Raw genomic sequence first — 44,081 nt, forward strand, 5'->3', positions numbered from 1 at the left:
CGTTGTTCAGCTCCATCCACATGTCGATATCCCACGGCAGGCAGACATGCCGCGACACATGCGTGCCGAACACCGAAAGCGGCGCCGCCTTGCGGTATTTCCACACCTGCCAGAACATCCGGATGAAAGGGTACATGGGGCGTTGCCTCCTGCGGTTTGCCCCTGACCTCTGCCCGCCTGTCCGCAACGTCAACCGAAACCCTGCGTCAGACTTGCGATTCAGAAGCCGCCCGCTTAGGTGTTGAGCGGTCGCAGATCGAGGAAGGTGCCGATGACGTCGATTTTACAGATCCTGTTTCTTCTGCTGGATATCCTGTGGTTCTTCATCATCGCCCACGTGATCATGAGCTGGCTGATCAATTTCCAGGTGCTGAACCTGCACCAGCCGCTGGTGGCGCAGATCTGGGACATGCTCAACCGCATCCTCGAACCGATCTACCGGCCGATCCGCAAGATCCTTCCGCCGATGTCGGGCATCGACCTCGCACCCCTGGTGGCGCTGATCGGCGTCTACGCGATCCGGATCATCCTGGCGAACAACGCAGCGGCGTTTTACTGAGCCGGGTCTTGTTTACCGAATCTTAGTGTGAAAAGGTTCTGCGTAAGAGCAGACAGATAAAATTCTACGGGCCTTTTCATGCACAGCGCTGCCACGCTTTTGCACGATGTCTTCGGATTCCAGAGCTTCCGGCCGGGGCAGGAAGAGATCGTTCACACCGTCGCCGAGGGCCGCAACACGCTGGCCATCATGCCCACGGGCGGGGGCAAATCCCTGTGCTATCAACTGCCCGCGCTGCTGCGCGAGGGGGTGACGGTGGTGATCTCGCCGCTGATCGCGCTGATGCGCGACCAGGTGCGGGCGCTGCGGGCCGCGGGGGTCGAGGCCGGCGCGCTGACCTCGGGCAATACCGAGGAGGAGACCCGCGCGGTGTGGGAGGCGCTGGAAGAGGGGCGGCTGAAGCTGCTCTACATCGCCCCCGAACGGCTCGCCGCCGGCTCCTCGATGGGGATGCTGCGGCGGATCGGCGTGTCGCTCATCGCGGTGGACGAGGCGCATTGCGTCTCGCAATGGGGGCATGATTTTCGGCCCGATTACCTGCGGATCGGCGAGTTGCGGCGCGCGCTTGACGTGCCGCTGGCGGCCTTTACCGCCACCGCCGATGCCGAGACGCAGGACGAGATCGTTCAGAAGCTCTTCGACGGGCACCCGCCGCAGACCTTCCTGCGCGGCTTCGACCGGCCCAACATCCACCTCGCCTTTGCCGAGAAGGACCGCCCGCGCCAGCAGGTGACCGGCTTCGTCGCCGCCCGCAAGGGGCAGTCGGGGATCGTCTATTGCGGCACGCGGGCGAAGACGGAGACGCTGGCCAAGGCGCTGCGCGATGACGGGCACAACGCCTGCCACTACCATGGCGGGATGGAGGCCGACGACCGCCGCCATGTGGAACACCGGTTCAGCACCGAGGACGGGCTGATCGTCGTGGCCACCGTCGCCTTCGGCATGGGGGTCGACAAGCCGGATATCCGCTGGGTGGTGCATGCCGACCTGCCCAAGTCGATCGAGGCCTATTACCAGGAGATCGGCCGCGCGGGCCGGGATGGCGCGCCGGCGGAGACGCTGACCCTGTTCGGCGCCGACGATATCCGCCTGCGCCGGAGCCAGATCGACGAGGGGCTGGCGCCGCCCGAGCGGCGGCTGGCCGATCACGCGCGGCTCAACGCGCTGCTCGGTCTGGCCGAGGCGCTGGAATGCCGCCGCACCACGCTTCTGCGCTATTTCGGGGAGGAGGCGCAGGGCTGTGGCAATTGCGACCTCTGCGACCGGCCGCCGGAAACCTTCGATGCGACCGAGGCGGTGCAGAAGGCGCTGTCGGCCGCGTTGCGGACGGGGGAGTATTTCGGCGCCGGGCACCTGATCGACGTGCTGACCGGGAACGAGACCGAGAAGGTCCGCGCCCGGGGTCATGACGACCTGCCCACCTTCGGCGTCGGCCGCGATATCGACCGCCGCGGCTGGCAGGCGATCTTCCGGCAGATGATGGGGCACGACCTTGTCCGCCCCGACCCCGAGCGCCACGGCGCGCTGCGCATCACCGAGGCCGCGCACCCTGTGCTGCGCGGCGAAGAGGCCATCACGCTGCGCCGCGACACGATGCAGAAGACCCCCCGCCGCCCCGCCGCCAAGGCGCTGGTGTCGGAGGAGGACGCGCCGCTGCTCTCGGCGCTGAAGGCCAAGCGCCGCGCGCTGGCCGAGGCGGCGAAGATGCCCGCCTATATCGTCTTCAACGACCGCACCCTGATCGAGATGGCCGAGCGCCGGCCGCAGACGCTCGACGATATGGCGCGGATCAGCGGCGTCGGCGCCAAGAAGCTGGAGCAGTACGGCGCGGGGTTCCTCGAGGTGATCCGGGGCGAGGCCGAGGCCATGCACCCCACCCGCCGCAAGCTGGCCGGGCGCGAGGCGGGGGAGCTGTACGACCGGCTTCTGGCCGTGCAGGCCGACCTGGCGCGGGGGGAATGCGGCACCGACAAGCCGCTCAGCTGCTCATCCTCGCTGCTCGCCCGCGTCGCCTCGGCCCGGCCGGGCACGCTGCAGGACATGGCGCGCCTGCTGGGCGAGAAACGCTCCGACCGGTTCGGCGCGGCGTTTCTGGACGTTCTGCAGATGGCGGATTAAGTCACCGGCAACGGATTTTACCTGGGGGATCGATCAATGCTGGTGGTGCTTTCGCCTGCGAAGAAACTCGACATGTCGGCGGTGGATCTCCCCGCCACCGACCCGCATTTCGCCGAGGACGCCACGGCGCTGGCCAGAACCGCCCGCCGCCTGACGCGGAAAGACCTGCAGAAGCTCATGGGGATCAGCGAAACCCTCGCCAAGCTCAACGCCGACCGGTTCAAGGCCTTCGGCACGATGGAGACCAAGCCCGCCGCGCTGGCCTTCGCCGGTGACACCTATACCGGGCTCGAGGCCGGCTCTCTCGAACCGGAGGAGATGGAGTATGCGCAGGAGCATCTGCGCATCCTGTCGGGGCTTTACGGTCTCCTCCGCCCCCGCGACGCAATCGAGCCCTACCGCCTCGAAATGGGCAGCCGCCTGAAAACCCGGCGCGGCACATCGCTTTACGACTACTGGGGCGACCGCATCGCCAAGGCGCTCAACGAGCACGCCGAGACGCTGGGCACCGACACGCTGGTCAACTGCGCCAGCCAGGAATATTTCGGCGCCGTCAAGCCGGGCGCGCTCAAGCTTCGCGTCGTCACGCCGGTGTTCATGGAGGACAAGCCCGAGGGCCCCAAGGTGGTCAGCTTCTTCGCCAAGCAGGCGCGCGGGGCGATGGCCCGCTTCATCCTCCAGCGCCGTTTGACCGACGCCGACAGCCTGTCCGGTTTCGACAGCGGCGGCTACCGCCACCGCCCTGACCTGTCGGAGCCCGGCAAACCCGTCTTCGTCCGACCTCAGCAGGCGGCCTGAACCCCGGCCCCCGGCGGGCGCACCCCCGCCGGACAGGCCGCCGCGATCTCGGCGGTGATCGCCGCCTTGCTCAGCGGCTTGGTCATGTACCGATCCAGCCCGGCGGCCAGGATATCCGCCTCGTCCCCGCCCATGGCATGGGCCGTCATCGCCACGATGGGCACGTGGCGCCCGGTCTTCGCCTCGGCCTCGCGGATACAACGCGTGGCGGCCTTCCCGTCCATTTCCGGCATGGAAATGTCCATGAAGATCAGGTCGGGCGCGAATTCGTGGTGGCCCTCCACCGCCTCCACCCCGTTGCCGGCAAAGCGCAGCTCGATATCCAGCGCTGCCACCATCTTGGAGAAGACCAGCCGGTTGGTCCGGTTGTCCTCGGCCGCCAGCACCCGCATCGCCCGGCCCCCGCCCCCGGCCATGGCCGGGCCGAACGCCCCGTCCAGCCCGCGCAGGGCGGCGAAGATATCGCTCCGCTGCAGGGGCCGGGGCAGCACGCCCTGCACATGGGCGCGGGCCGGGTCCTGCTCGGCCACGTCCGGATCGGCGCTCAGCACCAGCACGGGCATTTCGTGCCCCGCCGCCCGCATCGCCTCGGCCAGTTCCATGCCGTCCATTTCGGGCATGGTGTGCGCCGTCAGCACGAGGTCGACAGCCCCCGGCAGCGCCGCCAGAGCCGCCGCGCCGCTTTCCGCGCCCGTCACCGACAGGCCGAGCGCGCCCATCTGCCGTTCCAGCACTGCCCGCCGCGTCGCCTGCGGGTCGACGACCAGCACCGTGCGCAACCCCTCGGGCAGGTGCACGTCCTCGGCCTCCAGCGCCTCGGCCGCCGGCAGGGTGAGGGTGAAGCCGAAGGTCGAGCCGACGCCCTCCTCCGACTCCACCCAGATCCGGCCGCCCATCTTGCCGATCAGCTGCTGCGAGATTGCCAGCCCCAGCCCCGAGCCCTCGAACTTGCGGTTGCGCGCTTCGTCGACCTGGTTGAACTCGCCGAAGATGTGCTTCGCCTTGTCCGCCGGGATGCCGATGCCGGTATCCTCGATGCTGACATGCAGCTCGGTCATGCCGTCCGCGCCCTGCACCCCGGTCGCCCGGACGATGACGTGCCCGGCCTCGGTGAACTTGACCGCGTTGCCGATCAGGTTGGTCAGCACCTGCCGGATGCGCCCCGGATCGCCCCGGAACCGGCCCGGCAGGAACATGTCATATTCCACCGACAGGTCGACCCCCTTGTCGCGGCTGCCGGCCTGCATCAGGGTGACCAGCTCGTAGAGGCAGCGCTCGAGGTCGAAATCCTCCTCGTGCAGGTCGAGCTTGCCGGCCTCGATCTTGGAATAATCGAGTACGTCGTTGATGATCACCAGAAGCGCCTCGCCCGAGCTCTTGATCGTGTCCGCGAAGAGCCGCTGTTCCTCGTTCAGCACGGTGTCCATCAGCAGTTCCGACATGCCGACGATGCCGTTCATCGGCGTCCGGATCTCGTGGCTCATGTTGGCGAGGAACGAGGATTTCGCCTTGTTCGCCGCCTCGGCCTGCCGCCGCGCGTCCTTGAGCTGCTCCTCGTACCGCACCGTGTCGGTGATGTTGAGCGCAAGGCTCACCACGTCGCCGCCATGGCCGCGCTGGTCGATCAGCTTGATGTACTGGCCGTTCCACAGGCGGATGATCTCGGCCTCGGGCGCCGGGCTCTGCCAGCGGTCGAGCATCGCCTCGCGCCATGCCGCCGCGTCCTGCTGGCCGATATCGACGACGCCTTCCTCGGTCGCGATCTGCAGGATCTCGACATAGGCGATGCCGGGCCTGATCTCCTCCAGCCCGTCGAACACCGACAGCCACGCCTTGTTCGCGGCGATCATCCGGCCATCGGCATCGAAAAAGGCGAACCCGTCCTGGATCGTCTCGATCGAATGCCACAGTCGCCGCTCGGCGATCTGGATCTTTTGGTTCGCGGCGCTCAGGTCGGAGCGGAAGCGGGCGTTTTCGTCACGGACGGTCTGCACCTCGGCGCGGGTCTCGACGATCTCCTCGGACAGGGCCATGGCGTGCCGGCCCAGCTTGCGGTTCGCGGCATGAAGCTCGGCCTGTTTCTGCTCCAGCAGCCGCTCGGCCGCCAGCCGCGCGCGGCGCTCTTCGGCCAGTTTGTTGGCAAGGCTCATGGCCCGGTCTCCGCCCTATTCCCGGATTGGGCCGCCACCTTCTGTCAGGAACATGAACAAGGCGTTAACCTTTCATGGCCCCGCGTTGGAATCGTTGTGCAACGCCGTGCCGCGTGGCAAAGTGAGACGTCATTTGACCGGGAGGGTCCCATGCTCCGTTTCATTGCTTCAGTCCTTTTCTTCACCATGGCCGCGACACTGGCCACCGCGCAGGGCGCCGTTCCCGAACGGCGCGAGGTCGTCACCCTCGACGCCGATTTCTACGGCGCCGACCTGCAGCCGCTTTTCGACACCACGCGCGCCGCCTGCCGCACCGCCTGTTTCGCCGATGCCAATTGCCGGGCCTACACGTTCAACTCCCGCTCGAACGCCTGTTTCCCGAAAAGCGCGGTGCAGGATTCGCAGGCCTACGAGGGCGCCGTTTCGGCCCGCGTCCTGAACACCGAGGCCGGCGTGCTGTCCCAGGCCGGCGCCCGCGCCGCCGAGCTCGATTTCCTCTCGCCCGGCGACCTGAACAACGCGCGTGCGCAGGCGCTCGACATCTCCTGGAGCCACCCCGGCGGCCAGTACGAGCCTGCCGCCATGATCTCGGCCGCGCAGCAGCAGATGTCGCAGAACGATTTCCTCAACGCCATGCGTTGGATCGGCGCGATCGTCGCCGCCACCGACGCGGCCGACCAGTGGGTCGAATATGCCCGCCTGTCGATGCTGATCGACACCGACAAGCATTCCGAGCAGCGCCAGAACGCCACCCGCGCGGTCGAGGCCGCCACCAACGCCTATCTTCGCGCGGGCGCCGACCCGGTGCGCATCAACGCGCTGCTGACCATGGCCCCGGCACTGGAACGGCTCGACCGCGGGCGCGACATGGTCCATGCCCTGCGCCTTGCCGAAAGCATCCAGCCGCGCGACGACGTGCTGTCGGCGCTCGAGAGTGCGGTGGCCAAGTACGGCTTCCGCATCACCGAGCACCGGTCCGACAACGAAAGCGCCAGCCCGCGCATCTGCGCCGAATTCTCCGAAGACCTGATCCAGGCCGGCACCGATTACACGCCTTACGTCCGCCTGCCCGATGCCGGGCTGGTGGTGCAGGCCGAGGAGCGGCAGCTTTGCATCGACGGCGTCCAGCACGGCGAGCGCTACCGCGTCACCTTCCGCAAGGGCCTGCCCGCGGCGACCGGCGAGACGCTTCTGAAAGACGTGGAGATCACGCTTTACGTCCGCGACCGCTCGCCCAAGGTGGCGTTTCCGGGCCGCAACTATGTGCTGCCCAAGGCCGCGGATACCGCCCTGCCGCTGGAAACCGTCAACCTCGAGGAGGTCGACCTGATCCTGCGCCGGGTGAGCGACCGCAACCTGTTGCGCGCCATCCAGGACGACTATTTCGCCCGTCCGCTGGGCTATTACGAGGACTCGCGTTTCGCCGACGACATTGCCGAGGATATCTGGCAGGGCAAGGGCGAGGTCCAGAACGAGCTGAACCGGACGATGACCACCCGCCTGCCGCTGGGCGAGGTGCTGGCCGACCAGCCGCCGAGCATCTACACGCTGACCGCCCGCGTGCCGGGCGTCGACCTTTACGACGATGCCGGCGCCACCCAGTGGTTCGTGCTGACCGACCTGGGCCTGACCACGCTGCAAGGCACCGATGGCCTGCACGTCTTTGTCCGCGGTCTCAGCGACGCGGCGGCGCAGGAGGGCGTGACGCTGACCCTGCTGTCGCGGAGCAACCGGGAGCTCGGGCAGATGCAGACCGATGCGGATGGCCACGCCCTCTTCGCCCCCGGCCTGACGCGCGGCACGGACGGCGCGGCGCCCGCCATGGTGCTGGCAAAACGCGGCGAGGAGGATATCGCCTTCCTGTCGCTCACCGATCCGGCCTTCGACCTGTCCGACCGTGGCGTCGAGGGGCGCCAGCCCGCCCCGCCGGTCGACGTGTTCCTTGCCACCGATCGCGGCGCCTATCGCGCGGGCGAGGTGATCCATGCCACGGCGCTGGCCCGCGACAGCGGCGCCGAGGCGGTGCAGGGCCTGCCGCTGACCGCCATCCTCAAGCGCCCCGATGGCGTGGAATATTCCCGCCACCTCTCGGCCGAGGATTCCGCCGGCGGGCATGTCTTTGCCCTGCCCGTCGCCGCCACCGCCCCGCGCGGCGCGTGGACGCTGGACATCAAGGCCGACCCCGATGCCGAGACGCTGGCCAGCCAGACCGTTCTGGTCGAGGATTTCCTGCCGGAACGGATCGACTTCGAGCTGTCGCTGCCCGAGGGCGAGATCCGGCCGGGCGACAAGCCGCAGTTGACCGTCGATGCGAAGTACCTCTTCGGCGCGCCCGGTGCCGGGCTCAAGGCCAACGGGACCGTCACGCTGCGGCCCAAACGGTCGCTCGACGCCTTCCCCGGCTACCAGTTCGGGCGGCATGACGAACAGGTCAACGCCCGCTCCGGCTATATCGACGGGGGCACCACCGGCCCCGACGGTATCCTCGTGACCCCGGTCGAGATGCCCGAAACCACCGTCACCGACCGCCCGTTCGAGGCGACGGTGACCATGTCGGTGCGCGAAGGCTCGGGCCGCCCGGTCGAGCGCCAGACCAAGCGGATGCTGGCCCCCGCCGGCCCGATGATCGGCCTGAAACCCGCCTTCGACGGCGTGGTGGCCGAGGGCACCGATGCCACCTTCCAGGTGATCTCCCTCGGCGCCGACCTTTCGCCCAGGTCGATGCAGGTGACATGGACGATGAACCGCGTCGAAACCCGCTACCAGTGGTACCAGGATTACGGCTCGTGGAACTGGGAGCCGGTCACCACCCGCAGCCGCGTCGCCACCGGCGAGGCCACGCTGGGCGGTGACCCGGTGACTGTTTCCGCCCCGGTCGAATGGGGCCAGTACGAGCTGGTGGTGGAGCGGACCGACGGCACTTATGTCGCCGCCTCCTCCGACTTTTACGCCGGATGGTACGCCCCCGCCGACGCCTCCAGCACGCCCGACACGCTGGTACTGTCGCTCGACAAGCCCGGCTATCGCTCGGGCGATACCGCGCAGCTCCGCATCGTGCCGCGCTATGCCGGCACCGCGCTGATCACCGTCATGTCGAACCACGTGATCGACATGCGGGCGGTCGAGGTCACCGAGGGCGAGAACACCATTCCGCTTGACGTCACCGACGAGTGGGGCGCCGGCGCCTATGTCACGGCCCAGGTGATCCGGCCGATGAACGTCGCCTCCGGCCACAACCCGGCGCGGTCGCTGGGCCTGTCCTATGCCAAGATCGAGCCGGGCGACCGGCAGCTTGACGTTGCCATCGACGCGCCGGACATGTCCGACCCGCGCGGGCCCCTGGATGTCACCGTCAATGTCGACGGCATCGGGGAGGGGGACACCGCCTATGTCACCCTTGCCGCGGTCGATCTGGGCATCCTCAACCTCACCGGGTTCGAAAGCCCCGATCCGTCGGAGTACTATTTCGGCCAGCGCCGCCTCGGCGTGGAAATCCGCGACCTTTACGGGCGGCTGATCGACGGGATGAACGGCGCCGAGGGGCAGGTCCGCTCCGGCGGCGACGCCTCGGGCAACCAGTTCGAGTCGCCCCCGCCGCAGGACGAGCTGGTCTCCTACTTCTCCGGCCCGCTCACCATCGGCCCGGACGGGACGGCGCAGGCCACGTTCGACGTCCCCGATTTCAACGGCACCGTCCGCCTGATGGCCATCGCATGGTCGCCCCGCGCCGTGGGTCAGGCCGAGCGTGACGTCATTGTCCGCGACCCGGTCGTCGTCACCGCCTCGCTGCCCCGCTTCCTTGCGCCGGGCGACCAGAGCCGCCTGCTGCTGGAGATCGTCCACGCCGACGGGCCCGCGGGCCGCATGGGGCTGGATGTCACCGCCGAGGGGCTGACGCTGGGCGATGCGATCCCGTCGGGGTTTGATCTTGGCGACGGGGAGAAAGCCACCTTCCGCTTGCCCGTCACGGCCGGAGAGGTGGGCGATTACGACTTCCGAGTCGCGCTCACCACGCCGGACGGGCAGCAACTGACCAAGGAACTGAAACTCGGCGTCCGTTCCAACGATCCGGAGGTGGCCGAGACCCGCCGCCTCTCCCTCGCGGCGGGCGACAGCTTCAGCCTGAACGAAGACGTGTTCGCCGAACTGAAACCCGGCACCGGCAGCGCCATCCTCTCCGCCGGCCCGCTGGCGAAGATGAACGCGCCGCAGCTTCTGACCGCGCTTGACCGCTACCCCTATGGCTGTACCGAACAGGTCGCGTCGCAGGCCATGCCGCTGCTCTACTTCAACGCGGTGGCCGAGGCGCTGGGGCTGGGCGAGCAGGACCGCATCGACCGGCGCATCGAACAGTCGGTCACCCGCGTCCTTGCCCGCCAATCCACCGGCGGCGGCTTCGGTCTCTGGTACCCGGACTCGGGCGATTTCTGGCTCGACGCCTATGTCACCGACTTCCTGTCGCGCGCCAAGGCGAAGGGCCATGACGTGCCGCAACAGGCCTTCGCCATGGCGATGGACAACCTGCGCAACCGCGTCAACTATGCGCCCGATTTCGACGAGGGCGGCGAAGACGTGGCCTATGCGCTGATGGTGCTGGCCCGCGAAGGGGCGGCGCGGATGGGCGATCTGCGCTACTATGCCGACGTGAAGGCCGAGGCGTTCTCGACCCCGCTGGCTCTGGCGCAGCTCGGCTCGGCGCTGGCCTCTTACGGCGACCAGACGCGCGCAGACCGGATGTTCGCGCTGGCCGTGCGCCGGGTCGTGGCGCAGGACGGCATGGAAGGCCATGTCTGGCGCGCCGATTACGGCACGCGGCTGCGGGATCGCGCGGGCCTTCTGGCGCTGGCCGTCGAGGCGGGCAGCAACGTGGTCGACGCCTCGGCGCTGGCCGACACGCTCGACGACGTGGGGCCCCACATGTCGACGCAGGAACAGGCCTGGACCCTGCTGGCCACGCAGGCGCTGATCGACGATCCGTCGCTGGCCGGGCTCACCCTCAACGGCGAGCCGGTCTCGGGCCCGCTGGTGCAGAAGGTGCGCGCGGAGGGCATGACCCAACAGACCATCGCCAACACCGGCGAGCGGCCCGTCGACATCACGCTCACCACCATAGGCGTACCCACCGTCGCGCCCGACGCGGGCGGCTACGGCTATGCCATCGAGCGCAGCTACTACGACCTCGACGGCGCGCCCGTCACCCTCGACAGCGTGGAGACGGGAACCCGCCTTGTCACCGTCATCAAGGTCACCCCCTTCGAGAAGGGCGAGGCGCGGCTGATGGTCGACGATCCGCTGCCGGCGGGGCTGGAGATCGACAACCCTAACCTCCTGCGCTCGGGCGATATCCGCGCGCTCGACTGGCTCGAGCCCGCCGACGCGCGCCATACCGAGTTCCGCGCCGACCGGTTCCTTGCCGCCGTCGACTGGCTCTCCGACCGGCCGTTCGAGCTGGCCTATATCGTGCGCGCCGTCTCGCCGGGCGAGTATCACCACCCGGCGGTGTCGGTCGAGGACATGTACCGCCCGCAATACCGGGCGCATTCGGCCACCGGGCGGATGCGCGTGACCGAGTGACCGACCAGGTCGTCGCCACCGCCCGCTGGCGCGCGCTCGACCGCGAGGGGGAGGACACGTGCCGCCTTTGCCCCGCCGCCCATGGTTGGCTTCTGGTGGGCCACGCGCGGTTCCGGGACGAGGGCGGCTTTGCCGCGCTCGATTACGTGGTGCGTTGCGATGCGGACTGGCAAACGCTCAGCGCGGATATCGCGGGGGTGCATGACGCGCGCGAGGTGCGGCTCCGCGTCCTGCGCGACAATGGCACGTGGCTGCTGAACGAGGCCGAGCAGCCGGGCCTCGACGGGGCGGCGGATATCGACCTGTCCTTCACCCCCGCCACCAACCTGATGCCACTGCGCCGCCTGCTGGAGGGGCGCGAAACCTCGCTCCAGTCCTCCGCCGCGTGGCTGCACTACCCCGAGCCTGCCCTGCTACGGCTCGACCAGACCTATGCCCGCACCGGCCAGCCCGACGTGATGTCCTACATGGCCGAACAGACCGATTACGCCACCCAGCTCACCTTCGACCGGGCCGGGTTCGTCACCCTCTACCCCGAGCTCTGGGAAGGCGAGGTGACCCATGCGGGCTGACCGCCTCCTCCTTGCGCTGGCGTGCGTGCTGTTCGCCGCCGCGTTGGGGCGGGATGCGCTGGACCGCTGGGTCGCTGCGACCGAGTTGCCCGTGCTGGTCACCGAAACCTCGACCGAGATGCGCGACCGGAACGGCGAGCTCCTCCGGCTCTACACCGTGGAGGACGGCCGCTGGCGCCTGTCGGTCAGCCCCGACGCGGTGGACCGGCGCTATCTCGAGATGCTGATCGGGTATGAGGACAAGCGGTTCTACCGCCATGCCGGTGTCGACCCCCGCGCCATGCTGCGCGCGGTGGGGCAGGCGCTCTGGCATGGCGAGGTGGTCTCGGGCGGCTCGACCCTGACCATGCAGGCGGCGCGGCTGCTGGAGGATAGCGGCACCGGGCGGCTGTCCGGCAAGTTGCGGCAGATGCGGGTGGCGCTGGCGCTGGAGCGGCGGTTCAGCAAGGAGCGGATTCTGCAGCTCTACCTTGCCCGGGCGCCGTTCGGCGGCAACCTCGAAGGGGTGCGGGCGGCGACGCTGGCCTATTTCGGCAAGGAACCGGCGCGCCTGACCGCGGCCGAGGCGGCGCTGCTGGTGGCGCTGCCGCAATCGCCCGAGGCGCGGCGGCCGGACCGGCACCGCACCGCGGCCGGAGACGCGCGCGACCGGGTGCTGCGGCGACTGGGGCGGGCGGGGGTGCTGTCGGAGAGCGAGATCACCGCCGCGCTGTCGGAGCCGGTGCCGCACCTGCGCAAGCCCTTCCCGGCGCTGGCCCCGCACCTGACCGATCTTGCGCTGGCGGAGAACCCGGTGGCCCCGCGGCACAGGTTCACCCTCGACCGCGCGCTTCAGGAAAACGTGGAAGCGCTGGCCCGCGACAGCCTCCGCACCCTGCCCGATGGCGTCTCCGTCGCCCTCGTCATCGCCGATCACCGCAGCGGTGAGATCCTCGCCTCGGTGGGCTCGGCCAGCTACGGCGCGGGGGACGGGCGGCAGGGGTATGTCGACATGACCCGCGCCCTGCGCTCGCCGGGCTCGACCCTGAAACCGCTGGTCTACGCCATGGGGTTCGACCGCGGGCTGGCCCATCCGCAAACGCTGATCAACGACCGGCCCGTGGCCTTCGGCGGCTATGCGCCGCAGAATTTCGACGGGGCGTTCCGGGGTGAATTGTCGGTGACGGATGCCCTGCGCCAGTCGCTCAACATCCCCGTCATCCTGCTGTTGAACGAGATCGGGCCGGCCCACCTGATGGACGCGCTGCGCAAGGCCGGCCTGCGGCCGGAACTGCCCGGCGAGCAGCCGGGCCTTGCCGTGGCGCTGGGCGGGGTCGGGATCACCCTGACCGATCTCGTGCAGCTCTATGCCATGCTCGCCAACGAGGGCCGCACCCGCCCCCTGCACTGGCACGACAGCCCCGAGGCCACGCCCCTCCACGAGGTCATCAGCCGCGCCGCCGCGTGGCATGTGGGCGACATCCTCGCCGGGCTTGCCCCGCCCCCCGGCGCGCCGCGCGGGCGGATCGCCTACAAGACCGGCACCTCCTATGGCCACCGCGATGCGTGGGCGGTGGGGTTCGACGGGGCGCATGTGGCCGGTGTCTGGATCGGCCGCGCCGACGGCACGCCGGTGCCCGGCGCCTTCGGCGGCGACCTCGCGGCGCCGATCCTCTTCGAGGCGTTCCAGCGCCTCAAGCCCGGGGCCGACCCCCTGCCGCCGCCGCCGCCCGAGACGCTGATCGTCTCGACCACCGAGCTGCCCCAGCCCCTCAAGCGCTTCACCGGGCGCGAGGCGGTCTTCCGCCCCGACGAGGACGCGCCCAAGCTGGTCTTTCCGCCGGCCGGCGCCCGCCTGCCGGTCGACGGCATCGGCCTTGCCGTCAAGCTGCGCGACGGCACGCCGCCCTTCACATGGATGGCCAATGGTGCCGCCGTGCTGACCGGCATCCACCGCCGCGACACGGTGCTGAACGGGCTGTCGCGCGGCTACTCGACCCTGTCGGTGATCGACGCCGAGGGGCGGGCGGACCGGGTCACCGTCTGGATCGACTAGGGACAGGTCTCTGAGCCGCGCATCGGCGGGCCGTGGTGCGGCGATGCGCGCGGGCCTGCGGCCTCGGCTCCGCGCAATGCACACCCCGTCCCGGGCTCGACCCGGGACCTGGGCGACACGTAGGAGGCCCCGGGTCAGGCCCGGGGCGGGGAGGTCTTAGAGCCGCTCGATCGCCAACGCGATCCCCTGGCCACCACCGATGCACATGGTGATCAGAGCGGTCTTCCCGCCGATCCGCTCCAGCTCGTAGAGCGCCTTCACCGTCAGGATCGCTCCCGTCGCCCCGACAGGGTGGCCCAGGGCAATCGCCCCGCCATTGGGGTTCACCTTGGCCGGGTCGAGCCCAAGCCCACGGTTCACCGCAATCGCCTGCGCGGCGAAGGCCTCGTTCGATTCCACCACGTCGAAATCGCCGGCCGAAAGCCCGGTCTTCTCCATCAGCTTCTCGACCGCCGGTACCGGGCCGATGCCCATCCCCTCGGGCCGAACGCCCGCCACGGCATAGCCGAGCACGCGCGCCTTGGGTTTCAGCCCGGCCTTCTCGGCCGCCTCCGCCCGCGCCAGCACCAGCGCCGCCGCGCCATCGTTGATGCCGCTGGCATTGCCCGCCGTCACGCTGCCATCCTTCTGGAAGGCCGGCCGCAGCCCGGCCAGCCCCTCGGCGGTGGTGGGCTTGGGGTGCTCGTCGGTCTCGAACGGCACCATATCGCGCTTGACCTTCACCTCGATGGGCGCGATCTGCGACTTGAAATAGCCTCCCTCGATGGCCTTCGCCGCGCGGCTCTGGCTTTCCAGCGCAAAGGCATCCTGATTCGCGCGGCTGACATCATGCTCGCCCGCGACGTTCTCGGCGGTCACGCCCATATGCCCCGTCCCGAACGGACAGTTCAGCGCGCCCAGCATCATGTCGAGCGTCCGCACATCGCCCATCTTCGCGCCCCAGCGCTGATCTGGGATGATGAAGGGCGAGCGGCTCATGTTCTCGGCCCCGCCGGCCAGCCCGAACTCGGCATCGCCCAGCATCAGCGACTGGACCACCGACACGATGGCCTGTGCGCCCGAGCCGCAGAGACGGTTGACGTTCATCGCCGGCGTGGTGTCGGGAATGCCCGCCTCCATCGCCGCCACGCGCGACAGGTACATGTCGCGCGGCTCGGTGTTGATGACGGTACCGTAAACCACCTGTCCGATCTGCCCTGGCTCGACGCCCGAGCGCTCCATCGCGGCCGTGGCCACATGCGCGCCCAGCGTGGTGGGCGGCGTGCCCGCCAGCGATCCGCCGAAAGTGCCGATGGCGGTGCGTGCGCCGTCGAGAAGAACGATGTCGGTCATGGGTAGCTCCTGCAGGATTCGATGTCGTTGCCCACGGTATACTGCAGGATGCCGGACGCAAACAGGACCTCGCGTCGCGACCCGCTCAGGGGGTCAGCGGCACCTGCCCCTCCGCCGTCAGAAGCCATGCCTCGCGCCCCTCGATCCGCGCCACGTTGAGCGGCCGCCCGAACCCCGCCCCGGCATCGAGGTTGATCCGGTTGCCGTAATGCGCCGGCCGCTCGATCGGCGTGTGGCCATGCACGATCAGCTTGCCGTGGTCGCGCGTGTCGTCGTGGAATTCCTGCCGGATCCAGAGCAGGTCGTCGATCTCCTGCATGTCGAGCGGCACGCCGGGGCGGATGCCGGCATGGACGAAGAACTGCGCCGCGGTCTCGTGGCTGAAGGGCAGGCCCGACAGGAAGTCGCGATGCGCGCGCGGCACGCAGTCCGCCGCCGCCTGCCAGTCGCCCGCCGCCATCGCCTCGGCCGCGCCGTAAGAGTTGAGCGTCTCGCGGCCGCCGATATTGTCGTTCAGCCAGCGCGCCCCCGGCCCCGGGCCGCGCAGGAAATCGAGGAACATCTGGTCATGGTTGCCCCGCAGCACGACCCAGTCGCGCCCGGCCTCGATACCCTCCAGCAGCCGGTCGATCACGCCGCGGCTGTCGGGGCCCCGGTCGGTCAGGTCGCCGAGGAAGACGATCTTCGCATGCCGGCCGCAATGCGCGTCGGCGATGGCCAGCACCCGGTCGAGCTCGGACCGGTAGCCGTGGATATCGGGGATGGCGAGGAGGCTCATACCGCCATAGGTGGCCGGTCTTGCCGCGATGCGCAACCCGCGCCGCGCCGGCGGTATGGCACGGGGGGGCTCAGCGGCCGTGTTCGGCCTTGCTGTCCTCCGGCGCTTCGTCGCGCTCGTTCAGCCCGTAATCGCGCAGGACATGGGCCACCCGCAGCCGATAATCGGCGAACATGCCCGCCCGCCCCTTGGCCTGGGCCCGGCGGTGGGCGGCAAGCCGGCGCCATTCCTCGACCGCCTCCTCGCTTTCCCAGAAGGACAGCGAGAGGAGCTTTTCCGGGTGCATCAGGCTCTGGAACCGTTCGACCGAGATGAAGCCGTCGATCTGTTCGGCGAGCGGGCGCATCTCGGCGGCGATGTCGAGGTAGTGGTCCTGCTTTCCCTCGGCGGGGATGACCTCGAAGATGATGGCGATCATTGGCTGTCTCCTTCCGGTGTCGAGACGAGTTTCAGGAAGGTCCGGTCTTCACGCAACAGGAAGTTTTCGGATTGGGCGAAGGCGTAGTTCTCCTGCCCCAGCGGATCGGCGGCCAGCCGGGCGCGGTAGGCCTCGTATTCCGCAAGCGACGGGATGGTGTAGATGCCGTAGGCCAGCGTCGAGGAGCCTTCGTGCGGGGCGAAATAGCCGATCAGCCCGGCGCCGCAGCGCGGAATGGCCTGGCCCCAGTTGCGGGCGTACCGGGTGAACTGGTCTTTCTTGGTGGGGTCGATGTGGTAGCGGATGACGCAGGTGAGCATCGGGGTCTCCTTTCCGGGGTGATGGGGGGACCCTACGGCATTGCGGGGTTCTGATGGTTCGGCTACGATCAAACCATGAGAGACGGACCTGACATTGCCCGCGTGGCCGCGCTGATCGGTGATCCGGCGCGGGCCAACATCCTGACCGCCCTGATGAGCGGCAAGGCGTTGACCCTGTCGGAACTGGCGGGCGAGGCCGGAGTGACGCTGCCCACCGCCTCGGGGCACATGGCGAAGCTGGCCGAGGGCGGGCTGGTGGGCACGCGCAAGCAGGGGCGGCACAAGTATTTCGCGCTGGCCAGCGACGATGTCGCGCATGTGCTGGAGGCGCTGATGGGGCTGGCGGCGGGCACCGGTCAGTTGCGCCACCGCCCCGGCCCGCGCGACCCCGAGATGCGGCGGGCGCGCGTCTGCTACAACCACCTTGCCGGCGACATGGGCACGCAGATGTATGACAGCCTGTTGCGGCGCGGGATGCTGCGCCATGCGGGCGAGGCGCTGGAACTGACCGGTGAGGGGCGGGCCTTCGTGGCGGGGTTCGGCATCGACCTCGACGCGCTACCCCGCTCGCGGGCGCCGCTGTGCCGCGATTGCCTCGACTGGTCGGAGCGGCGGGCGCATCTCGCGGGCCGTCTGGGCCGGGCGATGCTGGGGCAGATGGAAGCGTCGGGCTGGGTCAGCCGGGTGAAGGGTTCGCGCATCCTGCGGTTCTCGGCGAGGGGCGACGCGGCCTTTCGCGAGGCGTTCCCGGCCTGACGCTCAATACCAGATTGCGGGCGGGATAAGGCCAGTATACGTTCGGGGCATGCCGATCCCCGTCGAGACCTTTTTCCTCAATCCAGAAGCGCAGGGCACGCTGCAGGCGCAGATCCAGCAGATGATCGCGCAGGGCATCCTGTCGGGCAGGCTGCGGAAGGGCGAAAAGCTGCCCTCGTCGCGGAAGCTGGCGGCGCATCTCGGCGTCAGCCGAATCACGGTGACGCTGGCCTATACCGAGCTGCAGGCCTCCGATTACCTCGAATCGCGGGACCGCTCGGGCTATTTCGTCTCGCAGAACGCGCCCGAGCCGCCGCAATTCGCCGCGCGGCATCCGCGGCAGGACAGCATCGACTGGTCGCGCGCGCTGGGCCGGCGGTTTACCGGCGGGGCGACGCCGGTGAAGCCGCGCGATTGGTGGAGTTTCCGTTATCCCTTCGTCTATGGGCAGACCGATCCGTCGCTCTTCGATCATGCCAACTGGCGGCATTGCGCGCTGCGAGCGCTGGGGCAGAAGGATTTCCAGGCGCTGACCACGGATTATTACGACAATGACGATCCGCAACTGACCGAGTTCATCGCGCGGCATACGCTGCCGCGGCGGGGGATATTGGCGCGGCCAGAGGAAATTCTCGTCACCATGGGGGCGCAGAACGCGCTGTGGCTGACGGCGCAGGTGCTGTTGACGCAACGGCGGACGGCGGTGGCGGAGGAGCCGTGCTACCACGCGCTGCGGGATATCCTGACCCAGTCGCGCTGCCACCTTGCCCCCGTTCCGGTGGACAAGGATGGGCTGCCGCCCGAGGCGCTGCCGGACAGCGCCGACGTGATCTTCACCACGCCCAGCCACCAGTCGCCGACCAATGCCACCATGCCGCTGGCCCGGCGCAAGGCGCTGATGGCACGGGCGCGGGAGATGGAGGCGCTGATCGTCGAGGATGATTACGAGTTCGAGATGGCCTTTCTCCGGGCGCCGCTGCCGGCGCTGAAATCGCTCGATATCGACGGGCGGGTGATCTATGTCGGCAGCTTCTCCAAGTCGATCTTTCCGGGGCTCAGGCTGGGCTATCTCGTCGGGCCCGAGCCGTTCATCCGCGAGGCGCGGGCGCTGCGCGCCAGCGTCTATCGCCACCCGCCCGGGCATATCCAGCGGACGGCGGCGTATTTCCTGAGCCTTGGGCATTACGACAGCCTGATCCGGCGGATGGGGCAGGTCTTTGCCCGCCGCCGCACGGTGATGGAGGCGGCGCTGGCGGATCACGGCCTGGGCGTCGCCGGGCGGGGCGTGTTCGGCGGCTCGTCGATCTGGATGCGGGCGCCGGAGACGGTGGACACGGGCGAGCTTGACCGGCGGCTGCGCGACAAGGGCGTGCTGATCGAGCCGGGGCGCCCCTTCTTCCACGCGGCCGAGCCGCCGGGGAATTACTACCGGCTGGCCTATTCCTCGATCTCGTCCGAGCGCATCCCGGAAGGGGTGGCGCGGCTGGCCACCGAACTGGCCCTGATGCGCTGACTGGCTTTAGTCGGGCGCCAATTCTGGCCCTAACGATGCCCCGGCCCGTGCCGTAGGTTTGCCGCAACTCCGGCGCGCGGCCGGCTTTGGATTTCAGGAGACACCCGCATGAAAATGACGACCGAAGAAGCTTTCGTGAAGACGCTGCAGATGCATGGCATCCAGCACGCCTTCGGGATCATCGGGTCGGCCATGATGCCGATTTCGGATATCTTCCCCAAGGCGGGGATCACCTTCTGGGATTGCGCGCACGAGGGCAGTGCCGGGATGATGGCCGACGGCTATACCCGCGCGACCGGCAAGATGAGCATGATGATCGCCCAGAACGGGCCGGGCATCACCAATTTCGTGACCGCGGTGAAGACCGCCTACTGGAACCACACGCCGCTTCTGCTGGTGACGCCGCAGGCGGCGAACAAGACCATCGGGCAGGGCGGGTTCCAGGAAGTCGAGCAGATGAAGCTGTTCGAGGATATGGTCGCCTACCAGGAGGAAGTGCGCGACCCGACGCGGATTGCCGAGGTGCTGAACCGGGTGATTTTGAAGGCCAAGCGCGCCAGCGCCCCGGCGCAGATCAACGTGCCCCGCGATTACTGGACGCAGGTGGTCGATATCGAGCTGCCGCAGATCGTGGCGTTCGAGCGGCCGACGGGCGGGGCGGAATCGCTCGACCGGGCGGCGGAGCTGCTGAACACGGCGAAGTTCCCGGTGATCCTGAACGGTGCGGGCGTGGTTCTGGCCGGCGGGATCGAGGCCAGCAAGAAGCTGGCCGAGCGGCTGGATGCGCCGGTTTGCGTGGGCTACCAGCACAACGATGCCTTCCCCGGCTCGCACCCGCTCTTTGCCGGGCCGCTGGGCTATAACGGCTCGAAGGCGGGGATGGAGCTCATTTCGCAGGCCGACGTGGTGCTGTGCCTCGGCACGCGGCTCAACCCGTTCTCGACCCTGCCGGGATATGGCATCGATTACTGGCCCAAGGACGCCAAGATCATCCAGGTCGACCTGAACCCCGACCGGATCGGCCTGACCAAGCCGGTGAGCGTGGGGATCGTGGGCGATGCCAAGGCGGTGGCCGAGGGGATCCTCGAGCGGTTGTCGGACAGCGCGGGCGATGCCGGGCGCGACGAGCGCAAGGCGCTGATCGCCAAGACGAAATCGGCCTGGGCGCAGCAATTGTCCAGCATGGATCACGAGGATGACGATCCGGGCACCACGTGGAACGAGCGCGCCCGCAAGGACAAGCCCGACTGGATGAGCCCCCGCATGGCGTGGCGGGCGATCCAGCAGGCGCTGCCGAAGGAGGCGATCATCTCGTCGGATATCGGCAACAACTGTGCCATCGGCAACGCCTACCCGTCCTTCGAGGAGGGGCGGAAATACCTGGCGCCGGGGCTTTTCGGGCCGTGCGGCTATGGCCTTCCTGCGGTGATGGGCGCCAAGATCGGCTGTCCGGACGTGCCGGTGGTGGGCTTCGCCGGGGACGGGGCGTTCGGCATCGCGGTCAACGAGCTGACCGCCATCGGGCGCGAGGAATGGCCGGCGATGACGCAGATCGTCTTCCGCAACTACCAGTGGGGCGCCGAGAAGCGGAACTCGACCCTGTGGTTCGACGACAATTTCGTCGGCACCGAGCTGGACGAGGGCGTGAGCTATGCCGGGATCGCCAATGCCTGCGGGCTGAAGGGCGTGGTTGCGCGGACGATGGACGAGCTGACCGACGCGCTCAACCAGGCGATCAAGGACCAGATGGAGAACGGCACCACCACGCTGATCGAGGCGATGATCATCCAGGAACTGGGCGAGCCGTTCCGCCGCGACGCGATGAAGAAGCCGGTGGAAGTGGCGGGCATAGATCCGGCCGACATGCGCGAGCAGGTGGTCTGAGGCGATGACGGCGCCCGGCGGCGAGGACGCGATACTGGTTCTCAATGCCGGGTCCTCCTCGATCAAGTTCGCGGTGTTCGGCGGCGACCTGAAGGAACGCCTGACCGGGATGGCCGACGGCATCGGCGGCGACGGCGCGCTGCGGGTCGGGCGCAACCGGCAGAAAGCCACCTTCGGCACCCATGCCGCCGCGCTGGCGGCGGTGCTGGAGGGGCTGGCGGCGCAGGGTTTCTCGGCCGACCGGTTCCGCGCGGCGGCGCACCGGGTGGTGCATGGCGGCATGGAGCTGACCGCGCCGGCGAAGATCGACGTTCACGTGCTGGCCGGCATCCGGCGCTGCGTGCCGCTGGCGCCGCTGCACAACCCGCACAACCTTGCCGCCATCGAGACGCTGGCACGGCTGGCGCCGGACCTGCCGCAATGCGCCAGCTTCGACACCGGGTTTCACGCCAGTAATCCGGAGGTGGCCAAGCGCTACGCGCTGCCGGCGGATATCGAGGCGCGGGGCATCCGGCGCTACGGGTTTCACGGGCTGTCCTATGCCTCGCTCGTGCGGGCCATGCCGGAGGTGACGGGGGAGGCGCTGCCCAGGCGGCTGCTGGCCTTCCACCTCGGCAACGGCGCCTCGCTCTGCGCCATCCGCGACGGGCAATCGGTGGCGACGACGATGGGCTATTCGCCGCTCGAGGGGCTGACCATGGGCACGCGGGCGGGCAGCATCGACGGCAATGCCGTCCTCCGCCTCGCGGGCGAGGACGGGATGGATGCGACGCTCAGGATGCTGAACAAGGAAAGCGGGCTCTGGGGCCTGTCGGGCGGCATATCGGACATGCGCGCGCTGCTGGAGGATGGCGGCGAGCGCAGCCGCTTCGCGGTCGAGCATTTCTGCTACTGGGCGGTGCGGCACGCCGGCTCGATGATCGCGGCGATGGAGGGGCTGGACTCCGTGGCCTTCACCGGCGGCATCGGCGAGAATGCCGGCCCGGTCAGGCAGCGGATCGCGGACGGGCTGGCATGGCTGGGCCTGAGGCTCGACGGCGCGGCCAATGACAATGGGAGTGCAAAGCTCCATGCCGAGGGGTCCGATATCGGCTGCTGGATCGTCGAGGCGAAGGAAGAACGGCGGATTGCGGCGGATGCGCTGGAACTGCTGGGTGCGGCATGATTGGATGGGGCGGGAAAAACGTCTGGATTTCCGGCGTATGTGGAACGCATGGTTTCGGACAGACGGAATTTCCGGAAAAGGGTCGCGCACCCTTTCAATCTGTCATAATGTGTCGCCGGATCGGGAGACAATTTTCAAATGAGCTTTGACCAACCGCGAATCAATACCTCGCCCAAGGTGTCGGACGAGGTGCGGAAGACCACGTGCTACATGTGCGCCTGCCGCTGCGGGATCAACGTGCACATGAAGGACGGCAAGGTGGCCTATATCGAGGGCAACCGCGACCATCCGGTGAACAAGGGCGTGCTCTGTGCCAAGGGCAGCGCCGGGATCATGCAGGTCAACGCGCCCTCGCGCCTGCGGGCGCCGTTGAAGCGCGTCGGCCCGCGCGGCTCGGGCGAGTTCGAGGAGATCAGCTGGGACGAGGCGCTCGATATCGCCACCGGTTGGCTGGCGCCCCTGCGCAAGGAAGACCCGTCGAAGCTTGCCTTCTTTACCGGCCGGGATCAGAGCCAGTCCTTCACCAGCTTCTGGGCGCAGAATTTCGGCACGCCGAACTATGCCGCGCATGGCGGGTTCTGCTCGGTCAACATGGCCGCTGCCGGTATCTACACGATGGGCGGCGCCTTCTGGGAGTTCGGCCAGCCCGACTGGGACCATACCAAGCTGTTCATGATCTTCGGCGTGGCCGAGGACCATGACAGCAACCCGATCAAGATGGGCATCGGCAAGATCAAGGCGCGCGGCGCCAAGGTGATCGGGGTGAACCCGATCCGCTCGGGCTACAATGCCGTGGCCGATGACTGGGTCGGCATCACGCCGGGCACCGATGGCCTCTTCATCCTGTCGCTGGTGCATTGCCTGCTGAAGGCCGGCAAGATCGACCTCGACTATCTCGCCCGCTACACCAACGCCGCCTGTCTGGTGAACCGGGATTCCACGTCGCCCGAGTATGGCCTGTTCCTGCGCGACGCCGACGGCAAGCCGCAGGTCATCGACCGCACCACCGGCAAGCTGGCGCCGTTCGACCGGAAGGGCGTGCGGCCCGATCTTTCCGCCAGCTATCGGCAGGGCGGGATCACCCACAAGCCGGTCATGCACCTGATGGCCTCGCGCTACCTTGCCAAGGAATACGCGCCCGAGGCGGTGGCCGAACAATGCGGGGTGAAGCCTGCCAAGATCCGCGCGATCGCCAACGAGCTGGCCCGCGTGGCCTTCGAGGAGGAGATCGTGCTCGAGCGGAAATGGACCGATTTCCGCGGCGAAAAGCATTCCGTGATGAAGGGCCGGCCGGTGAGCTTCCACGCCATGCGCGGCATCTCGGCCCATTCCAACGGGTTCCAGACCTGCCGGGCGCTGCACATGCTGCAGATCCTGCTGGGCACGGTCGAGGTGCCGGGCGGGTTCCGGTTCAAGCCGCCCTATCCCAAGCCCGTCACCGCCCACCCCACGCCGCATTGCAAGTTCACCCCCGATGCGCCGCTCGACGGCCCGCACCTGGGCTTCGTTCGCGGCCCGCAGGACCTTGCGCTGAAGGAGGACGGCACGCCCGCCCGGATCGACAAGGCGTTCACCTGGGAAAACCCGATGAGCGCGCACGGGCTGATGCATATGGTGATCAGCAACGCCCATGCCGGCGATCCCTACAAGATCGACACGCTGTTCATGTACATGGCCAACATGTCGTGGAACTCCAGCATGAACACCCGCGGCGTGATCGACATGCTGACGGACAAGGACGAAAACGGCGACTATGTCATCCCCCGGATCATCTATTCCGATGCCTACAGTTCCGAGATGGTCGCCTATGCCGACCTGATCCTGCCCGACACGACCTATCTCGAACGCTACGACTGTATCAGCCTGCTCGACCGCCCGATCTGCGAGGCGGACGCGGCGGCCGACGCGATCCGCTGGCCGGTGGTGGAGCCCGACCGCGACGTGCGCGGCTTCCAGACGGTGCTGGTGCAACTGGCCAACAAGCTGAAGCTGCCGGGGTTTACAGACGAAGGTGGCGCGGCGAAATACACCGACTATGCCGACTACATCACCAACCACGAGCGCAAGCCGGGCATCGGCCCGCTCGCCGGGTGGCGCAGCGGCAAGACCGGCCTCACCCACGGGCGCGGCGGCCCCAACCCGTCGCAGCTGAAAAGCTACATCGCCAATGGCGGGTTCTTCATCAAGCATATCCCCGACGAGGCCGCCTATATGAAGCCGTGGAACATGGCCTACCAGGACTGGGCCGTGGGCATGGGCATCTATGACAGCCCGCAGCCCTATGTCTTCGACCTCTATGTCGAGACGCTGCGCCAGTTCCAGCTTGCCGCCGAGGGCCATGGCGAGCGCCAGCCGCCCGACCACCTGCGCGAGCGGATCAAGCAGACGCTCGACCCGCTGCCGATCTGGTACCCGCCCTTCGAGGATGGCAGCGTGGATGTCGATGAATACCCGGTCCACGCCCTGACCCAGCGGCCGATGGCGATGTACCACAGCTGGGGCTCGCAGAACGCGTGGCTGCGGCAGATCCACGGGCAGAACCCGCTCTACGTGCCCACGAAGCTCTGGAAGCAGGAGGGCTTTGCCGAGGGCGACTGGGCGCGCGTGACCTCGGCCCATGGCGAGATCGTGGTGCCGGTGGCGCATATGGCGGCGCTGAACGAGAACACGGTCTGGACTTGGAACGCCATCGGCAAGCGCAAGGGCGCCTGGGCGCTGAAAGAGGACGCGCCGGAGGCGACAAGGGGCTTCCTGCTGAACCATCTCATTCATGAGCTTCTGCCGCCCAAGGGCGACGGGCTGCGCTGGTCGAATTCCGATCCGATCACCGGGCAGGCGGCGTGGTTCGACCTGCGGGTGAAGATCGAGAAGACGTCGGCACCGGATCAGGCGAAGCCCGAGTTCAGCGCGATGCGCTCGCCCGTGGGCAAGGGCCCGGACGAGCTGCGCTGGAAGGTGGGCGAATGAGCGCGCCGGAGATCACCGGGCGCGATGGGGTGCGGCTGGCCACCTGGGCCGAGGGGCCGGAGGGCGCGCCGGCGCTGCTGTTCATCCACGGCTGGGCGCAGCAATCGGTCTGCTGGCGGCCGGTGATGGCCCGGCTGAAGGATCGCTTCCGCGTGGTAGCGATGGATTTGCGCGGGCATGGCGCGTCGGACAAGCCCGAGGGCGAGGCGCCTTATACCGAGACATCCCTCTGGGCCGATGACGTGAAAGCGGTGATCGAAGGCTACGGGCTGGAGAAGCCGGTGCTCGTGGGCTGGTCCTATGGCAGCCGGGTGATCGCCTCCTACCTGTCGGTGCATGGCGATGGGGCGCTTGGCGGTGTCGTGCTTGCGGGCGGCATCCTGACCATCGGCGCGGCACGGGAAGACTGGATGGTGGGCGCCTCCAGCCCCGGTGTGCAGCGCGATCTTTACACCGGCGACCTGCCGAGGCGGCTGGCCGCCACGGCGAAGTTCGTGCGGGAATGCACGGCGCAACCGCTCGATACGCAAGCGTATGGTGAGCTGGTCGGCGCCAACATGCTCTGCCCGCCGCATGTGCGCCGGGCGCTCTTTTCCCCGACATGGGATTTCCGCCCCGTCTACGCGGCCATGACCTGCCCCGGCTTGGTGATCCACGGCGTGCAGGACGAGGTCGTCTCGGCTGCGACCGGAGAGGCGGCGGCGGCGCTGATGCAAGACGCCCGCTACCTGCCCTACGAGGGGACGGGCCACGCGCCCTTCCTCGAAAACCCCGACAGGTTCGCGGCGGATGTCGCGGACTTCACCGAAACCCGTGCCAGACGGAAGGAGGCGGTATGACGAGCCTGCCAGAGAAAACCGACCGCAAGCTGGGGCTGGTGATCGACCTCGACACCTGTGTCGGCTGTCACGCCTGCGTGGTGAGCTGCAAGGGCTGGAACACCGAGAATTACGGCGCGCCCCTGTCCGACCAGGAGCCTTACGGCGCCGACCCCTCGGGCACCTTCCTCAACCGCGTCCATTCCTACGAGGTACAGCCCGAGGAGGGCGCCGCCCAGCTCATCCATTTCCCGAAAAGCTGCCTGCATTGCGAGGATGCGCCTTGCGTGACCGTCTGCCCCACCGGCGCCAGCTACAAGCGGGTCGAGGACGGGATCGTTCTGGTGAACGAAAGCGCCTGCATCGGCTGCGGCCTGTGCGCCTGGGCCTGCCCCTATGGCGCGCGGGAGATGGACGCGGCGGAGGGGGTGATGAAGAAATGCACGCTCTGCGTCGACCGGATCTACAACGTGAACCTCCCCGAGGAAGACCGGGTGCCCGCCTGCGTGCGCACCTGCCCGGCCGGCGCGCGGCATTTCGGCGACCTGGGCGACCCGGAAAGCGATGTCTCGAAACTGGTCGAGGAACGCGGCGGCATGGACCTGATGCCGGAGCAGGGCACCAAGCCCGTCAACAAGTACCTGCCGCCCCGGCCCAAGGACGCGCTCGACCAGGTCGACGTGCTGGCGCCCTATCTTCAGCCGGTGGCGGAGGAGCCGAAAGGGTTCATCGGCTGGCTTGATAAAGCCCTGGAGCGCATCCCGGGAAGTGGGAACCGGTTCCCGGAAAAAGATGCGCGTCACGATCGGGAGAGACTTTGACATGCATCCGGCGCCGTCCGTCATCATCTTCACCACCCTGTCGGGGCTGGGCTTCGGCCTTCTGGCGTGGCTGGGCCTCGGCTTTCCGCAGGTCACCGGCTGGGTCGCCTTCACCTTCTTCGCCATCGCCTACGCGCTGGCGGTGGGCGGGCTGGTCTCCTCGACCTTCCACCTCGGCCACCCGGAACGCGCCCTGCTGGCCTTCACCCAGTGGCGCACCTCGTGGCTCAGCCGCGAGGGCGTGGTCTCGGTAGCCACGCTTCTGGTGATGGCGGTCTATGGCGCGGGGCTGGTTTTCTGGGGCGAAGGCTGGCGCCTCCTGGGCGTGATCGGTGCGGTGCTGTCGCTGGGCACGGTGATTTGCACGGCGATGATCTATGCCCAGATGGATACCGTGCCACGCTGGAAGACGCCGCTGACGCCGCTCCTCTACCTGATGCTGTCAGTGGCAGGTGGCGCGCTGCTGGCCGGGCAGGTGAAGGCGGCGATGCTGCTCCTGCCGCTGGCGGCGGCCACGCAGGTGCTGTGGTGGATGCGCGGCGACGGCGCGTTCGAGCAGAGCGGCACGACGCTGGCGACCGCCACCGGGCTGGGCGGCACCGGCAAGGTCCGCTCCTTCGAGCATCCGCATACCGGCAGCAACTACCTGCTGCGGGAATTCACCTTCCAGGTGGGCCGCAAACACGCCACCAAGCTGCGCTCGATCGCGATGCTGCTGGGCTACGTGCTGCCCTTCGCGCTGCTGCTCATGCCATTCTCGCACGCGCTGGCGCTGGTGGCGGTCCTGAGCCACCTCGCCGGCGTCGCGGCCAGCCGCTGGCTGTTCTTCGCCGAAGCCGAGCACGTGGTCGGCCTCTACTACGGCAAACGCTAGCCGCCGCTCATCAGCCCTTACGGGCTGCCTCGCCCCCGGCTTCTTCTTGGAGATAAATACTCAAAACCCGACGGTTCAGCGGGCGCAGGCCTGACCGGGGCTCCGCCCGTTCGACCCTGAAACGCTCCACCGGAGCGTTCCCGAGACGGGTCTCACCCCCACCCATCCGTCCATTCATCCACCTTCGGATCGACCCGGTTGCGCCGGAACCGCTTCCACCGCACGCGCACCGCCCAGAACAGCGCCGCCAGCACGACCAGCACGATGATGTTGAACCAGGGGATGATCCGCACGTCGGGCCCCGCGACCAGCTTGATGGTCACGGCGTTGGGGTAGATCGAGATGAACTCGTTGCGCCAGCCATAGTGGCGGATCGACACCCAGCGGGGGTTTTCCGAGGTCGATTTCAGGTCGGCGGCCTCGGCCTGCAGGTTCGAGGTGTCGAACTTGAAATAGGGCGGCCAGCCCCAGCCGGTATCCTCGTTGCGGTAGACCATCACGTCGCCATCGGTGCGCACCGCCGTGATGAAGAACACGTCGCGGTTCACCGTGCCCTCGGCATCGCCGGTGCCCTGGTTCGCCCAGAAGATCGAGTTCTCGCCGAAATCGACCCGCTTCTCGTAGGTGTCGGTGATCCGGGCGATGTCGTGCTGCGGCAGGGTGTAGTGCAGGAAGGCGCCCACGATAAGCCAGAAGGCGATGATGAAGACCCATTTGACGTAGACCATGCCGGCCCCCTTCCTGTTGCTGCGCGAATCCTGCCTGTAGGTCTTGCATATAGGCATGGTGCGGCCATGGGCCAGACGTGACCGGCCAAGTCGCGGAAATTCGCGGCGCGGGGGGGCGGGGTGTGCGTGTCATGCAGTGCCCGTCCCGGGCTTGACCCGGGACCTCGTGCGGGAAGCGTCGGCCCCTGTATCTACTACGGCTCCGAGCTGAGGATCTCCCCCACCTTCAGCGCCCGCATCGGGCTGCCATCCACCTTGAGCTTGCCGGTCATGACGGCGGTGGTGGGGCTCTGGCGGCCTTCGACGATATTGCGGAAGACCTGCGACGTGGCGGTCAGCGTCAGGTCGGCCTCGCGGTCGCTTTCGGTGGCGCCGGTCTCGTCCACGTAGAGACGGCCGAGGTCGGGCATGTCGAGCGCGACCGAGCCCTTGATGCGGCCCTTGGCGCGGGCGCTGACGGCGGCGGTGAAGTCTTCGAGCGGGGTCATGTGCGGGGTCTCCGGCTGGGGTCGGTCTCAGCATGGCAGAGGGCGCGGGAAAGCAAAGTGTGACGGTGGGTCATTTCGGCGATGGCGGGGTGGGAAGCCTCGGGTTTGGCCCAGGACGTCCTTGACGTAGGGAGGCCCCGGCTCGGAGGTGGGGAGACAAGTGACACCCGTCCCGGACTTGATCCGGGACCCCGCTGCGGTCGAGAGGCCCCGGCTCGGAGGCCGGGGCGGGGAGCGCTTGGCCGTCCCGGGCTTGACCCGGGACCTCTAGGCGATCAAGCGGTGCCGGCTCGGGGGCCGCCCCCGGTCTCCCTCTCACCCCACCACGTTGAACCCCGGCCCGTAGGGATAGCCAGTGATGTTCTCGTGCCCCTCCTCAGTGATCACCAGCACGTCATGCTCGCGATATCCCCCGGCGCCGGGCGCCCCCTCGGGGAGGGTCAGCATCGGCTCCATCGAGATGACCATGCCGGGTTGCAGCACCGTGTCGATATCCTCGCGCAGCTCCAGCCCCGCCTCGCGCCCGTAATAGTGGCTGAGGATGCCGAAGGAATGGCCATAGCCGAAAGTGCGGTATTGCAGCAGGTCGCGGCTTTCCAGGAAGGCGTTGATCTGGTGCGTGACCTCGGCACAACTGACGCCGGGCTTCAGCAGCGACATGCCGTATTCATGCGTGGCCACGTTGGCCTCCCAGATCTTGCGAGAGGCGTCGTCGACCTCGCCCAGGAACATGGTACGTTCCAAGGCCACGTAATACCCCGACACCATCGGAAAGGTATTGAGGCTGAGGATATCGCCACGCTGCAATGTCCGCGCCGTGACCGGGTTATGCGCCCCGTCGGTGTTCCGCCCCGACTGAAACCAGACCCAGGTGTCGCGGTACTCGGCCTCGGGAAAGACGCGGGCGATCTCCAGCTCCATCGCGTCGCGCCCCGCCATGGCCACGTCGATCTCCCGCACGCCTTCGCGCACGGCCTCCCGGATGGCATAACCGCCCACATCGGCGATGGCGGTGCATTTGCGGATCAGCGCGATCTCGGCGTCGGATTTCATCATCCGCTGCCGCATTGTCGCCGGCGCGATATCCAGCATGGTCAGCGGCCTGAGGAAATCCTCCAGCTTGTCCCGCCCCGCCAGCGTCAGGTGATCGCCCTCGTAGCCGATCACCGCGTTCTCGCCCGTCACCTCGCGCACGGCTCGCCAGAAATTGTCGCGCTGCCAGTCGGTATAGGTGATATTGTCGTCCACCGAGCGCCGCCACGGCTGGCCCGCGTCGATCCCGGCCGAGATGGTGACGCAGTCGGCCTCGGTCACGACACAGGCATAGGGCCGCCCGAAGGCGCAATACAGAAACCCCGAGAAATAGGCGACGTTGTGCATCGAGGTCAGCACGCAGGCGGTCGCGCCCATCCGCTCCATCGTGTCGCGCAGGTCGGCGAGGCGGGCGGCGTATTCTTCAGGCGCGAAGGGCAGCGGCGCCTTCTCGCCATTGTGGAAGCGGTAGAAGTCAGGACGTGCAGTCATTTTCAGACCCTCCTTGATCAGAAAGGTCCCGGCGTTCAGGACTGTGGGGAAGGGGCCGTGAAGGGGCGACGCCATCGCCCGGGCCCGTGGCTGTTCTTGCCGATCCGGGGCGATCCGGTCAAGACTGTTCGACGAACAAGGGAGGGCGGCGCGTGTCTGAAGCCTACACACCGGGAGAGCGGAACCTGATCACCGATGTCGCGGGGCTGCGCGTGGGGCACGCGGCGGATGCGCGGGTCAAGTCCGGGGCGACGGTGCTGGTCGGGGACAAGCCATTCACCGCCGGTGTCCACGTCATGGGCGGCGCGCCCGGCACGCGGGAGACGGACCTGCTGGCGCCCGACAAGACGGTGCAGGAAGTGGATGCGCTGGTGCTCTCGGGCGGCTCGGCCTTCGGGCTGGATGCGGCCTCGGGCGTGGCCGATGCGCTGCGCGTCTCGGGCCGTGGCTTTGCCATCGGCCCCGTGCGGGTGCCGATCGTGCCGGGGGCGATCCTGTTCGACCTTGCGAACGGGGGCGCGAAGGACTGGCCCGAGAATCCCTACAAGCGGCTGGGGGCGCAGGCGCTGGAGGCCGCCGCGCCCGACTTCGCGCTGGGCACGGAAGGCGCCGGAACCGGCGCGATGACGGCGGGGCTGAAAGGCGGGATCGGCTCTGCCTCGCTGGTGCTGCCCTCGGGCCACGTGGTGGGCGCGCTGGTGGCGGTGAACGCGCTGGGCTCGGCCATCATCGGCGCCGGGCCGCAGTTCTGGGCCGCACCCTTCGAGATCGGCGACGAGTTCGGCGGGCTCGGGCCGGCCCCGACCGCCCCGCCTCTGGCCCCTCACATCAAGGGTCGCGACCCCGGCAACACCACCATCGGCATCGTCGCCACCGACGCCGCCCTTACCCAGGCACAATGCACCCGACTGGCCACCGCCGCCCATGACGGGCTGGCCCGCGCCCTCGTGCCGGCACACACGCCGCTCGACGGCGACCTGATCTTTGCCGCCGCCACCCGGGAAAAGCCGCTCACCGATCCGCTGGCCGATCCGCTTCTGCTGGGCCATGCCGCCGCCATCTGCGTGGCCCGCGCCATCGCCCGCGGCATCTACGAGGCGCGGGCGGAGGCGGGGGATCTGACCCCCTGCTGGCGCGCCCGGTTCGGCTGACGGTTCTTTTGAGTATTTGGGGAAAGATGAAACACAGACCCCGCTTTCACTTTTCCGAAAATACTCACTATCCCGCCGGTGCCGCGGGCGCCTCCGATTGCGTTTCTCTTGCGACGGGGCCGGACTCGCTATATCTCCATCCCCATGACACGGATTTTCGACATGGATGACCGCGCGCGCCTGCCCTGGCGCTTCCACGGCGCGACGATGACGGTGCTGGCGCGCCTATGAGCGCGCGGCCATTCCTGTCACACCATACTTACATCTGAAGAACCGGAGAGGACCCATGTCCCCCAAGACACTCTATGACAAGATCTGGGATGCCCATCTCGCCCACGAGGCCGAGGATGGCACGTCCCTTCTCTATATCGACAGGCACCTCGTGCACGAAGTGACCAGCCCGCAGGCCTTCGAAGGGCTGCGCATGGCGGGGCGCACCGTGCGGGCACCGGAGAAGACCATCGCGGTTCCGGATCACAACGTGCCCACCACCCCCGACCGGGTGAACGGGATCGAGAACCCCGAAAGCCGCATCCAGGTCGAGGCGCTGGACAAGAACGCCAAGGATTTCGGCGTGCATTACTACCCGGTCAACGACATCCGGCAGGGCATCGTGCACATCGTCGGGCCCGAGCAGGGCTGGACCCTGCCGGGCATGACCGTGGTCTGCGGCGACAGCCATACGGCCACGCATGGCGCCTTCGGCGCGCTGGCCCACGGCATCGGCACGTCGGAGGTCGAGCATGTGCTGGCCACCCAGACGCTGATCCAGACCAAGTCGAAGAACATGAAAGTCGAGATCACCGGCCAGCTGCGCCCCGGCGTCACCGCCAAGGACATCACCCTCTCGGTGATCGGCCGCACCGGCACCGCCGGCGGCACCGGCTACGTGATCGAATATTGCGGCGAGGCGATCCGCTCGCTGTCGATGGAAGGCCGGATGACCGTCTGCAACATGGCGATCGAGGGCGGCGCCCGCGCCGGGCTGATCGCGCCGGACGAGACCACGTTCGAGTATATCAAGGGCCGCCCCCACACGCCGAAAGGCGCCCAGTGGGAGGCCGCGCTGGCGTGGTGGAAGACGCTCTATTCCGATGACGACGCGCAGTGGGACAAGGTGATCACCATCAAGGGCGAGGATATCGCCCCCGTCGTCACCTGGGGCACCAGCCCCGAGGACGTGCTCCCCATCGACGCCACCGTGCCGGCTCCGGAAGATTTCAAGGGCGGCAAGGTGGAAGCCGCCCGGCGGTCGCTGGAATACATGGGGCTCAAAGCCGGCACGCCGCTGTCGGAGATCGAGATCGACACGGTCTTCATCGGTTCCTGCACCAACGGCCGGATCGAGGACCTCCGCGCCGCCGCCGCGATCCTCAAGGGCAAGAAGATCAAGGAGGGCCTCCGCGCCATGGTCGTGCCCGGCTCCGGCCTCGTCCGCGCACAGGCCGAGGAAGAGGGGCTGGCCGACATCTTCAAGGATGCGGGCTTCGAATGGCGGCTCGCGGGCTGTTCCATGTGCCTTGCCATGAACCCCGACCAGCTCTCGCCCGGCGAACGCTGTGCCGCCACCTCGAACCGGAACTTCGAGAGCCGGCAGGGCCGCGGCGGCCGCACCCACCTGATGAGCCCGGCCATGGCGGCCGCGGCGGCGGTGACCGGCAAGCTGACCGACGTGCGGCTGATGATGTGAGCGGCGTAGGGCGGGCTTCAGCCCGCCACCCGTTCCAAGGAGACAAAACCAATGGAAAAATTCACGAAAATCACCGGGATCGCGGCGCCCATGCCGATGATCAACGTCGATACCGACATGATCATTCCCAAGCAGTTCCTGAAGACGATCAAGCGCTCGGGGCTGGGGGTGAACCTCTTCCACGAGATGCGCTTCGACGATGACGGGGGCGAGATCGAGAGCTTCGTGCTGAACAAGCCGCAATACCGCGAGGCCGAGGTGCTTGTCGCCGGCGACAACTTCGGCTGTGGCTCGAGCCGCGAGCATGCGCCCTGGGCGATCAAGGATTTCGGCATCCGCTGTGTCATCGCGCCCAGCTTTGCCGACATCTTCTACAACAACTGCTTCAAGAACGGCATCCTGCCGATCTCGCTTCCGCAGGAGCAGGTGGACGTGCTGATGAAGGATGCCGAGAAGGGCTCGAACGCGCGGATGGAGGTCGATCTCGAGGCGCAGACGGTCACCACCTCGGATGGCGAGGTGATCCGGTTCGAGATCGACAGCTTCAAGAAGCATTGCCTTCTGGAAGGGCTCGACGATATCGGCCTGACGATGGAAAAGGCCGACGCGATCGCGGCCTTCGAGACCCGCGCCGCGGCCGAGCGGCCCTGGGTCTGAGGCGCCACGCTGCCTCAATTCGGCCCCAGCCCCGGCCTGCACGCCCCGCGTGCGGGCCGGGATGGCGCCACATCCCTTAAGCGAAAATTAGCGCAGGCCTTTCAGGTTTAGTGGCTGGATTCCCCCGATCCACATCATCTTGTGTATATACACAAGAACGTCAAATTTCCGATTTTAAATTGATGCATTCCCGCACCACTTGCATCATCAATTGGACAGAAAATTCCTGTCCCTTAACGCGCAAGCTTGAGCCCGTGGTGGAAAAGGGGCAAAAATTGGACAAGAATGAGGCAAACCGCCAGAATGAGCGGGATCAAGTTGGGACAAAGGCGCGGCATCGTACCGGGCCTGGCCAGTTTGAAGGGAAACGGGCAGTGGTTTCGCAGATTGTCAGTGCGCTTTTTCGCGCTTATTGCGTGGCGGTTCTCGTCGCGCTTCCGGCGCTGCTGCTGCCGACCGTGGCCTCGGACACCGCCCAGATCGTTGTCGTCATCGCCCTGCTGGCCGCCCTGCTGACCTTCATGGAATACTACGGCAAGTATCCCAGCATCGTCGAATTCCGCTTTGCCCCGCCCTTCAACCGCATCAAGTTCATCGCGCTGGCCGTGGCGATCATCACCATCTCGCTGATCATGCGCGGCAAGACCGATCCCAACGGCCTGACCGAGGTGCTGGCGATGACCGGCGACGCGCTGGGGCGGGTGATCGATTTCCCCTATTCCCCGGTGCGGCTGGTGATCCTGATGCTGCCGCCCGATGCCGGGCCCGGCCTGGTCGGCGACGTGCGCACGGCGGCGGGGATCTCCTATGCCGTGTCGCTGGTGATGATGCTGGTCTTCGTCACCTACGTGCGGATGCTGAACTGGCCCATGCGCAAGGGCTCGTTCAACGTGTGGGTCAACCTGCCGCTCTTCGATCCGACGCGGGGCGGCGACGTGGTCGACCGGCTCAAGCGCGATGCCGGCGTTAACATTGTGTTAGGGGCTTTGCTGCCATTCATTATCCCGACGGCGATCAAGGCGACGTCGGATATCATCGATCCGGTGTCGGTCGCCAATCCGCAAACGCTGATCTGGACGATAACGGCATGGGCCTTCCTTCCTGCAAGCATGTTGATCCGGGGCATCGCCCTGTCGCGCGTGGCCGAGCTGATCGAGGCCAAGCGCCGCCGGGTCTATGGCAAGGATGGCGCCGACGGGTTGCAGGAGGCCTGATCCTCGGGCTTGCCGCCTGGCTGTTCGCCGGGCCGGCGATGGCCGAAACCCTCCGCATCGCGACATTCCACACCGAGCTGTCCCGCAAGGGGCCGGGGCTTCTGCTGCGCGACATCCTCAAGGGCGATCCGCAGGCAAAGGCGGTGGCCGAGGTGGTGGCGCATGTGGCGCCCGATGTGCTGATCCTGCAGGGGGTGGATTACGATCACGGGCAGGAAACCCTGCGCGCCCTGCGTGACCTGATCGGCGCGGCGGGGGCCGACTATCCGCATGTCTTCGCCCTGCAACCCAACAGCGGCATGGCGAGCGGGCACGACCTCGACGGCGACGGGCGGCTGGGAGAGCCGGAGGATGCGCAGGGCTACGGCTGGTTCGCGGGCGAGGGGGGCATGGCGGTGCTCTCGCGCCACCCGGTGGCGGAGGGGGAGGTGCAGGATTTCAGCGCCCTGCTCTGGGCCGACCTGCCCGGCCAGATGGCCGACGAGGGGATGAACGCGCAAGTGCAGCGCCTGTCCTCCGTCGGCCATTGGGTCGTGCCGGTGAAGCTGGGCGAGAGGCGCCTCAACCTGCTGACCTTCCACGCCACGCCGCCGGTCTTCGACGGGCCGGAGGACCGGAACGGCCGGCGGAACCATGACGAGATTGCCTTCTGGCAACGCTACCTCGACGGGGCGCTGGGGCCAGTGGCCGAGGGGGCGTTCGTGCTGGCGGGCAATGCCAATCTCGACCCGGGAGATGGCGACGGGCGCAAGGAGGCGATCACGGCCCTGCTGGACGATCCTCGATTGCAGGACCCCGCGCCGCGCCGCGCCGGGGGGGCGGAACAGGGCGAGGGGCAGGCGGGCGACCCGGCGCTCGACACCGTCGCGTGGACGGCAACAGTGCCGGGGCACCTGCGGGTCAGCTACGTGCTGCCCTCGGCCCACCTCGAGGTGCTGGCGTCAGGCGTGTTCTGGCCCGGCGAGGGCGAGCCGCTGGCCGGCGCCGCCCGCGCCGCCAGCCGTCACAGGGTGGTCTGGGTCGACCTGCGCATCGAGTGGTAGCGGCACCGCCCCCGCGCCGGCTTGAGCCACGGCCCCGCCGCCATGGCCAACGCCTCCTGCGGGGGCGTCGCGGCGAAACGCGGGCAAAGCTCGTCGAACCGGTCGCTTTCCAGCCAGTGGGGCGTGTCCCACAAATAGCGCATCTCCAGCAGCGAGCGCCCCAGTGGCCAGACCGGCGAGGCCAGGCTCAACGGCAGCCACGACATCCGGCGCAGCGTGATGCTGCGCCCGGTGACGGCGGTCAGCATGTCCGTCATCTCGAGCCCGGTCAGCGTGTAGCCGGAAAAGGTGACATCGGTGAACCCCGGCAGGCTTTCCTTCTGCCCGGCGATCTCGGCCGCGGCGCGGGTCAGGTCGGGCAGGTAGGCCCAGGCATGCGGAATGTCCGGCTGCCCCGGATAGGTGAACTTGTCCTTCGGCAGCGAGGGCAGCATCATCCGGTCGAGCCAGTTGCCCGACGCCTCGGTATCGATGAAATCGCCGGCGCGCAGGATCACCGTCTGCACGCCGCTGTCGCGATAGCTCTGCTCCATGCCGATGCGCAGCTCGCCCAGCGGGTTGGTGGCGTTGCGCGGCGTCGCCTCGCGCCACGGCGCGGGGGTCTGGGCGCCGTAGACATAGACGTTGCCGGGGATCAGCACCATCGCCCCCGACAGGCGCGCGGCATCCTGGATCCGGGCGTGCAGCCCGGGCATCTCCGCGGCCCAGTCCGGGTAGGCGGGGTTCCACGCCGCGACGATCACGTCGGCGCCCCGCGCGGCCTCGTTCAAATCGTCGCGGCGGCGGTCGAAGCTGCGAATCGACCAGCCGGCATTCCAGAAGGCATCGGCGGCATTGCGGCCGAAACGGCCCGACGCCCCGAGGATCAATACGGATTTCTGCATCTTTCGGCTCCCGTGTGTCCGATTGGATGACGCGACGATACCTGTTCCTGTCCGAATGGAAATTGCCAAAATTTCGTGAACTGATATTCATACGTGAATGGATAAATCGCTCTCCTCTCTCGACTGGACTCTGGTGCGCGCCTTCCTCGCCGTGGCCGATACCGGCTCGCTCTCGGGCGCGGCGCGGCGGCTGGGCGGCAGCCAGCCGACGCTGGGCCGCCAGATCCGGCAGTTGGAAACCGCGCTGGGCCAGGCGCTCTTTCACCGCCGCCCCAAGGGCCTCGCGCTGACAGAGAACGGTCGCGCGCTGCTGCCCGGGGCGCAGAAGATGCAGGCCGCCATGCACGAGATCGAGCTGACGGCGGCGGGCCGCGAAACCGGGCTGTCCGGCCCGGTGCGGATCACAGCCAGCGAGACGGTCTCGTTCTCGATCCTGCCGCCGATCCTCGCGAAGCTGCGGCTGGACGCGCCCGGCATCTCCATCGACCTCGTGCCCAGCGACAGCACCGAGAACCTGCTCTTCCGCGAGGCCGACATCGCGCTCCGCATGTACCGCCCGCGACAGCTCGAACTGGTGGCCCGGCACCTGGGCGACATCCGGCTGGGCATCTACGCCTCCCGCGCCTATCTCGACCGGGCCGGGCGGCCCGCCACCGCGCGCGAGCTCTTCGATCATCCGATCATCGGCTACGACCGCAACGAGGAGATCATCCGCGAACTGCAATCGCGCGGCTTCCCGGCAACGCGCGACTGGTTCGCCTTCCGCTGCGACAGCCACACGGTCAACTGGGAACTGGTGCGCGCCGGCTGCGGCATCGGCTTCGGCCAGGCCGGCGTGGCCCGGTCCGACCCCGAGATCGAGGAGATCCCGATCGACGTGAACCTGCCGGTGCTGCCGGTCTGGCTGGCCACCCACCAGGCGCTCAGGCATAGTCCGAGAATCGCGATGGTGTGGGACGCGCTGGCCGAGGGGATGGCGCCCCACCTGATGTGAACGGGGGAGGTGCGAATGGACAGGGTGACGGGCGGCTGCCTCTGCGGCAAGGTGCGGATCACCGCGGAGGGGGCGCCCGACCGGGTGGGCCTCTGCCATTGCCTCGACTGCCGCAAGCACCATGGCGCTTTGTTCTTCGCCGCGGCGATCTACCCGGCCGAGGCGGTGACCGTCGAGGGCGAAACGAAGGCCTTCCGGGGCCGCCACTTCTGCCCCGAATGCGGCTCGTCCCTCTTCGCCGAAAGCGGCGGGGAAAGGGAGGTGCATCTCGGCGCCCTCGACGCCCCCGACCAGCTCCGCCCCACCTACGAGGCCTGGCGCATCCGCCGCGAGGCATGGCTGCCAGCGTTCCCGCTCGCCGACAGCTACGACCGCGACCGCGAAGACGGGGCATAGCCCGCCCTTTCTTGACCCTCCCCCGGCTTCGGGCTAGGCGATGGCGAGACATTCCCAGACAGAGGACCGCCCCCATGACCAACCCTTCGCTTCTCATCCTCCCCGGTGACGGGATCGGCCCCGAAGTGATGGCGGAAGTCGTCAAGATCATCGGCTGGTACGGCGACAAGCGGGACCTCAAGTTCGACGTCAGCGAAGACCTCGTCGGCGGCGCCGCCTATGACACCCACGGCACGCCGCTCGCCGATGTCACCATGGACCGCGCGCAGAAGGTCGATGCCGTCCTGCTGGGCGCCGTGGGCGGGCCGAAATACGACAATCTCGACTTCTCCGTGAAGCCCGAGCGCGGCCTCCTGCGCCTCCGCAAGGAGATGGACCTCTTCGCCAACCTGCGCCCGGCGCAATGCTTCGACGCGCTGGCCGATTTCTCCTCGCTCAAGAAGGACGTCGTCGCCGGCCTCGACATCATGATCGTCCGCGAACTCACCAGCGGCGTCTATTTCGGCGAGCCGCGCGGGATTTTCGAGGAAGGCAACGAACGGGTCGGCATCAACACCCAGCGCTACACCGAATCCGAGATCGACCGTGTCGCCCGCGCCGCCTTCGAACTGGCCCGGCGGCGGGGCAACAAGGTCTGCTCGATGGAGAAGGCCAACGTGATGGAGAGCGGCATCCTCTGGCGCGAGGTCGTGCAGAAGGTGCATGACGAGGATTACGCCGACGTCCAGCTCTCCCACATGTACGCCGACGCGGGCGCCATGCAGCTCTGCCGCTGGCCCAAGCAGTTCGACGTGATCGTGACCGACAACCTCTTCGGCGACCTCTTGTCGGACGCCGCCGCCATGCTGACCGGCTCGCTCGGCATGCTGCCCTCCGCCAGCCTCGGCGCGCCGATGGCAAACGGCCGGCCCAAGGCACTTTACGAGCCGGTCCACGGCTCGGCCCCGGATATCGCCGGGCAGGGCAAGGCCAACCCGATCGCCTGCATCCTCAGCTTCGCGATGGCGCTGCGCTATTCCTTCGACAAGGGCGACGAGGCGGCCCGCCTCGAAGGCGCGGTCGAGAAGGTGCTGGCCGACGGCCTGCGCACCGCCGACCTGCTGGGCGAAGAGGGCGTGACCCCGGTCTCGACCGCCGAGATGGGCGACGCCATCGTCGCCGCGCTCGACGCCAGCCTGTGATCGAAACGCGGCCCTATGCCCCCGGCGACGGGGCCGCGTTCGAGACGCTCTACCACGGCTACCTTGACCACTACCGCCTCGGCCCCCCGAACGGGGCCGAGACCGCGCGGCTGATCGCCCTCCTGGATGGCGGCCTGCACATGTCCTGCCTCTTGGCCCATGACGGCGCGCGGCCCGTGGGCTTCGCCACCTGGGCGCTGACCTTCCCGGCGGGGCGGGGCACGGCGCTGTTCATGAAGGAGCTGTTCGTCGACCCGCAGGCGCGCGGGCAGGGCGTGGGGCGGCACCTGATGGCGGGGCTCGTGGCAATCGCCGAGGCCGAGGGCTGCGTGCGGTTCGACTGGCAGACCGATGGCGACAATGCCGCCGCGCAGGCCTTCTACCGCTCGGTCGGCGCGCCGCAGGTCGAAAAGCTCAGCTACCGCGTTCCGGCAGACACGCTCGCCGCCTTTCGAGCCCGGCTTACCCGGCCTGCCGGTCGCCGGCCGTAGGCGCCGAGATCCAGTAGCCCGCCAGCCGGTCGGCCAGTTGCCCCTTCTTCTCGCCCAGCATCTGCGCCGCCAGCCCGAAGGCCCGCTCGCGCAGCGCGCCGCTCTCGGCGGCGGCCAGCTCCTCGGCCCGCTTGCGCGCCTTCTTCGGCAGGTCGTCCGACACCTCCTCCAGCGCCGCGCCCAGCACCACGAGATCATGATCGTCGCCCAGCACGCCCGACAGCTCGTCCAGCGTGTCGATCCTGGCATGCATCGTCTCCGGCCACGCCTCCCGCAGAAGGCGGCAGTGGTACCAGTGATACTTCACCCGCTTCCGCCATTCGTGCAGAAGCTCGGAATCGTCGGGCTCATGCCCCGCCTTGCGCCAGCACTTGCGCGCCCGGCCATAGGTCTTCTTCAACCCGCCCGCGATCACCTCGTGGGCCGTGCCCTCGACCGGCCAGGCGGTGGCCCGCTTGCGCGCATCCTCCAGCCGGCTCGCCGCCTCCTCGATCCGGCCGGGCAGGTCATGCTCGTGCAGCATGGCATCGCGCCGCTCGGTCGACCATGCGATCAGCGGGGCCAGGCTGTCGTCGCCCGCCGTCTCGGCCAGCCCGCCCAGCGTCTGCGTCAGAACCTGCGCATCGCGCAGGTCCGAGAACAGCCGCCCGATATCGCGGAATTCCCGGTTCTCGGCCTTGTAGAGCTTGCCCATCCCCGGCCGCACCAGCCGGATCAGCCCGCGCAGCTTCTTCATCCGCTTGCGCACGTCATGCACGCGCGGCTCCAATTCGCCCTCATCCGACAGCGAGTCGAGCGCCGACCCGATCTGGTCATCGGCCACGCGCCGCAGATTCTCGGTCAGCGGCAGGTCGGGTTTGAAATGATACATCATGTCGCTGGTCATTACATATTCAGCCTTGCACCGATTTCCATGATTTCGCCACTTGCAAAACGCCGGGCAGGCGTATAATCGCGTGGCTCAGCGTCGGAGTGTAGCTCAGCCTGGTAGAGCACTGTCTTCGGGAGGCAGGGGCCGGAGGTTCGAATCCTCTCACTCCGACCAATTAAATCAATCACTTGCTGGATTTTTGGTAAGATCCGACGCGGGCGTAAACTGTGAGGTCACACAGATTGCGGCTGATTCAGGCTGTCCGGTAAAGGAAAACCCCGGCGCGCTAGCGGGCGCGACCGGGGCTCATGAGTGTGGCGTATGCTCTTCAGATAACCCAAAAGGCACGCGGTTTGCAAGCGCTTTTGGCTACGCGCTGAGGCTCTACAGCTTCGAAGCCTGGGCAAAACATCGGCTCATCGTCGCTGCGCGCTATTGTGGGGTGCAGGTATGACCGAACTAAGTAAATGGCGCCAAGATTGGGCGCGCGCGGTGCGCCGCGCATCGAGCCTATCCACGAGAACACGGTTGGTCGGGCAGGAATTGGCGCTGAACTTCGCCAACGGCAGCGCCTGGCAGTGCAACGCTTCAAGGGAAGCATTAGCGGAACGTCTTGGCGTACATGAGGTGACGGTCAGGCGAGCGCTGGCTGAGCTTGTCGACGTTGGGTGGCTTTCGAAAGCGATGGCCACGTCGCGGAGTGGTTCATCCTATCATGCATTCCTTATACCGGAAACGACCCGTGGAAAGGTGGTGCCATTCACCGGAGAGAAGGGCCGGAACGCGGGACAAGGAAGTAAGCCCTTGGGGGTGGTCCAATGAGTTACGATGCGACCGACTGGGCATTCAAGCAAAAGGGCCTCAAGACGGGCCCGAAGATCGTGCTGCTACATTTGGCCCATCATCACAACCCAGAGCATGGCTGTTTTCCGTCTCAACAGTGTCTGGCGCACGAATGCGGAATGTCTGTCCGGAGTGTTCGAGATCAACTCAAGAGCCTCGAAGAACTGGGCCTGATCACTCGGCGTTCAGGCAACAAATCGGGCGGCAAATCCGGAAGGGAATTCACCCCGGATCACTACGTTCTGCACTTCGATCGCCACCTTGGAGAGGCCGGAAAACCAGCGGCAGGATCTTCCCAGCGGCAAAATTTGCCGCCGGAAAGACCAGCGGCAAAAAACGACAGATACCAGCGGCAAAATTTGCCGCCAAATAAAGTAAAAGAAATAAGTAAGACGCGCGCGCGCGAGGCGGCGCGCCTTCAACCAGTTCCCGATCGACCTGCACCGCATCTCAGGAGGTGCATCCCGGCAGGCTCACTTGCCGAGGAGCTTCACGACAGGTGGTTGAGCAGTCACGGTTACCTACCGCTCAGCGAAATTGGTGAGCCTATCGGGGACGGATATGATGCTCTGTTCCCAAGACCTCCGAGCGAAGACGACCAGGTGCCGACGATGCTTATGAAGAAATGGGCTGAGCGGCTGATGGTCCTTCACGGCCTAGCAAACAGATCGAAGGCAGCATGAAGAAGCGAGTGAAAGGTGACCAGCTCCGGTCGATATCCGTGCACTTCACCCATCCCCGAGAAAGAGCAAAGAGGCACGAGTGATGAACCGCAACCGAGCGCAGAGACCTGAGGCGATGGGCAAGATCGTGAAGATCAAGCGCGACACTGTGTCTTCGTCTGGGCTGGCGAAGGGGCAGGCCCTCGACCCCCGGCGCTTCGATGCGCTGGTAGGCGGCACTGAGAAGCTCTGGGGGCTGGCGTGCATCGCCCGCTTTCTTGGCGTCTCGGAGTCCACCGTGCGCCGTTGGGCGGTTGATCCCGATGTCCCGATCTACAAGCCGCAAGGCGTTGGAACCTATTTCGCGCTGCGCTCGGAACTCTGCGCATGGCTGAGGGGAAAGAGCTGATGGCGCACGAATGTCGCGGTCTTTCGAGCGTGGAATACGTGACCGGGGGTGGTCCCGGACTTTTGTGGGTTCTTAGGGACCGGCGGTCGGTAGAGAGCACGAGATTTGCCCGAAATAGGGTTTTTTCGATTGGGGATGAACGGATTTGACAGGAATTGGTAGGATTTGGCAGGGCGACAAACGCCGGTCAAATGGTGGATTGTAAGCTCATGTGGCCGTTCACCAGCAAACCGAAAATCGAAACGAAGGGGCTCGCCGAACCCGGCGATGACCTCTTCGCTGTCTTCGGTATCACGCCGACCTCATCGGGCAATGTCGCCATCACGCCGGATGCGGCGCTGCGGGTGCCCGCAGTCGGCTCTGCGATCCGCGTGATCTCCGAAGCCGTGGCCACGCTCGACGTGAGCGTGAAGCGCATCGAGAAGGATGGCACCGAGATCTTGGAGCCCGATCACCCGGCCCTGACGTTCCTTCGCGACAGCGCCAACGACTGGACCAGCGGCTTCGAGTTCCTGCGTGACCTGGTGATCGACGCGCTGTCCGACGACCGGGGCGGTACGGGCTACGTAAATCGCCTCGGCGACGGCCGCATTGCTGAGATCATCCGGTATCGCCGGGGCGTGGTCGACGTGCAGTTCGACGGCACCACGGGCGAGCCCTCCTACAAGATCGACGCGCGCCCTGTGCCCGCCACCAACGTGGTGCACCTTCGCAGCCCGTTCGGACGCGCGCCGCTGTCGCTGGCCCGCGAGGCCATCGGCACGGCACTCGCTCTCGACCTGCATGCAGCGAAGCTGTTCGGGCGGGGGGCCCGCCCTTCGGGCGCACTGAAGTTCCCGAAGGGAATGGGAGAGGAGTCCGTGAAGAAAGCGCGCGCGGCCTGGCGAGCGACCCACGAGGGCAACGATGCGCAAGGGCAAACGGCTATCTTGTACGATGGCACCGAGTTCGCGCCATTCACCTTCAGCTCGACCGACGCCCAGTTTCTTGAAAACCGCAAGTTCCAGATCCTCGAAATCGCCCGGTGTTTCCGCGTGCCACCGCCGATGCTGTTCGACCTGGAACGCGCCACGTGGAGCAACGGGGAACAGCAGGGTCGGGAGTTCCTGAGCTACACCTTGGAGCCGTGGCTGAGGGCCACTGAGGGCGCCCTGCGCCGGGCGCTCTTCACCGATGAGGAGCGCGGCCAGTACGTCATCCGGTTCGATCGCGACGACCTGACCCGCGCCGATCTCGACACCCGATCGACCGTGATCAACTCGCTGATTTCGTCGCAGGTGATCAACCCCAACGAGGGCCGGCAATGGCTCGGCCTGCCGCCGCGCGAGGGCGGTAACCAATTCATGAATCCGAACATCACGGCCGACGCTTCTCGGAACCAGGATGCCGACGACGACGAGGAG

General features: G+C 67.6%; 38 protein-coding genes and 1 tRNA gene (1 of these 39 running past the window's edge). 28 read left to right on the forward strand and 11 right to left on the reverse strand.

The window, feature by feature from the left end; translation table 11 throughout:
- Positions 1 to 136, reverse strand: the beginning of a protein-coding gene (locus tag RLN94_RS10730) for an acyl-CoA thioesterase (protein ID WP_350128846.1). Its footprint begins 401 nt before the window's first position; only the first 136 of its 537 coding nucleotides appear in the window; it begins with the start codon at positions 134 to 136; its stop codon lies beyond the left edge, outside the window.
- Between the two features lie 135 nt (positions 137 to 271).
- On the opposite strand from RLN94_RS10730, the gene RLN94_RS10735 reads away from it, so the two are divergent.
- The 3 genes from RLN94_RS10735 (at position 272) to yaaA (ending at position 3,475) form a co-directional block, all read left to right on the forward strand.
- The gene (locus RLN94_RS10735; protein WP_300891906.1) at positions 272 to 559 is read left to right on the forward strand and encodes a YggT family protein; all 288 of its coding nucleotides are present in this window, start codon (positions 272 to 274) and stop codon (positions 557 to 559) included.
- A gap of 78 nt (positions 560 to 637) precedes the next feature.
- A complete protein-coding gene (gene recQ, locus RLN94_RS10740) occupies positions 638 to 2,677 on the forward strand; it encodes a DNA helicase RecQ (protein WP_350128842.1) in 2,040 nt (679 codons plus the stop codon).
- 36 nt (positions 2,678 to 2,713) lie between these two features.
- Positions 2,714 to 3,475 carry a peroxide stress protein YaaA gene (gene yaaA / locus RLN94_RS10745; RefSeq protein WP_350128839.1) on the forward strand — a complete coding sequence of 254 codons (762 nt, stop codon included), beginning with the start codon at positions 2,714 to 2,716 and terminating at the stop codon, positions 3,473 to 3,475.
- Here yaaA and RLN94_RS10750 read toward each other — a convergent pair.
- Positions 3,460 to 5,625: a response regulator gene (locus tag RLN94_RS10750; RefSeq protein ID WP_350128836.1), complete on the reverse strand. Its 2,166-nt coding sequence runs from the start codon at positions 5,623 to 5,625 to the stop codon at positions 3,460 to 3,462. The genes yaaA and RLN94_RS10750 overlap by 16 nt on opposite strands.
- Before the next feature lie 150 nt (positions 5,626 to 5,775).
- On the opposite strand from RLN94_RS10750, the gene RLN94_RS10755 reads away from it, so the two are divergent.
- The 3 genes from RLN94_RS10755 to pbpC are packed head-to-tail and all read left to right on the forward strand — an operon-like array spanning position 5,776 to position 13,806.
- Complete coding sequence (locus RLN94_RS10755; RefSeq protein ID WP_350128833.1) at positions 5,776 to 11,199, forward strand: alpha-2-macroglobulin family protein; 5,424 nt, start codon at positions 5,776 to 5,778, stop codon at positions 11,197 to 11,199.
- Positions 11,196 to 11,771, forward strand: coding sequence for a putative glycolipid-binding domain-containing protein (locus RLN94_RS10760; RefSeq protein ID WP_350128830.1), 576 nt, complete (start codon positions 11,196 to 11,198; stop codon positions 11,769 to 11,771). The genes RLN94_RS10755 and RLN94_RS10760 overlap by 4 nt, the downstream gene beginning before the upstream one ends.
- Complete coding sequence (gene pbpC, locus RLN94_RS10765) at positions 11,761 to 13,806, forward strand: penicillin-binding protein 1C (protein WP_350128827.1); 2,046 nt, start codon at positions 11,761 to 11,763, stop codon at positions 13,804 to 13,806. Before RLN94_RS10760 ends, pbpC begins: the two co-directional genes overlap by 11 nt.
- A 156-nt stretch (positions 13,807 to 13,962) precedes the next feature.
- Here the strand turns inward: pbpC and RLN94_RS10770 are convergent, their stop codons facing one another.
- From RLN94_RS10770 to RLN94_RS10785, 4 genes are all read right to left on the reverse strand, one after another.
- Entirely contained in the window at positions 13,963 to 15,138 is a 1,176-nt protein-coding gene (locus RLN94_RS10770) for an acetyl-CoA C-acyltransferase family protein (RefSeq protein WP_350128824.1), read from the reverse strand.
- An 85-nt stretch (positions 15,139 to 15,223) separates the two neighbouring features.
- Positions 15,224 to 15,952 (reverse strand): metallophosphoesterase family protein, encoded by a 729-nt coding sequence (locus RLN94_RS10775; RefSeq protein WP_350168944.1) that lies wholly within the window; start codon positions 15,950 to 15,952, stop codon positions 15,224 to 15,226.
- A gap of 34 nt (positions 15,953 to 15,986) precedes the next feature.
- Positions 15,987 to 16,334 (reverse strand): antibiotic biosynthesis monooxygenase family protein, encoded by a 348-nt coding sequence (locus RLN94_RS10780; RefSeq protein WP_350128818.1) that lies wholly within the window; start codon positions 16,332 to 16,334, stop codon positions 15,987 to 15,989.
- Positions 16,331 to 16,654 carry an NIPSNAP family protein gene (locus RLN94_RS10785; RefSeq protein ID WP_350128815.1) on the reverse strand — a complete coding sequence of 108 codons (324 nt, stop codon included), beginning with the start codon at positions 16,652 to 16,654 and terminating at the stop codon, positions 16,331 to 16,333. The genes RLN94_RS10780 and RLN94_RS10785 overlap by 4 nt, the downstream gene beginning before the upstream one ends.
- Before the next feature lie 75 nt (positions 16,655 to 16,729).
- On the opposite strand from RLN94_RS10785, the gene RLN94_RS10790 reads away from it, so the two are divergent.
- The 8 genes from RLN94_RS10790 to RLN94_RS10825 all read left to right on the forward strand — a co-directional run bounded on the left by RLN94_RS10790 (position 16,730) and on the right by RLN94_RS10825 (position 27,452).
- On the forward strand, positions 16,730 to 17,410 hold the full coding sequence (locus tag RLN94_RS10790) for an ArsR/SmtB family transcription factor (RefSeq protein ID WP_350128812.1): 681 nt from the start codon (positions 16,730 to 16,732) through the stop codon (positions 17,408 to 17,410).
- Positions 17,411 to 17,459: 49 nt separating this feature from the next.
- Complete coding sequence (pdxR, locus tag RLN94_RS10795; protein WP_350128809.1) at positions 17,460 to 18,923, forward strand: MocR-like pyridoxine biosynthesis transcription factor PdxR; 1,464 nt, start codon at positions 17,460 to 17,462, stop codon at positions 18,921 to 18,923.
- A 108-nt stretch (positions 18,924 to 19,031) separates the two neighbouring features.
- Positions 19,032 to 20,807 (forward strand): sulfoacetaldehyde acetyltransferase, encoded by a 1,776-nt coding sequence (gene xsc / locus RLN94_RS10800; RefSeq protein WP_350168947.1) that lies wholly within the window; start codon positions 19,032 to 19,034, stop codon positions 20,805 to 20,807.
- 4 nt (positions 20,808 to 20,811) lie between these two features.
- Complete coding sequence (locus RLN94_RS10805) at positions 20,812 to 21,972, forward strand: acetate/propionate family kinase (protein WP_350128803.1); 1,161 nt, start codon at positions 20,812 to 20,814, stop codon at positions 21,970 to 21,972.
- A 138-nt stretch (positions 21,973 to 22,110) separates the two neighbouring features.
- Positions 22,111 to 24,939 carry a molybdopterin oxidoreductase family protein gene (locus RLN94_RS10810; RefSeq protein ID WP_350128800.1) on the forward strand — a complete coding sequence of 943 codons (2,829 nt, stop codon included), beginning with the start codon at positions 22,111 to 22,113 and terminating at the stop codon, positions 24,937 to 24,939.
- Positions 24,936 to 25,778: an alpha/beta fold hydrolase gene (locus RLN94_RS10815; RefSeq protein WP_350128797.1), complete on the forward strand. Its 843-nt coding sequence runs from the start codon at positions 24,936 to 24,938 to the stop codon at positions 25,776 to 25,778. The genes RLN94_RS10810 and RLN94_RS10815 overlap by 4 nt, the downstream gene beginning before the upstream one ends.
- The gene (locus RLN94_RS10820) at positions 25,775 to 26,578 is read left to right on the forward strand and encodes a 4Fe-4S dicluster domain-containing protein (protein ID WP_350128794.1); all 804 of its coding nucleotides are present in this window, start codon (positions 25,775 to 25,777) and stop codon (positions 26,576 to 26,578) included. The genes RLN94_RS10815 and RLN94_RS10820 overlap by 4 nt, the downstream gene beginning before the upstream one ends.
- 1 nt (position 26,579) lies before the next feature.
- Positions 26,580 to 27,452, forward strand: coding sequence for a dimethyl sulfoxide reductase anchor subunit family protein (locus tag RLN94_RS10825; RefSeq protein WP_350128791.1), 873 nt, complete (start codon positions 26,580 to 26,582; stop codon positions 27,450 to 27,452).
- 152 nt (positions 27,453 to 27,604) lie between these two features.
- Here RLN94_RS10825 and RLN94_RS10830 read toward each other — a convergent pair whose 3' ends face one another.
- The 3 genes from RLN94_RS10830 to RLN94_RS10840 all read right to left on the reverse strand — a co-directional run bounded on the left by RLN94_RS10830 (position 27,605) and on the right by RLN94_RS10840 (position 30,192).
- Entirely contained in the window at positions 27,605 to 28,180 is a 576-nt protein-coding gene (locus RLN94_RS10830) for a DUF1523 family protein (protein ID WP_350128788.1), read from the reverse strand.
- Positions 28,181 to 28,374: 194 nt separating this feature from the next.
- A complete protein-coding gene (locus RLN94_RS10835; RefSeq protein ID WP_350128785.1) occupies positions 28,375 to 28,668 on the reverse strand; it encodes an SCP2 sterol-binding domain-containing protein in 294 nt (97 codons plus the stop codon).
- A gap of 315 nt (positions 28,669 to 28,983) precedes the next feature.
- Positions 28,984 to 30,192 (reverse strand): M24 family metallopeptidase, encoded by a 1,209-nt coding sequence (locus RLN94_RS10840; RefSeq protein ID WP_350128782.1) that lies wholly within the window; start codon positions 30,190 to 30,192, stop codon positions 28,984 to 28,986.
- A 152-nt stretch (positions 30,193 to 30,344) separates the two neighbouring features.
- On the opposite strand from RLN94_RS10840, the gene RLN94_RS10845 reads away from it, so the two are divergent.
- The 5 genes from RLN94_RS10845 to RLN94_RS10865 all read left to right on the forward strand — a co-directional run bounded on the left by RLN94_RS10845 (position 30,345) and on the right by RLN94_RS10865 (position 35,947).
- Positions 30,345 to 31,343, forward strand: a complete 999-nt coding sequence (locus RLN94_RS10845; protein ID WP_350128780.1) for a P1 family peptidase — start codon at positions 30,345 to 30,347, stop codon at positions 31,341 to 31,343.
- A 286-nt stretch (positions 31,344 to 31,629) separates the two neighbouring features.
- Entirely contained in the window at positions 31,630 to 33,033 is a 1,404-nt protein-coding gene (gene leuC / locus RLN94_RS10850; protein WP_350158342.1) for a 3-isopropylmalate dehydratase large subunit, read from the forward strand.
- 51 nt (positions 33,034 to 33,084) lie between these two features.
- Entirely contained in the window at positions 33,085 to 33,690 is a 606-nt protein-coding gene (gene leuD / locus RLN94_RS10855; RefSeq protein WP_350117357.1) for a 3-isopropylmalate dehydratase small subunit, read from the forward strand.
- A 374-nt stretch (positions 33,691 to 34,064) separates the two neighbouring features.
- Positions 34,065 to 34,904, forward strand: coding sequence for a hypothetical protein (locus tag RLN94_RS10860; RefSeq protein WP_350158343.1), 840 nt, complete (start codon positions 34,065 to 34,067; stop codon positions 34,902 to 34,904).
- A 38-nt stretch (positions 34,905 to 34,942) separates the two neighbouring features.
- Entirely contained in the window at positions 34,943 to 35,947 is a 1,005-nt protein-coding gene (locus tag RLN94_RS10865; protein WP_350117359.1) for an endonuclease/exonuclease/phosphatase family protein, read from the forward strand.
- Here RLN94_RS10865 and RLN94_RS10870 read toward each other — a convergent pair.
- Positions 35,908 to 36,831: a Rossmann-fold NAD(P)-binding domain-containing protein gene (locus RLN94_RS10870; RefSeq protein WP_350117360.1), complete on the reverse strand. Its 924-nt coding sequence runs from the start codon at positions 36,829 to 36,831 to the stop codon at positions 35,908 to 35,910. The genes RLN94_RS10865 and RLN94_RS10870 overlap by 40 nt on opposite strands.
- A 97-nt stretch (positions 36,832 to 36,928) precedes the next feature.
- Between RLN94_RS10870 and RLN94_RS10875 the strand changes: the two genes are divergently transcribed.
- The 4 genes from RLN94_RS10875 to RLN94_RS10890 all read left to right on the forward strand — a co-directional run bounded on the left by RLN94_RS10875 (position 36,929) and on the right by RLN94_RS10890 (position 39,893).
- Positions 36,929 to 37,825, forward strand: a complete 897-nt coding sequence (locus tag RLN94_RS10875; RefSeq protein ID WP_350117361.1) for a LysR family transcriptional regulator — start codon at positions 36,929 to 36,931, stop codon at positions 37,823 to 37,825.
- Positions 37,826 to 37,840: 15 nt separating this feature from the next.
- On the forward strand, positions 37,841 to 38,221 hold the full coding sequence (locus tag RLN94_RS10880) for a GFA family protein (RefSeq protein WP_350117362.1): 381 nt from the start codon (positions 37,841 to 37,843) through the stop codon (positions 38,219 to 38,221).
- Positions 38,222 to 38,295: 74 nt separating this feature from the next.
- Positions 38,296 to 39,402 carry a 3-isopropylmalate dehydrogenase gene (leuB, locus tag RLN94_RS10885; RefSeq protein ID WP_350117363.1) on the forward strand — a complete coding sequence of 369 codons (1,107 nt, stop codon included), beginning with the start codon at positions 38,296 to 38,298 and terminating at the stop codon, positions 39,400 to 39,402.
- A complete protein-coding gene (locus RLN94_RS10890) occupies positions 39,399 to 39,893 on the forward strand; it encodes a GNAT family N-acetyltransferase (protein ID WP_350117364.1) in 495 nt (164 codons plus the stop codon). The genes leuB and RLN94_RS10890 overlap by 4 nt, the downstream gene beginning before the upstream one ends.
- On the opposite strand, the gene RLN94_RS10895 is transcribed toward RLN94_RS10890, so the two are convergent.
- Entirely contained in the window at positions 39,865 to 40,779 is a 915-nt protein-coding gene (locus RLN94_RS10895; protein ID WP_350158344.1) for a CHAD domain-containing protein, read from the reverse strand. The two genes, RLN94_RS10890 and RLN94_RS10895, sit on opposite strands and share 29 nt — an antisense overlap.
- An 82-nt stretch (positions 40,780 to 40,861) precedes the next feature.
- Here RLN94_RS10895 and RLN94_RS10900 point away from each other — a divergent pair.
- The 5 genes from RLN94_RS10900 to RLN94_RS10920 all read left to right on the forward strand — a co-directional run.
- A tRNA-Pro gene (locus RLN94_RS10900) sits at positions 40,862 to 40,938 on the forward strand.
- A 276-nt stretch (positions 40,939 to 41,214) separates the two neighbouring features.
- Positions 41,215 to 41,586: a helix-turn-helix domain-containing protein gene (locus RLN94_RS10905; RefSeq protein ID WP_350117366.1), complete on the forward strand. Its 372-nt coding sequence runs from the start codon at positions 41,215 to 41,217 to the stop codon at positions 41,584 to 41,586.
- Positions 41,583 to 42,290 carry a helix-turn-helix domain-containing protein gene (locus tag RLN94_RS10910; RefSeq protein ID WP_350117367.1) on the forward strand — a complete coding sequence of 236 codons (708 nt, stop codon included), beginning with the start codon at positions 41,583 to 41,585 and terminating at the stop codon, positions 42,288 to 42,290. Before RLN94_RS10905 ends, RLN94_RS10910 begins: the two co-directional genes overlap by 4 nt.
- A gap of 115 nt (positions 42,291 to 42,405) precedes the next feature.
- Positions 42,406 to 42,678 (forward strand): helix-turn-helix transcriptional regulator, encoded by a 273-nt coding sequence (locus RLN94_RS10915; RefSeq protein ID WP_350117368.1) that lies wholly within the window; start codon positions 42,406 to 42,408, stop codon positions 42,676 to 42,678.
- A 209-nt stretch (positions 42,679 to 42,887) separates the two neighbouring features.
- Positions 42,888 to 44,081 (forward strand): phage portal protein (locus RLN94_RS10920; RefSeq protein WP_350168955.1); only part of this gene is annotated, 1,194 nt, incomplete at its 3' end.

This window comes from Roseovarius sp., from assembly GCF_040223625.1.
Taxonomy (GTDB): Bacteria; Pseudomonadota; Alphaproteobacteria; order Rhodobacterales; family Rhodobacteraceae; genus Roseovarius.

Excerpts from the sequence above, each read along its gene's own strand:
- RLN94_RS10735 (WP_300891906.1), top strand. The coding sequence starts at position 272 with ATGACGTCGATTTTACAGATCCTGTTTCTTCTGCTGGATATCCTGTGG.
- recQ (WP_350128842.1), top strand. The coding sequence starts at position 638 with ATGCACAGCGCTGCCACGCTTTTGCACGATGTCTTCGGATTCCAGAGC.
- yaaA (WP_350128839.1), top strand. The coding sequence starts at position 2,714 with ATGCTGGTGGTGCTTTCGCCTGCGAAGAAACTCGACATGTCGGCGGTG.
- RLN94_RS10750 (WP_350128836.1), bottom strand. The coding sequence starts at position 5,625 with ATGAGCCTTGCCAACAAACTGGCCGAAGAGCGCCGCGCGCGGCTGGCG.
- RLN94_RS10755 (WP_350128833.1), top strand. The coding sequence starts at position 5,776 with ATGCTCCGTTTCATTGCTTCAGTCCTTTTCTTCACCATGGCCGCGACA.
- pbpC (WP_350128827.1), top strand. The coding sequence starts at position 11,761 with ATGCGGGCTGACCGCCTCCTCCTTGCGCTGGCGTGCGTGCTGTTCGCC.
- RLN94_RS10770 (WP_350128824.1), bottom strand. The coding sequence starts at position 15,138 with ATGACCGACATCGTTCTTCTCGACGGCGCACGCACCGCCATCGGCACT.
- RLN94_RS10780 (WP_350128818.1), bottom strand. The coding sequence starts at position 16,334 with ATGATCGCCATCATCTTCGAGGTCATCCCCGCCGAGGGAAAGCAGGAC.
- RLN94_RS10785 (WP_350128815.1), bottom strand. The coding sequence starts at position 16,654 with ATGCTCACCTGCGTCATCCGCTACCACATCGACCCCACCAAGAAAGAC.
- RLN94_RS10790 (WP_350128812.1), top strand. The coding sequence starts at position 16,730 with ATGAGAGACGGACCTGACATTGCCCGCGTGGCCGCGCTGATCGGTGAT.
- pdxR (WP_350128809.1), top strand. The coding sequence starts at position 17,460 with ATGCCGATCCCCGTCGAGACCTTTTTCCTCAATCCAGAAGCGCAGGGC.
- xsc (WP_350168947.1), top strand. The coding sequence starts at position 19,032 with ATGAAAATGACGACCGAAGAAGCTTTCGTGAAGACGCTGCAGATGCAT.
- RLN94_RS10805 (WP_350128803.1), top strand. The coding sequence starts at position 20,812 with ATGACGGCGCCCGGCGGCGAGGACGCGATACTGGTTCTCAATGCCGGG.
- RLN94_RS10810 (WP_350128800.1), top strand. The coding sequence starts at position 22,111 with ATGAGCTTTGACCAACCGCGAATCAATACCTCGCCCAAGGTGTCGGAC.
- RLN94_RS10815 (WP_350128797.1), top strand. The coding sequence starts at position 24,936 with ATGAGCGCGCCGGAGATCACCGGGCGCGATGGGGTGCGGCTGGCCACC.
- RLN94_RS10820 (WP_350128794.1), top strand. The coding sequence starts at position 25,775 with ATGACGAGCCTGCCAGAGAAAACCGACCGCAAGCTGGGGCTGGTGATC.
- RLN94_RS10825 (WP_350128791.1), top strand. The coding sequence starts at position 26,580 with ATGCATCCGGCGCCGTCCGTCATCATCTTCACCACCCTGTCGGGGCTG.
- RLN94_RS10830 (WP_350128788.1), bottom strand. The coding sequence starts at position 28,180 with ATGGTCTACGTCAAATGGGTCTTCATCATCGCCTTCTGGCTTATCGTG.
- RLN94_RS10835 (WP_350128785.1), bottom strand. The coding sequence starts at position 28,668 with ATGACCCCGCTCGAAGACTTCACCGCCGCCGTCAGCGCCCGCGCCAAG.
- RLN94_RS10840 (WP_350128782.1), bottom strand. The coding sequence starts at position 30,192 with ATGACTGCACGTCCTGACTTCTACCGCTTCCACAATGGCGAGAAGGCG.
- leuC (WP_350158342.1), top strand. The coding sequence starts at position 31,630 with ATGTCCCCCAAGACACTCTATGACAAGATCTGGGATGCCCATCTCGCC.
- leuD (WP_350117357.1), top strand. The coding sequence starts at position 33,085 with ATGGAAAAATTCACGAAAATCACCGGGATCGCGGCGCCCATGCCGATG.
- RLN94_RS10865 (WP_350117359.1), top strand. The coding sequence starts at position 34,943 with ATGGCCGAAACCCTCCGCATCGCGACATTCCACACCGAGCTGTCCCGC.
- RLN94_RS10870 (WP_350117360.1), bottom strand. The coding sequence starts at position 36,831 with ATGCAGAAATCCGTATTGATCCTCGGGGCGTCGGGCCGTTTCGGCCGC.
- RLN94_RS10875 (WP_350117361.1), top strand. The coding sequence starts at position 36,929 with ATGGATAAATCGCTCTCCTCTCTCGACTGGACTCTGGTGCGCGCCTTC.
- RLN94_RS10880 (WP_350117362.1), top strand. The coding sequence starts at position 37,841 with ATGGACAGGGTGACGGGCGGCTGCCTCTGCGGCAAGGTGCGGATCACC.
- leuB (WP_350117363.1), top strand. The coding sequence starts at position 38,296 with ATGACCAACCCTTCGCTTCTCATCCTCCCCGGTGACGGGATCGGCCCC.
- RLN94_RS10895 (WP_350158344.1), bottom strand. The coding sequence starts at position 40,779 with ATGACCAGCGACATGATGTATCATTTCAAACCCGACCTGCCGCTGACC.
- RLN94_RS10905 (WP_350117366.1), top strand. The coding sequence starts at position 41,215 with ATGACCGAACTAAGTAAATGGCGCCAAGATTGGGCGCGCGCGGTGCGC.
- RLN94_RS10910 (WP_350117367.1), top strand. The coding sequence starts at position 41,583 with ATGAGTTACGATGCGACCGACTGGGCATTCAAGCAAAAGGGCCTCAAG.
- RLN94_RS10915 (WP_350117368.1), top strand. The coding sequence starts at position 42,406 with ATGGGCAAGATCGTGAAGATCAAGCGCGACACTGTGTCTTCGTCTGGG.